55 protein-coding genes, 1 tRNA gene, 2 other RNA genes and 1 pseudogene (1 of these 59 only partly in view) are annotated in these 55,346 nt (G+C 40.0%); 41 read left to right on the plus strand and 18 right to left on the minus strand.

All coding sequences use genetic code 11. From position 1 onward, the window contains the following. Positions 1–391 carry the 3' portion of an MBL fold metallo-hydrolase gene (locus tag ACFQ38_RS02050; protein WP_336822652.1) on the plus strand. It extends 242 nt beyond the left edge of the window, so only the last 391 of its 633 coding nucleotides appear in the window; its start codon lies beyond the left edge, outside the window; its stop codon occupies positions 389–391. Positions 392–437: 46 nt separating this feature from the next. On the opposite strand, the gene ACFQ38_RS02055 is transcribed toward ACFQ38_RS02050, so the two are convergent. Continuing rightward, positions 438–680, minus strand: a complete 243-nt coding sequence (locus tag ACFQ38_RS02055) for a DUF2626 family protein (RefSeq protein WP_336822653.1) — start codon at positions 678–680, stop codon at positions 438–440. Positions 681–945: 265 nt separating this feature from the next. Here ACFQ38_RS02055 and dinG point away from each other — a divergent pair, with 265 nt between their 5' ends. The 7 genes from dinG (at position 946) to ACFQ38_RS02090 (ending at position 8,771) form a co-directional block, all read left to right on the plus strand. Beyond that, complete coding sequence (dinG, locus tag ACFQ38_RS02060) at positions 946–3,762, plus strand: ATP-dependent DNA helicase DinG (RefSeq protein WP_381479656.1); 2,817 nt, start codon at positions 946–948, stop codon at positions 3,760–3,762. Positions 3,763–3,795: 33 nt separating this feature from the next. Then, positions 3,796–4,275, plus strand: coding sequence for a cell wall elongation regulator TseB-like domain-containing protein (locus tag ACFQ38_RS02065; protein WP_381479657.1), 480 nt, complete (start codon positions 3,796–3,798; stop codon positions 4,273–4,275). Positions 4,276–4,528: 253 nt separating this feature from the next. Then, positions 4,529–5,722, plus strand: a complete 1,194-nt coding sequence (locus ACFQ38_RS02070) for a pyridoxal phosphate-dependent aminotransferase (protein ID WP_381479658.1) — start codon at positions 4,529–4,531, stop codon at positions 5,720–5,722. 37 nt (positions 5,723–5,759) lie between these two features. Then, positions 5,760–7,055: an asparagine--tRNA ligase gene (asnS, locus tag ACFQ38_RS02075; protein ID WP_381479659.1), complete on the plus strand. Its 1,296-nt coding sequence runs from the start codon at positions 5,760–5,762 to the stop codon at positions 7,053–7,055. 31 nt (positions 7,056–7,086) lie between these two features. Next, entirely contained in the window at positions 7,087–7,794 is a 708-nt protein-coding gene (locus ACFQ38_RS02080; RefSeq protein ID WP_381479660.1) for a DnaD domain-containing protein, read from the plus strand. A gap of 10 nt (positions 7,795–7,804) precedes the next feature. Further along, positions 7,805–8,455: an endonuclease III gene (gene nth / locus ACFQ38_RS02085; protein ID WP_381479661.1), complete on the plus strand. Its 651-nt coding sequence runs from the start codon at positions 7,805–7,807 to the stop codon at positions 8,453–8,455. Beyond that, positions 8,448–8,771 carry a YpoC family protein gene (locus ACFQ38_RS02090; protein ID WP_381479662.1) on the plus strand — a complete coding sequence of 108 codons (324 nt, stop codon included), beginning with the start codon at positions 8,448–8,450 and terminating at the stop codon, positions 8,769–8,771. Before nth ends, ACFQ38_RS02090 begins: the two co-directional genes overlap by 8 nt. A 68-nt stretch (positions 8,772–8,839) precedes the next feature. Here the strand turns inward: ACFQ38_RS02090 and ACFQ38_RS02095 are convergent, their stop codons facing one another. Continuing rightward, positions 8,840–11,512 carry a PBP1A family penicillin-binding protein gene (locus ACFQ38_RS02095; protein ID WP_381479663.1) on the minus strand — a complete coding sequence of 891 codons (2,673 nt, stop codon included), beginning with the start codon at positions 11,510–11,512 and terminating at the stop codon, positions 8,840–8,842. After that, the gene (gene recU / locus ACFQ38_RS02100; RefSeq protein ID WP_336822662.1) at positions 11,509–12,141 is read right to left on the minus strand and encodes a Holliday junction resolvase RecU; all 633 of its coding nucleotides are present in this window, start codon (positions 12,139–12,141) and stop codon (positions 11,509–11,511) included. The genes ACFQ38_RS02095 and recU overlap by 4 nt, the downstream gene beginning before the upstream one ends. A 157-nt stretch (positions 12,142–12,298) precedes the next feature. Between recU and ACFQ38_RS02105 the strand changes: the two genes are divergently transcribed. From ACFQ38_RS02105 to ACFQ38_RS02135, 7 genes are all read left to right on the plus strand, one after another. After that, positions 12,299–12,688 (plus strand): YppE family protein, encoded by a 390-nt coding sequence (locus ACFQ38_RS02105; protein WP_336822663.1) that lies wholly within the window; start codon positions 12,299–12,301, stop codon positions 12,686–12,688. Positions 12,689–12,719: 31 nt separating this feature from the next. Continuing rightward, positions 12,720–14,945: a DEAD/DEAH box helicase gene (locus ACFQ38_RS02110; RefSeq protein ID WP_381479685.1), complete on the plus strand. Its 2,226-nt coding sequence runs from the start codon at positions 12,720–12,722 to the stop codon at positions 14,943–14,945. Then, complete coding sequence (locus tag ACFQ38_RS02115; protein WP_381479664.1) at positions 14,935–16,191, plus strand: ribonuclease H-like domain-containing protein; 1,257 nt, start codon at positions 14,935–14,937, stop codon at positions 16,189–16,191. The genes ACFQ38_RS02110 and ACFQ38_RS02115 overlap by 11 nt, the downstream gene beginning before the upstream one ends. Positions 16,192–16,290: 99 nt before the next feature. Beyond that, positions 16,291–16,587: a cell division regulator GpsB gene (gene gpsB / locus ACFQ38_RS02120; protein WP_336822666.1), complete on the plus strand. Its 297-nt coding sequence runs from the start codon at positions 16,291–16,293 to the stop codon at positions 16,585–16,587. Positions 16,588–16,652: 65 nt separating this feature from the next. Next, an RNA gene (gene rnpB / locus ACFQ38_RS02125) (RNase P RNA component class B) lies at positions 16,653–17,029 on the plus strand. 148 nt (positions 17,030–17,177) lie between these two features. Further along, positions 17,178–18,305: a THUMP domain-containing class I SAM-dependent RNA methyltransferase gene (locus tag ACFQ38_RS02130; protein WP_336822667.1), complete on the plus strand. Its 1,128-nt coding sequence runs from the start codon at positions 17,178–17,180 to the stop codon at positions 18,303–18,305. A gap of 356 nt (positions 18,306–18,661) precedes the next feature. After that, on the plus strand, positions 18,662–20,566 hold the full coding sequence (locus ACFQ38_RS02135; RefSeq protein WP_381479665.1) for an ATP-dependent DNA helicase: 1,905 nt from the start codon (positions 18,662–18,664) through the stop codon (positions 20,564–20,566). 54 nt (positions 20,567–20,620) lie between these two features. On the opposite strand, the gene ACFQ38_RS02140 is transcribed toward ACFQ38_RS02135, so the two are convergent. Then, positions 20,621–21,079: a chemotaxis protein CheX gene (locus tag ACFQ38_RS02140; protein WP_336822669.1), complete on the minus strand. Its 459-nt coding sequence runs from the start codon at positions 21,077–21,079 to the stop codon at positions 20,621–20,623. Between the two features lie 192 nt (positions 21,080–21,271). Between ACFQ38_RS02140 and ACFQ38_RS02145 the strand changes: the two genes are divergently transcribed. The 3 genes from ACFQ38_RS02145 to ACFQ38_RS02155 are packed head-to-tail and all read left to right on the plus strand — an operon-like array spanning position 21,272 to position 26,318. Then, positions 21,272–24,877, plus strand: a complete 3,606-nt coding sequence (locus ACFQ38_RS02145) for a dynamin family protein (protein WP_381479666.1) — start codon at positions 21,272–21,274, stop codon at positions 24,875–24,877. After that, positions 24,878–25,705: a sulfurtransferase gene (locus tag ACFQ38_RS02150; protein WP_381479667.1), complete on the plus strand. Its 828-nt coding sequence runs from the start codon at positions 24,878–24,880 to the stop codon at positions 25,703–25,705. 16 nt (positions 25,706–25,721) lie between these two features. Then, positions 25,722–26,318 carry a metallophosphoesterase family protein gene (locus tag ACFQ38_RS02155; RefSeq protein WP_336822672.1) on the plus strand — a complete coding sequence of 199 codons (597 nt, stop codon included), beginning with the start codon at positions 25,722–25,724 and terminating at the stop codon, positions 26,316–26,318. Between the two features lie 76 nt (positions 26,319–26,394). Here ACFQ38_RS02155 and ACFQ38_RS02160 read toward each other — a convergent pair whose 3' ends face one another. Further along, the gene (locus ACFQ38_RS02160; RefSeq protein WP_336822673.1) at positions 26,395–26,790 is read right to left on the minus strand and encodes a ribonuclease HI family protein; all 396 of its coding nucleotides are present in this window, start codon (positions 26,788–26,790) and stop codon (positions 26,395–26,397) included. Between the two features lie 77 nt (positions 26,791–26,867). On the opposite strand from ACFQ38_RS02160, the gene ACFQ38_RS02165 reads away from it, so the two are divergent. Further along, positions 26,868–27,056 (plus strand): zinc-finger domain-containing protein, encoded by a 189-nt coding sequence (locus ACFQ38_RS02165; protein WP_336822674.1) that lies wholly within the window; start codon positions 26,868–26,870, stop codon positions 27,054–27,056. A gap of 210 nt (positions 27,057–27,266) precedes the next feature. Here the strand turns inward: ACFQ38_RS02165 and ACFQ38_RS02170 are convergent, their stop codons facing one another. Beyond that, a complete protein-coding gene (locus ACFQ38_RS02170) occupies positions 27,267–27,476 on the minus strand; it encodes a cold-shock protein (RefSeq protein WP_336822675.1) in 210 nt (69 codons plus the stop codon). Positions 27,477–27,605: 129 nt separating this feature from the next. Between ACFQ38_RS02170 and ACFQ38_RS02175 the strand changes: the two genes are divergently transcribed. Further along, positions 27,606–28,232, plus strand: coding sequence for an HD domain-containing protein (locus ACFQ38_RS02175; protein WP_381479668.1), 627 nt, complete (start codon positions 27,606–27,608; stop codon positions 28,230–28,232). Between the two features lie 36 nt (positions 28,233–28,268). Here the strand turns inward: ACFQ38_RS02175 and ACFQ38_RS02180 are convergent, their stop codons facing one another. After that, a complete protein-coding gene (locus ACFQ38_RS02180; protein WP_336822683.1) occupies positions 28,269–28,808 on the minus strand; it encodes a transcription repressor NadR in 540 nt (179 codons plus the stop codon). A gap of 113 nt (positions 28,809–28,921) precedes the next feature. On the opposite strand from ACFQ38_RS02180, the gene menC reads away from it, so the two are divergent. Together menC and ACFQ38_RS02190 are read left to right on the plus strand one after the other, a co-directional pair. Next, positions 28,922–30,046: an o-succinylbenzoate synthase gene (menC, locus tag ACFQ38_RS02185; RefSeq protein ID WP_381479669.1), complete on the plus strand. Its 1,125-nt coding sequence runs from the start codon at positions 28,922–28,924 to the stop codon at positions 30,044–30,046. Between the two features lie 102 nt (positions 30,047–30,148). After that, the gene (locus ACFQ38_RS02190) at positions 30,149–30,940 is read left to right on the plus strand and encodes a DUF6612 family protein (protein WP_381479670.1); all 792 of its coding nucleotides are present in this window, start codon (positions 30,149–30,151) and stop codon (positions 30,938–30,940) included. Positions 30,941–31,255: 315 nt separating this feature from the next. Here ACFQ38_RS02190 and ACFQ38_RS02195 read toward each other — a convergent pair whose 3' ends face one another. Beyond that, complete coding sequence (locus ACFQ38_RS02195; RefSeq protein ID WP_381479671.1) at positions 31,256–31,738, minus strand: DinB family protein; 483 nt, start codon at positions 31,736–31,738, stop codon at positions 31,256–31,258. 868 nt (positions 31,739–32,606) lie between these two features. On the opposite strand from ACFQ38_RS02195, the gene ACFQ38_RS02200 reads away from it, so the two are divergent. Then, positions 32,607–33,107: a hypothetical protein gene (locus ACFQ38_RS02200; protein WP_336824817.1), complete on the plus strand. Its 501-nt coding sequence runs from the start codon at positions 32,607–32,609 to the stop codon at positions 33,105–33,107. Between the two features lie 348 nt (positions 33,108–33,455). On the opposite strand, the gene ssrS is transcribed toward ACFQ38_RS02200, so the two are convergent. After that, positions 33,456–33,648: non-coding RNA, 6S RNA (gene ssrS, locus ACFQ38_RS02205), on the minus strand. A 241-nt stretch (positions 33,649–33,889) separates the two neighbouring features. On the opposite strand from ssrS, the pseudogene cax reads away from it, so the two are divergent. The 3 genes and pseudogenes from cax to ACFQ38_RS02220 all read left to right on the plus strand — a co-directional run bounded on the left by cax (position 33,890) and on the right by ACFQ38_RS02220 (position 35,987). Beyond that, positions 33,890–34,932 (plus strand): annotated as a pseudogene (gene cax, locus ACFQ38_RS02210) (calcium/proton exchanger). Positions 34,933–35,002: 70 nt separating this feature from the next. Further along, on the plus strand, positions 35,003–35,428 hold the full coding sequence (locus ACFQ38_RS02215) for a DUF948 domain-containing protein (RefSeq protein WP_381479672.1): 426 nt from the start codon (positions 35,003–35,005) through the stop codon (positions 35,426–35,428). A 4-nt stretch (positions 35,429–35,432) separates the two neighbouring features. Next, on the plus strand, positions 35,433–35,987 hold the full coding sequence (locus tag ACFQ38_RS02220) for a DUF948 domain-containing protein (protein ID WP_336824820.1): 555 nt from the start codon (positions 35,433–35,435) through the stop codon (positions 35,985–35,987). A 139-nt stretch (positions 35,988–36,126) separates the two neighbouring features. On the opposite strand, the gene ACFQ38_RS02225 is transcribed toward ACFQ38_RS02220, so the two are convergent. The 3 genes from ACFQ38_RS02225 to ACFQ38_RS02235 form a co-directional block, all read right to left on the minus strand. Further along, complete coding sequence (locus tag ACFQ38_RS02225; protein WP_336824821.1) at positions 36,127–36,564, minus strand: DUF948 domain-containing protein; 438 nt, start codon at positions 36,562–36,564, stop codon at positions 36,127–36,129. Between the two features lie 14 nt (positions 36,565–36,578). Further along, complete coding sequence (locus tag ACFQ38_RS02230) at positions 36,579–37,052, minus strand: DUF948 domain-containing protein (protein WP_336824822.1); 474 nt, start codon at positions 37,050–37,052, stop codon at positions 36,579–36,581. 136 nt (positions 37,053–37,188) lie between these two features. Further along, on the minus strand, positions 37,189–37,533 hold the full coding sequence (locus ACFQ38_RS02235) for a DUF3899 domain-containing protein (RefSeq protein ID WP_336824823.1): 345 nt from the start codon (positions 37,531–37,533) through the stop codon (positions 37,189–37,191). Positions 37,534–37,790: 257 nt separating this feature from the next. Here ACFQ38_RS02235 and ACFQ38_RS02240 point away from each other — a divergent pair, with 257 nt between their 5' ends. From ACFQ38_RS02240 to ACFQ38_RS02260, 5 genes are all read left to right on the plus strand, one after another. Then, a complete protein-coding gene (locus ACFQ38_RS02240) occupies positions 37,791–39,515 on the plus strand; it encodes a peptide ABC transporter substrate-binding protein (protein WP_336824824.1) in 1,725 nt (574 codons plus the stop codon). Positions 39,516–39,683: 168 nt separating this feature from the next. Continuing rightward, positions 39,684–40,616 (plus strand): oligopeptide ABC transporter permease, encoded by a 933-nt coding sequence (gene opp3b, locus ACFQ38_RS02245; protein ID WP_381479673.1) that lies wholly within the window; start codon positions 39,684–39,686, stop codon positions 40,614–40,616. After that, positions 40,616–41,638, plus strand: coding sequence for an oligopeptide ABC transporter permease (opp3C, locus tag ACFQ38_RS02250; protein WP_336824826.1), 1,023 nt, complete (start codon positions 40,616–40,618; stop codon positions 41,636–41,638). The genes opp3b and opp3C overlap by 1 nt, the downstream gene beginning before the upstream one ends. A 15-nt stretch (positions 41,639–41,653) precedes the next feature. Then, complete coding sequence (locus ACFQ38_RS02255; RefSeq protein WP_336824827.1) at positions 41,654–42,718, plus strand: ABC transporter ATP-binding protein; 1,065 nt, start codon at positions 41,654–41,656, stop codon at positions 42,716–42,718. Continuing rightward, complete coding sequence (locus tag ACFQ38_RS02260) at positions 42,718–43,650, plus strand: ABC transporter ATP-binding protein (RefSeq protein ID WP_336824828.1); 933 nt, start codon at positions 42,718–42,720, stop codon at positions 43,648–43,650. Before ACFQ38_RS02255 ends, ACFQ38_RS02260 begins: the two co-directional genes overlap by 1 nt. Before the next feature lie 89 nt (positions 43,651–43,739). Here the strand turns inward: ACFQ38_RS02260 and fdhD are convergent, their stop codons facing one another. Further along, positions 43,740–44,528, minus strand: a complete 789-nt coding sequence (gene fdhD, locus ACFQ38_RS02265; protein ID WP_336824829.1) for a formate dehydrogenase accessory sulfurtransferase FdhD — start codon at positions 44,526–44,528, stop codon at positions 43,740–43,742. A 244-nt stretch (positions 44,529–44,772) separates the two neighbouring features. Here fdhD and fdhF point away from each other — a divergent pair, with 244 nt between their 5' ends. The 4 genes from fdhF (at position 44,773) to ACFQ38_RS02285 (ending at position 49,751) form a co-directional block, all read left to right on the plus strand. Next, a complete protein-coding gene (gene fdhF / locus ACFQ38_RS02270) occupies positions 44,773–47,709 on the plus strand; it encodes a formate dehydrogenase subunit alpha (protein WP_381479674.1) in 2,937 nt (978 codons plus the stop codon). A gap of 4 nt (positions 47,710–47,713) precedes the next feature. Then, positions 47,714–48,196, plus strand: coding sequence for a DUF1641 domain-containing protein (locus ACFQ38_RS02275; RefSeq protein ID WP_336824831.1), 483 nt, complete (start codon positions 47,714–47,716; stop codon positions 48,194–48,196). Positions 48,197–48,363: 167 nt separating this feature from the next. Next, positions 48,364–49,002: a YIP1 family protein gene (locus tag ACFQ38_RS02280; RefSeq protein ID WP_381479675.1), complete on the plus strand. Its 639-nt coding sequence runs from the start codon at positions 48,364–48,366 to the stop codon at positions 49,000–49,002. 59 nt (positions 49,003–49,061) lie between these two features. Continuing rightward, a complete protein-coding gene (locus ACFQ38_RS02285) occupies positions 49,062–49,751 on the plus strand; it encodes an MOSC domain-containing protein (RefSeq protein ID WP_336824833.1) in 690 nt (229 codons plus the stop codon). A gap of 49 nt (positions 49,752–49,800) precedes the next feature. On the opposite strand, the gene ACFQ38_RS02290 is transcribed toward ACFQ38_RS02285, so the two are convergent. Both ACFQ38_RS02290 and ACFQ38_RS02295 read right to left on the minus strand, forming a co-directional pair. Then, on the minus strand, positions 49,801–49,971 hold the full coding sequence (locus ACFQ38_RS02290) for a hypothetical protein (RefSeq protein WP_336824834.1): 171 nt from the start codon (positions 49,969–49,971) through the stop codon (positions 49,801–49,803). A 21-nt stretch (positions 49,972–49,992) separates the two neighbouring features. Continuing rightward, positions 49,993–50,841 carry an MBL fold metallo-hydrolase gene (locus ACFQ38_RS02295; RefSeq protein ID WP_381479676.1) on the minus strand — a complete coding sequence of 283 codons (849 nt, stop codon included), beginning with the start codon at positions 50,839–50,841 and terminating at the stop codon, positions 49,993–49,995. Between the two features lie 160 nt (positions 50,842–51,001). Between ACFQ38_RS02295 and ACFQ38_RS02300 the strand changes: the two genes are divergently transcribed. Next, positions 51,002–51,074 (plus strand) — tRNA-Arg (locus ACFQ38_RS02300). Positions 51,075–51,221: 147 nt separating this feature from the next. On the opposite strand, the gene ACFQ38_RS02305 is transcribed toward ACFQ38_RS02300, so the two are convergent. From ACFQ38_RS02305 to ACFQ38_RS02315, 3 genes are read right to left on the minus strand one after another with little or no spacing between them, the layout of a single operon-like run. Continuing rightward, positions 51,222–52,334: a site-specific integrase gene (locus ACFQ38_RS02305; RefSeq protein ID WP_381479677.1), complete on the minus strand. Its 1,113-nt coding sequence runs from the start codon at positions 52,332–52,334 to the stop codon at positions 51,222–51,224. Between the two features lie 30 nt (positions 52,335–52,364). Beyond that, positions 52,365–52,829, minus strand: coding sequence for an ImmA/IrrE family metallo-endopeptidase (locus ACFQ38_RS02310; protein ID WP_381479678.1), 465 nt, complete (start codon positions 52,827–52,829; stop codon positions 52,365–52,367). 10 nt (positions 52,830–52,839) lie between these two features. Then, the gene (locus ACFQ38_RS02315; RefSeq protein WP_381479679.1) at positions 52,840–53,166 is read right to left on the minus strand and encodes a helix-turn-helix domain-containing protein; all 327 of its coding nucleotides are present in this window, start codon (positions 53,164–53,166) and stop codon (positions 52,840–52,842) included. 183 nt (positions 53,167–53,349) lie between these two features. Between ACFQ38_RS02315 and ACFQ38_RS02320 the strand changes: the two genes are divergently transcribed. Genes ACFQ38_RS02320 through ACFQ38_RS02340 form a run of 5 tightly spaced genes read left to right on the plus strand, consistent with a single transcriptional unit; the run spans position 53,350 to position 55,260 of the window. Beyond that, positions 53,350–53,592, plus strand: coding sequence for a helix-turn-helix domain-containing protein (locus ACFQ38_RS02320; protein ID WP_381479680.1), 243 nt, complete (start codon positions 53,350–53,352; stop codon positions 53,590–53,592). 29 nt (positions 53,593–53,621) lie between these two features. Then, positions 53,622–53,948, plus strand: a complete 327-nt coding sequence (locus ACFQ38_RS02325) for a DUF771 domain-containing protein (RefSeq protein ID WP_381479681.1) — start codon at positions 53,622–53,624, stop codon at positions 53,946–53,948. Between the two features lies 1 nt (position 53,949). Further along, positions 53,950–54,129 carry a hypothetical protein gene (locus ACFQ38_RS02330; protein ID WP_381479682.1) on the plus strand — a complete coding sequence of 60 codons (180 nt, stop codon included), beginning with the start codon at positions 53,950–53,952 and terminating at the stop codon, positions 54,127–54,129. Then, positions 54,122–54,310, plus strand: coding sequence for a hypothetical protein (locus tag ACFQ38_RS02335; RefSeq protein ID WP_381479683.1), 189 nt, complete (start codon positions 54,122–54,124; stop codon positions 54,308–54,310). The genes ACFQ38_RS02330 and ACFQ38_RS02335 overlap by 8 nt, the downstream gene beginning before the upstream one ends. Positions 54,311–54,324: 14 nt before the next feature. Continuing rightward, on the plus strand, positions 54,325–55,260 hold the full coding sequence (locus tag ACFQ38_RS02340; RefSeq protein WP_381479684.1) for a hypothetical protein: 936 nt from the start codon (positions 54,325–54,327) through the stop codon (positions 55,258–55,260). Positions 55,261–55,346: the final 86 nt, after the last annotated feature.

The following is a 55,346-nucleotide window of genomic DNA, read 5'->3' on the forward strand; positions in this document are numbered from 1 at the left end:
AGCGGATTGGCTTTCAAATCCGAATTTGAATGGATCGGGCAAATATGCGGATCTACCGAATGTATCGAACAGAGCAGCCGATCATTTCATTGAAGAAGGAACTGTATCAATCGGACCATTCACTTTTGATGTGAAACATACTCCTGGTCATTCACCAGGCAGCCTATCATTCGTTTTTGACAATGATCGTTTGGCAATTGTCGGGGACACATTATTTAAGGAAAGCATCGGCAGGACAGATTTAATCGGAGGAGATACGCAAACATTGCTTAACTCGATTCATAGCAAGCTGCTGTCATTGGATGACGATTATGCAATCTATCCAGGCCATGGACCGTTTACCTTCATTGAAGATGAGAAGGATCATAATCCGTTTCTTAATGGTTTCTAAAAAAACAAAAAACAGCCCGAATAGGCTGTTTTTTGTATGTACGTTTTTAATGGCCAGCGCCCGGCACATGGATGAATGTAGCATAGTAGCTGAATCCTACCATGAAAATCATCAGGTAAGCTCCGAACATGTACATATACATACGCTCCGTAAGATTTAAATATCCGAGCAACAGGAAGAATATAGTGCTTGCTACAAAAATGACAGTGGCTGGAAGCATGTCGCCGACAAAGAACATCACCGCGAAAATACCTGTCCAGAAACCGCAAAGCTTGAACATATTATCCATAAGTGCGTCCCTCCTTAAACAAAACAATAGAACAATCTCCTACTCATTATAATGGATTGCTGCCGCAAAAGTAAACTCCTATCCGATGCTTATTGTGACAATTGGATGATATAAGCAGATTTTAATGAACGGCTGAATAGAATGCCTTAAATGGAAATGTTATCAATAAAATTGTTATTCGAAGGCTAAACAAATAGACGGGCATTGGTAGGCACGAATATGATACAATCTGCTGTAGTATTCATTACAGGAAGTTGATGATTGAATGGATAATTGTACATATGCTGTCGTAGATTTGGAAACGACCGGCCATTCACCGGCAAAAGGGGATCGCATCATCCAAATTGCGATAGTATTCATTGAAAATGAAACGATTATAAAAAAATATGCGCGCTTTGTAAATCCTGAACGGGAAATTCCGGTCTTCATACAGCAACTGACAGCGATTACTGATGAAGAAGTGAAAAATGCGCCGCGTTTTGAAGAGATTGCGACGTCCATTTCAGAAATGCTTCAAGGCGCAGTTTTTGTTGCACATAACACAGATTTCGATTTGTCCTTTTTGCAAAGTGAATTTAAAAGATGTGGCGTGCCGCAGTTCATAGGAAAAAAAGTCGATACAGTTGAATTATCGAAGATCCTTTTTCCAACATCTCACAGTTATCGATTACAAGACCTTTCTGATGAGTTAGGCATCGCACTGCCCGCTGCTCATCGTGCAGATGACGATGCAGAAGCGACGGCTCATTTATTGCTTGCTGCCCTTAAAAAACTTCGCACATTGCCTGAAGAGACTTTAAATTTGCTTCATAGGCGATCATTCTCCTTGCGTTCTGACCTATCCGGGCTCATATATGATGCATTGAAGGAAGTGAGGAAAAAAAGTATTGGAGTCAATCGACTGCCATTGTTTCGAGGCATCCCCTATCGTCAACCGAACTGGGAGGAAACAGCAGAAGGAAGGGCAGTCTCTTATCCAATAGAAACCGAAGAAAAAATTGCCTTGCTTAAAAAAGCATTTTTAGCTTATGAGCATAGGGAAGCTCAGTTATCTTTTATGGACACTGTTTTCCAAAGCCTGACCAAAAGCAAAGAAGTCGTCGCTGAAGTTCCTACAGGAGTCGGCAAAACGATCGGTTATTTATTGCCCGCAGCTCTTCATGCATTGCAGACAGGCAAACCTGTCATCATTAGTACGTTTACAAATCATCTTGTCGATAGAATCATGAACGACGAGTTAGAGAAAGTGCGTAAAATGATTGGTTATCGCGTTAATGGAACGGTCTTAAAAGGGAGAGAGCAATATATATCTTTAGGTAAATTTGAAGAGCTATTACAAATAACAGATGAATCTTTTGATGAGACGTTTACAATCATGCAAATTTTAGTTTGGCTAACGGAAACAAAAACTGGTGATGTAAATGAATTGAATGTATCCGGTGGCGGGCAGCTATTTATCGATCGGATTCGAAAAGGGTCCAATTATTTAAAGGATGATGAGCGGATTGTAGATTATCATCTAAAAATGCAGGAAATAAGCATTCATTCACACATTATCATTACGAACCATTCGATGTTGTTATCGGATTTAAATCGTGAAAAAAGGGTTTTCCGCTCTTTTTCGGGTATCATTTTGGACGAAGCCCATCAGTTCATCCATACTGCAGCGCGTGCCAATGAAACGGTGTTTTCGTATACGACTTGGAAATATGTAATGGGCCAAATAAGCTCAGATACTGAAGGACAATTGCTGTACAAGATCCTTCAGTTGCATGAAAGGTTTTGTGGCAATAGCCGGTATATCGCTCATCGTTTATCCTCGTCGTTCGACCGTTTTTCCAAACAATTTGACCGCATTGCGACAGTGTTGACAACTCATAAGCATAGTAGTGCAAATGGGAAATCAGGAAATAGAATTGTTTTCAGCTTGAGTGAAGTTGAGGAAGAGAGACGAACATTTTCACTCTTGTCCGAAGCATTGTCAGAGCATATTACCAATGCCCACTCGATATCAGACGATTTGGCAATTCATTTGAATCAAATGTCAGAGAAAGAAAAGGCATTCGTTGCTGAATGGAATTACTGGATACGCGAATTAACAATTAAAGCGGGTGAGTGGGTAGAAATCTTTTTGGATAACGACAATGAAAACTTTACGGTCTATATCGAGCAGGATAAAAGAAGCTTGCCGGGAAGTTTGACAGTTGTCAAAAGCCCTGTAGACACTTCTATTTTATTGAAGGACTTCATGGAGCATATTAGAGAGGAATCTGTTGGAGTCATCTGGACTTCAGGTACAATGAAAATCGAACAAGATGAACGGTTTGTCGTAAGGCAATTAGGCATTGATGATGAAGTGCCATTGCTTACATTCGATGCGCCAAAACATTTTTATAGCCAATCCACTATTTTTATTGTGGAAGATATGCCGTCCATCCAACAAGTAAGCCAGAACGACTATATAGAAGCAGTTGCGGATGCGGTCGTTCAAACGGTCATTGCGACTGGAGGCCGTTTATTCGTTTTATTCACATCGCAAGATATGCTGAGAAAAACATATGAACTCATTATGGAAAGTGAACTTTTGGATGATTATGCGCTCATTGCCCAAGGGGTGAGCTCTGGTAGCCGTTTGAAATTATTGAAGTCGTTCCGGCAATTTGAGAAATCAGTCCTTTTTGGAACAAATAGTTTCTGGGAAGGAGTAGATGTGCCAGGAGAGACGTTATCAGCAGTCATTATCGTTCGTCTGCCTTTTTCATCTCCAGAAGATGTTGTATTCAAAGCCCAAGCGGATCGATTAACAAAGTTAGGGAAGAACTCATTTACGGATTTAGCGCTGCCAGAAGCGATTTTGCGTCTGCGCCAAGGTTTTGGCAGGTTGATTCGATCTTCTGAAGATCGGGGCTTTTTCATCATTTTGGATCGGCGCATTGAAACTAAATCTTATGGTAAACGTTTTATAGATGCACTCCCGAATGTGCCCGTGAAGAAACTATCTTTGCAACATATGGTGAATGAGCTCGAAGCTTGTTATAATGGAGAGGAACTTAGGGGGAAGTTGGATGGGAAAGAACAGTAATTTTGTCGTTTCCCATGTAGGAAGTGAATCATTATGCTGAATTGGATTAAATTTATAGCGTTTTTCCTTCTCTCACTTTTCATAGTCATTACTGCCATCGTGTTTTATAATGCCAACAAACCTTTCTATGATGCTCAAAAGACTGCTATTGAAGCTGTAAAGAAAACAGGGCAGCTCATTTCGATTGATAAGTCGGAAGTATTCAATGGCACAATATCGATGGTTACTGTCTACGGAAAGGACGAAGAGGGGACAGAAAAAGCATTATTCGTTGATGTTCAAACGAATGAAGTGCTTGGTGAAGTTGTTTTGTCGAAAGGTATCCAACCCGATGCTGCGATCGAAACAGTAAAAAAAGAGTTGAAGGTGCATAAGCTCCTTCATGTTTCACTCGGATTAGAGGAAGACCATCCAGTTTGGGAAGTGGCTTTTCAGAGTGAAAACGGTAAACTAAACTATGTGTATGTGTTTTTTGAAAATGGTGAGTGGTGGAAGCGAATATTAAACCTTTAACTTTGATTATAACTGTACTGAAAATGTCGATTTTTGCCCATCGTGTCATCAATGTTAGGTGAAAAGTATGCCATTATGCGGAAGGCCATCTCATTTGCGGCTGACCTTTCGCTTTCAGTACGATCGTAATCAAGGTACATGAAGCAGCTGTTTTAAATTTTGAAAGATAGTTCCTTCAAAAGATAGATGCAATGTTGAGAAGGGATAATGGATTCCATACATATTCATGTAAAGTCTAAAGGGAGCGATTCATTTGACGAAAAAACTATCAGCACGAGTGAGCACGTTAACACCCTCTACAACATTAGCGATTACTGCTAAAGCGAAAGAGATGAAAGAATCCGGCATAGACGTGATCGGTTTAGGAGCGGGGGAGCCGGATTATAATACTCCTGAAAATATTTTGACTGCCGCCTATAATTCGATGAAAGAAGGAAAAACAAAATATACTCCTTCGGGCGGTTTACCAACTTTGAAGGATGCCGTTATTAACAAATTAAAACGCGATCAGGATCTTACATATTCTCGCAAGGAAGTTATGATTGGAATTGGGGCAAAGCATATCCTCTATACTTTGTTTCAAGCTATCTTGGACCCGGGCGATGAAGTGATTGTTCCTTCTCCATATTGGGTCAGCTATCCCGAACAGATTAAACTTGCGGGTGGTGTTCCTGTCATCGTAGAAGCGACAGCAGAATCTCACTTCAAAGTAACAGCTGAACAAATTCGGAATGCAGTAACGCCGAAGACGAAAGCGGTCATCATTAATTCGCCTGGGAATCCGACAGGGATGATCTATAATAGGGAGGAGCTTTCCAAAATCGCAGATGTTTGTCAAGAGGCAGATCTGTGGATTGTGTCCGATGAAATTTATGAGAAACTGATTTATGGTGAAAAACGCCATGTCTCAATCGCACAGCTGTCCAAGGATGCGAAAAAACGGACTTTCATTATTAATGGTGTTTCAAAATCACATTCTATGACAGGTTGGCGCATTGGCTATATTGCTGGCGATGAAGAAGTTGTTGGAGCGATGACCAATTTGGCAAGCCATTCAACATCCAATCCAACGACGACATCCCAATACGCAGCTCTTGAAGCTTACAATGGGCCACAAGAAGCTGTTGAAGAGATGCGGAAAGACTTCGAATCAAGATTGGAGCGCATTTATCCGCAGCTATCTGCAATCCCTGGTTTCCATGTCATTAAGCCGCAGGGCGCCTTTTATTTGCTGCCGGAAGTATCGGAAGCTGTTAAAAATACAGGCTATGACAATGTAGATGATTTCGCAGAAGCTTTGTTGACAGAAGCTAAGGTCGCAGTCATTCCGGGGTCGGGATTCGGGTCTCCCGATACGATCCGCCTTTCATATGCAACATCCATCGACCTGATCGAAGAAGCAATTAAGAGAATCCGTAAATTTGTAGAAGACAATTGGAAAGAATAAAAGACAGAACATATAATTCATTTTTTCGGAGGTACGTATGAAAACGATTATGATTCATGAAATGCCCGACCATGTTGGGGAAACAGTAAAAATAGGTGCATGGCTTGCCAATAAACGGTCGAGCGGTAAAATCGCATTTTTACAATTACGTGACGGCTCGGGCTTCGTCCAAGGTGTTGTCGTAAAAGAAGTTGTCGGCGAGAAGATTTTTGCTAAAGCAAAAGCGCTCCATCAAGAAAGTTCTTTATATATTACAGCTGAAGTAACGGAAGATGAACGTTCATCATTTGGCGTTGAGCTGCAAGTGAAAGATATTGAATTAATCCATGAGGCTGTCGATTATCCAATTACACCGAAAGAGCATGGAACGGAATTTTTGATGGATAATCGCCATTTATGGCTTCGTTCACGCAAGCAGCACGCGATTATGAAAATCCGTGATGAAATTATTCGGGCAACATATGAGTTTTTCCATATGAATGGCTTTGTCAAAATTGATCCGCCCATTTTAACAGGCTCTTCACCTGAAGGGACATCTGAGTTATTCCATACGAAATATTTCGATGAAGATGCTTATTTGTCGCAATCCGGTCAGCTTTATATGGAAGCCGCTGCAATGGCGTTAGGAAAGGTCTTTTCATTCGGGCCGACTTTCCGTGCAGAGAAATCTAAGACACGCCGTCATTTAATCGAGTTTTGGATGATCGAGCCTGAAATGGCTTTCGTACAGCATGAGGAGAGCTTGGAAGTTCAAGAACAATATGTCGCGCATATCGTTCAATCTGTCCTTCAAAACTGCCCATTAGAATTGGAACGTCTTGGCCGTGATATTTCCAAGCTTGAAAAAATTCAAGCGCCATTCCCGCGGATCACATACGATGATGCGATCGAATTCCTTCATGAAAAAGGGTTTGATGATATTCAGTGGGGAGATGATTTCGGTGCTCCGCATGAAACAGCAATCGCAGAAAGCTATGATATGCCTGTATTCATTACACATTACCCAATCGGCATAAAGCCTTTCTATATGCAGCCGCATCCGGATCGTGACGACGTCGTACTATGTGCTGACTTGATCGCACCGGAAGGATACGGAGAGATTATCGGAGGTTCCGAACGTATCCATGATTACGAATTAATGAAGCAAAGAATTAAAGAGCATAATTTGGATGAAGATGCGTATGAGTGGTATTTGGAACTAAGCAAGTACGGCGCTGTACCGCACTCTGGCTTCGGCTTAGGGCTTGAACGGACTGTTGCATGGATTTCTGGTGTTGAACATGTTCGTGAAACAATTCCATTCCCTCGTCTATTGAACCGTTTGTACCCTTGATTTGCGTGATGATTAGTAGGAGGTGTTCTAAGTGTCAGATGAAGAACGGCTCCGTATTTGGATTGAGCAGGGAAATGTAAACATTTCCCAGCTCTTTTTTCAACATTATAAAAAAATTGGAATCCAAGATATAGATGCTATGCTCATTTTGCAAATGGTCGCTTTTCAGGCGAAAGGATCACAATTCCCGACACCAGGCGACTTTGCTAGGCAAATGCATTTGACGGAGAACGAAGTGTCTGAAATCCTTCAACGGTTAATGCAAAGAGGTTTATTGGAAATCAACCAAGATGAGGACCAAAATGGTGTCATCTATGAGCAATTTTCGATGCAACCGCTTTGGAACAGGTTGTCGGATGTAGCCCTTTCAATGGTGAGCGACAAAGAAGAACAAAGTGTAAAAGAAGAAGAGGGAGAAATCTATACATTATTCGAACAGGAATTTGGAAGGCTGCTATCTCCAATGGAATGTGAGACAATTGCAATGTGGCTTGATGATGATGGACATTCCGTACAAATTATCCGTGCTGCATTAAAAGAGGCTGTTTTAGCTCAAAAAATGAGTTTACGATATATTGACCGTATTTTATTTGAATGGAAGAAAAAGAATGTGAAAACATTATCCGACGTAGAAATGCAAACAAAATCCTTTAGGTCATCCACGTACAAAACAGAGCAAAAACAAGATGTTTTCGTGAAAAAAGTACCGTTTTATAACTGGTTGGAAGAACGAGAATAGGTGATAGATTGTGTTGACAAAAAAAGAATGGGCATTTTGTTTAGATGAAATTGAAAAAATGTTTCCGAATGCTCATTGTGAACTAATACATGACAATCCATTTGAGCTGACAGTTGCTACCTTGCTTTCTGCACAATGCACAGATGTATTGGTAAATCGTGTAACTGCTGATCTGTTCAAGAAATACAAAAAGCCAGAAGATTATCTATCAGTTGATATAGAAGAATTGCAGCAGGATATTCGTTCCATCGGATTGTATCGCAATAAAGCTAAAAATATCCAAGCGCTTAGCCGAATATTGATTGAGCAATTCGACGGGGAAGTGCCAGCTGATCGCGACATCCTCATGACGTTGCCTGGAGTTGGAAGGAAGACAGCGAACGTTGTCGTTTCGAATGCTTTTGGAATTCCAGCATTAGCAGTTGATACACATGTCGAACGGGTGGCGAAAAGACTTGGCATGAATCGTTGGAAAGACACGCCACTAGCGGTGGAAGAGAAGTTAATGCGTTGGACGCCGAGAGAGAGATGGACGGACACGCATCATCAATTGATCTTTTTCGGAAGATACCATTGCAAAGCACAAAATCCTGCTTGCAGTGAATGTCCTCTACTGTCTGTATGCAGGGAAGGGAAGAAAAGGTTGAAAGCTCTTGCCTGACCGAAAAACATTGTATTTGTATATAGACCGGTGGGAAGCAATGAAAGAGAAGCTGCATACAATAAAGGATGCGAAGGCAGACTTTACACTCGTTATGAGAGAGGCGATTAAGAATTATCAAGAACTGCTCATAGCCTTCGGTTATTCCGACCAACATGCTACTGCGACTCCTATATTGCGCATTGAGCCTTTAAATGGCAAAGAGCGGCTACAATTTGTAGAGAAGACGTTGAATAAGCGCTATGCGATCATTCAGTTAGATGCATTATATACGGAAGCGAAAAAGAAGGCCGCTCAAATAATTGCAATTGGCTAAAGAACAATAAAAAGAGACCAGGATTTTCAAACCTGGTCTCTTTTTTAGTTGCATATGACGATAACAAATTACTCCGTATCATCACTGCTTTCTTCACCGCTATTGTCTGATCCATCGTCCTTATCGTTTGATGATCCTGGGTTATTGCCATTGTTGTTCCAATTTCCATTGTTATTGCCGTTATTCCCGCTGTCGTCGCCATTGTTCTGATTGTTTCCGTTATTGCCATTGTTGTTCCAATTGCCATTACCATTACCATTTCCGTTGTTGTTGTCTCCGTTATTATCCCCGCCATTATTCCAATGATCATTGTCACTATAATCGTCTTCATTTTCCTCTTCATCCACAGGATCTTCATCTGTGTTGCCTTCTACCATAAGTGATGTCGAGGCTGGGCTGCTTTCTATGTCGTTTGCAATAGCTGTGACGGAGAATACATAGGTTCTTCCTATTTCAACACCTTGGAAGGTGACAGAATGTTCGGCTGTTGTTGTAATATTTTGTGGTTCACTGCCATCGACGCTTACTAAAACATTGAATTGTACTTCACCATCAATTAATTCTTCATTCGGGTCTTCATGATTCCAGCTTAAAGTAATGGAATTTGAATCTGCATCATATTGGGCAGTTAAATCGCTTGGTGCCGCCAATTCTGTTAGTTCTTCTTCAGCCATTTCTTCAGGTACTGTACCTCGAACAAACAATTCAGTACTTGTTAAAGCTGCCGGTGTTGATGGGCTTGCTAAAACGATGGGATTCGATCCTTTTAAAATTTTTGCTTCTTCAACGGAGCTCGGCTGTTTGAAGCGTGCTGTCTCCTTGTTCGAAGAAATTTCTCTCATAACGTTGTGGAAAAGGATTTTAGGAACATCCCGACCTTTATCGTATGTTTTAATCGGTTCATTTTTACTATAGCCTCCCCACACTGAAATTGTATAGTTGGTCGTATAGCCTGTAAACCAGCTGTCAGGGACGTAAGTGTTCTTGTATCCACGTTCTTTAATTGTTTTAGCCGAATAGTTTGTTGTACCCGTTTTTCCTGCGATATCTAATCCAGATACATTTGCCTTTTTGCCTGTTCCTTTTGTCATAACATCACGCAGCATGTCAGTTACCATATATGCTGTTGAATCTTTCATTGCTGTTACAGGATCGGGCACCATATTTTTCTCAGTCTTCCCGTCCCGTAAAATGATTTTTTTCACTGTATGCGGTTTTGTATAAATACCGCCGTTGCCCAAAGCGGAATAAGCCCCAGCAATTTCGATTGTAGAGAATTCATTAGATCCTCCGCCAATTGCTTCGGACGATACCATATCTTTGTAGTTCAAGCCTAATTTGCCTGCAAAATCACGTGCTTTCTGCGTCCCGACTTCCTCAAAAACTTTGATGGCTGGTATGTTTCGGGAATTGTAAAGCGCTTCTCGAATCGTAATAGGGCCCGCATATCCGCCGTCCACGTTTCGGATTGAAATGTCTGTGCCTTTATATTTATAAGGCTCATCGACAATAATTTGTCCTGTTGACCAAGCTTTATTTTCAATAATCGGTCCGTACGATAAAATCGGTTTAATTACAGAACCAGGCTGGCGAGGATTATCCCTCGTTGCGAAGTTTGTATTTCTGCCAGTAAAGTTCCGTCCACCGCCGACTGCAACGATCTCACCTGTTTTTGTATCGAGCACCGTCATTGCAGCTTGCATTTCGTCTGATTCATAAATAGGAGAGTTGATTTCTCTTTCAACTGCTTCCTGTGCCTTTGGATCAAGGTTTGTCTGAATGGTAACACCTTCTGCAACGAGATCCATCATTCCGGCAGCTTCCAATTCATCTAATACGACATCAACATAAGCTGGATATTTGTTGTTTTCCATCTCTTTTCTTTCATCTTCAGGAAGAATGGTTGAGGCAATAGGTGTCGCTTTCGCTGCTTCCATTTCCGCTTTCGAAATTTTACCGTGTTTCTCCATTAACGTAAGAACAATATTTCTTCTTTTTTCAGCTCTTTCAGGGTTTCTGAAAGGGTAGTATGCATTAGGTGATTGCGGCATGCCCGCTAATAACGCATATTGTTCTAAGCTTAATTCATCTAAGTCCTTGCCAAAAAATTCTTGAGAAGCTGTTCCAAATCCATAAATATTCCGTCCCATAAGAACTTTATTGAAATACATCTCAAAAATCTCTTCTTTTGAATATTCTCTTTCTAATTTGAAGGCCAGCCATGCTTCCTGTGCTTTCCGCTTTAACGTTTTTTCATCGGTAAGGAAAGAGTTTTTAATGACTTGCTGTGTCAATGTTGAAGCTCCTTCAGAACCAAATCCGCCTCTTAGGTTCGCTAATATGGCACCACCGAGGCGCCAGAAATCCATTCCGTGGTGTTTGTAAAAACGTACGTCTTCAGTCGCTAAAATCGCTTGCTCCATCATATCCGGTATTTCATCATACGGAACGTATTCGCGCTTTTCCGCTCCTAATTTTACAAAGACATCGCCGTTTTTATCTAATAGTTGAGATGTTAAAGGATCTTTTAAAAGATTTTCATCCAAATCTGGTGCTGTGCTGGCGTAAAAAGCGAATAGCCCAACACCGCCGACAAATAACGCCAGACCGGCTATTACTATAGCCATAATCACTTTTTTCAAAATGCTCCCGAACCGTTTCGGAGAACTGCCTTTTTTCCGTTTGCGTTCCGCCTCCAATTTTTGACGACGGGCAGCTCGAGAATTTGTTTGTTCACTCATAGTTTTTCCTGCCTTTCAATCGTTTCAACCGTTATTTGGTTTTCTTTTAATGCGTGTAAATAATCAAGTCTTGGCCGATAGCCTGGTTTAATTTCTATTGAAATCTCTTCCATTTCGGAAAGTGTAATTGATTTTCGTCCACCGTCTATCATTCTCTGCCACTTTTTTGCAAAGTTTTCATAAAGTACGATGAAATATCGGTCCAACGTGCTGAATTTCACAATTAAAAACGCAATGCCTTGTTGTTTACAAACGTTTTTCATATGCTCGACTTGATGCTCGTGTATATTTTGCAAAGGAAATGACGTTTTATTTTTCGTTTCCTTTGCTTCAAAATCTATATGTTTTCCTTCCCATACACCATTATAATCGGTAGTAGAAGGGGATCTGAAGTATGCTTCTGTTATGACTGCAGCACTTCTTGCCGGATATTTCACATTAACGATTTGTATTGGAACCGGCTTTTTATGGATGACAGCGATGCCATTACTAACATAATACTCATTTGTCTCATTCAACTCGTCTTCTAATGTTTTTCCCCTATTGCTGAATGAAATATCGGTCTTATTACGGCTTGCCGCCTGAGCCTTCGGAACGTATTTTTTGCCGTTCGGATACCGAATCGTCATGACCACCACCTCGCAATTCTTATCATACCATAATGATTGGACGGATTATCGATTTAAAAGTTGCCGTCTTTTTGAAAGAATGCACGTTCGTTCATGTTTGGTATATAGATAATTGTTTGATAAACTATAAGAAAGATCGTAGAGGAGAAGAGATACGTTGTCTACTTTAATAGAGAAAACAGAACGACTTTTGAAAGCATGCGAGGATTGCATAACAAGACATGCCCACATGAGGGAATTTGACATAGAGCCTGATTTTTTCAAAGATGTAAAGCCTTATGCAGATGAATACCATCAGTTGTTGGATGAATGGTCCGCTGAGGTGCTTTCCTATATCCGTAAGAAAAATCCGAAATATGTTCATCCGCATCAAGTTGAACAAATGAATGAGGCAATGAAACAATTCATTGTCCAGTCATTTTACGCAAAAACTGGCAAGAAACGTTTTATACTGTCGATCAATTCAGCTATGTATACATTAAAAACTGTTAAAGAAGCTTTAATGGAGGAAGGAGGCAGCAGGGTTGAAGGAAACGAACGTACATGATGTTGTCAATCTTTTACGAGCTGATCCTGAAATTGGACCGAATATCCTTCATTACCGAACGATAGAAGGCAAATCCGCTTCGTATGCCTCTTTTCCAGATTCATTGCATCCATCCATTAGAAAGGCGTTGAATCATAAAGGAATCCAACAATTATATAGCCATCAGCGCCAAGCGTATGATCTGTCTGAAAAAGGGGCTTCATTTACAGCTGTCACTCCGACCGCTTCGGGAAAGTCTCTTTGCTATCATTTACCGGTGCTGCAAAGTGTTTTGAATGATGATGCTGCAAGAGCGCTTTACCTATTTCCGACAAAAGCATTGTCGCAAGACCAATTGGCAGATTTGCATGAGTTAATTGAAGCGAGCGGCGAGTCGATTTTAAGCTATACATATGATGGGGATACAGCGCCGGGCTTAAGAACGAAGGTACGGAAATCTGGCCATATTGTTTTGACGAACCCAGATATGCTGCACTCAGGCATTTTGCCGCATCATACGAAATGGGTTTCTTTATTTGAAAACTTGAAGTATATCGTCCTTGATGAATTGCATACGTATAAAGGGGTGTTCGGTTCGCACGTTGCTCATGTCTTGCGCAGGTTGAAACGGATTTGCAACTATTATGGCAGTGATCCCGTCTTTATTTGCACGTCGGCGACGATTGCGAACCCGAAGGAATTGGCCGAATCATTAACAAATACGCCAATGGAGCTCATTTCAAACAACGGAGCGCCATCCGGAGTAAAGCACTTTCTTTTCTATAATCCGCCGGTCATCCATCCGACATTTGGCATTCGGAGAAGCGCAGTATTAGAAGTTCGTGATATCGCATCCTTCCTCTATCGAGAAGGAATACAGACGATTATTTTTGCAAAAAGCCGAGTGCGTGTCGAAATGCTCGTTACGTATATGAAAGAACTGACGAAAAAGAAACTGTTCGATACAACAATTATGGGTTACCGGGGAGGGTATTTACCGTCTGAAAGAAGGACGATTGAACGGAAATTGCGGGAAGGGAAAATCCGTACAGTCGTCAGCACGAATGCATTGGAATTAGGAATTGATATTGGACAGTTGCAAGCTTGTATTATGACGGGCTATCCAGGAAACATTGCAAGTGCCTTTCAACAAGCAGGAAGGGCAGGAAGGCGGCAGGATGATGCTTTAATCATTTACGTTGCCCAATCTATGGCGTTGGATCAATATGTCGTTCAAAATCCTGACTATTTGTTAGGGCAGACGCCAGAAGAAGCAAGGATCCATCCGGATAATATACTCATCTTAATGGATCATTTGAAATGCGCTTCTTTTGAATTGCCATTTACAAGGACGGAGAGCTATGGAGAGTTCGAAGTGCAAGAGCTGCTGTCGTTTTTAGCAAATGAAGGCATTCTATTGGAAACTTCTGAGAAATGGCACTGGATGACAGACCGATTCCCGGCAAGTGAAATAAGCTTGCGGTCCGCTTCACAGGAAAACGTCGTAATTATTGACAAAACGATGCCGAAAGAAACGACCGTCATCGGTGAAATGGACCGGTATAGCGCAATGACTTTATTGCATGAGGAAGCCATTTATTTGCACCAAGGAAAGCAATATCAAGTGGAAGAGCTGGATTGGGAAGAAAAGAAAGCATACGTAACGAATGTAGATGTCGACTATTATACAGATGCCAATTTGGCTGTTGAGCTGAAAGTGATGAGCGAGGATGATAGTAAATCAATCGGGGAAGCGGAGGCAGCGTACGGAGATATTGCAGTTTTGGCGATTCCGACGATTTTTAAAAAAATCCGTTTTGACACTCACGACAATATCGGCTCTGGACCGATCTCCCTACCAGCTGAAGAACTTCATACTTCTTCAACTTGGTATGCATTTGATGTACCAGCTGGCTGGAAAGAATCCGAATTGACGGATGCATTGACGGGAGCCGCCTATGCAATTCAATCTTTCATCCCGCTCTTCATTCGTTGTGACCGAACAGATATCCATGTTGTACCGCAAGTAAAGGCAATCCATACGCAGAAGCCGACGATTTTTATCTATGATAGCTATCCAGGTGGCATCGGCTTAAGCGAGAAGCTTTTCGACCGGTGGGAAGCATTGTTGAAAAAAGCAGCAGAACATGTTGTTAGATGCCCTTGTGAGAACGGTTGCCCGGTTTGCATCGGGGCCCAAGAGGCTGGTGTGAAAATGAAAGGTGAAGTGATTGCTCTTCTTCAGCAATTGAATGGGGGAGCTGCTGATGTCGTATGAAGCGAAATTAATGCAAATGAAGAAATTGCTGAAAAAAGATCAGCCTCAAAAAATACCGGAAGTACCATCGCAAAGAAAAATTCAGTCTCCTCAGTATGAAGAGCAATGGCTCCGTGCCGGTTTACTAAAAGAAGAAAATGATCTTGGCATTGTTTATAAAAGAGTCGTTACGTATCCTTCAAATTATAGACATGGCCACTTCACTTTGTCAGGATTACAGCAAACTCTTGAGCGGTGGAAAGAAGAAAAGCTTTCACATCCGCTATCTCCGGATTTGAACAAACCGCTTCTGTTTTTTGATACGGAAACGACTGGATTAAAAGGTGCCGGTACACTTATCTTTTTAATTGGTTTCATAGAGTATACGGGAAGTGCTTTTACACTGACTCAATATGTTTTACCAGGCCCTGAGCACGAGGCCGCATTTCTCTATGCAACTAAGTTTTGGGAGGAACAGAAATCAATCGTCATGTATAACGGCAAAAGCTTTGATATGCCGATGGTAGAAACGAGATGGACGATGAATCGTAATGAATTGCCCCCTTTGCTTCGCCATACGGAAATTGATTTGCTACATGGGTCAAAACGTATTTGGAAAAACGAAATGGATACGTTTAAGTTAACTACAGTAGAAGAGGAGCAATTAGGCTTTTTTCGTGACGGCGATATTCCAGGACATATGGCGCCTATCATCTATCAAGACGCAGTGAAAAATGGTAGAGCAGAGCTATTGATGAAAGTGCTTCATCACAATGAATGGGATATATTATCCCTCGTAACATTGTATATTCGTTCGACCGATCTTCTGTTAAACAAAAAAACCTACTCGACAGAAACAATCGGTACGAATATTGGAAAGTGGTTTGCCGATCTGAAATCATTCGATCGAAGCAAAGCGGTACTTGAACAAGTCATTTCACAATCCGAAACCCGCCATCCAATGGCGTATTATCATTTAGGGTTTTTATTCAAAAAAGAAGAAGAGTTTGAGAAAGCTGCCATGTCATTTTCAATTGCTGCGGAAGGGTTAAATGGGCGAGAACGGATCATAGCATACGAGGAATTGGCAAAACTATTTGAACATAAATTGAAAGAGTTGCAAAAGGCCTTGTCGATTACCAGAGAAGCAATTCATTTATTAAAAAGGGAAAAACTTACCGAACGTTTCAAGTTACGCATGGAAATATCGCTTGCAAATCGGGAAATGAGGCTTAACAAGAAACTATTTCCCGGGGAAGCGCAATAACCGACAAATTGCGGCTTCAAACGGATAAATAGTAGGACAAGGATGTACAAAATATGATATAATAACGTAAGGTAATCACAGATGGAAGGACGTCATTTCATGGAAATAAAACTCGACTCGAAAACAATTCTTGAAAAAGAGTTTAAGACGGGCTTGCGAGGGTATAATCAGGAAGATGTTGATTTATTTCTCGATCAAATCATCCAAGATTACGAAACATTTAAAAAAATGATCTCTGAATTGCGCACGGAGAATGAAAAACTGAAAGAGGAACTTGCAACCCAACAAAAACGGCCGATGCCGAGCAATACGAATACGACAAATTTCGATATTCTAAAGAGGATCTCCAATTTGGAAAAGCACGTTTTTGGCAGTAAACTATATGACACAGAATAACAATCATTTGTAACATTTCATTGAAAATAGAACGATGATGCTGTATACTGTTAAAGCCATCATGTGAATTCAGGTAATCGCTGCAACATTTGTTGTAGAGGAAAGTCCATGCTCGCACGGTTCTGAGATGACCGTAGTGTTCGTGCTCGGCGAAAAAATAAGCCGAGGCTCGCATTGCGATGACGGCGGGAATAAGTCCTAAGTCCTTTTGGATATGGATGAGGTTCCCTGAAAAGTGCCACAGTGACGTAGCCGGTCCGGAAACGGTCCGGGTGGAACGCGGTAAACCCCACGAGCGAGAAACCCAAATTATGGTAGGGGCGCTCTTCCGAAGGAATTGAACGGAGGAAGGGACAGAACAATTCTGTAGATAGATGATTACCACCCTAAGTACGAGGCGATAGCTGTTTGAGTACACGGGAACAAAACATGGCTTATCGAATTTACATTGGTTTTGACATAGCAATCGATGCTCTCCTTCTCGTTTGGAGAGCATTTCTTCGTTATATGGATTGTATGAATTGTATGGGCGATCATCAAACTACATAGAGGCAAAAGGTATTGAATGTCCGTTATAGGAGTGAATAGATATGGCGAAATATAAACTAGTCGCTACATCTGCCATGGGTTTAGAATCCATTGTAGCTGATGAAGTGAAAGAATTAGGATTCGAAACACAGACTGAGAATGGAAAAATATTTTTTGAAGGCGACGAAACAGCAATTGCCAAAACAAATATGTGGCTGCGTGTGGCGGACCGTGTACGTGTCGTTGCGGGAGAATTCACTGCAACGACATTTGATGAACTGTTTGAAAAGACAAAGTCGATACCATGGGAACAATATTTGCCTGTTGATGCTGCATTTCCGGTAGCAGGTAAATCCGTGAAATCTACATTATATAGCGTTCCTGATTGCCAAGCGATCGTCAAAAAAGCGATTGTAGAACGGTTGAAAATGGCTTATAAACGGATTGGCTTTTTAGATGAATCGGGTCCTTTATTTAAATTGGAAGTTTCGATTTTGAAAGATAAAGTCACACTGACGATCGATTCAAGCGGCACAGGGCTCCATAAGAGAGGCTACCGTGTCGGGCAAGGTGATGCACCGTTAAAAGAAACATTGGCTGCGGCACTTGTAAAGCTAACCCGTTGGAATCCAGATCGTCCGTTTGTCGATCCGTTTTGCGGGTCTGGAACGATTGCGATTGAGGCGGCAATGATCGGTCAAAATATCGCCCCTGGCTATAATCGAGAGTTCAGCAGTGAACATTGGCCATGGATGAAAAAAGCGATATACGATCGCGTTAGAGAAGAAGCGGAAGACATTGCCAAATATGATCAGCCTTTAAATATTACAGGGTTTGATGTCAATCAAAAAATGGTGCATATCGCAGAGCAAAATGCGATTGAAGCGGGATTCGCGGATTTGATTACTTGGCAGCAGCGCAATGTCAAAGATTTATCACTTGAAGGTTTGAATGGCGTCCTTGTCGGAAACCCTCCATATGGAGAACGTCTTGGAGAAATCGAAGAAGCTGAGGAACTTGCCCGGGTATTGGGACATATAATGGAAAAGTATCCAAGCTGGTCTGTATATATGCTTTCTTCATTGGAAAACTTCGAAGAGATGTATGGAAAAAAAGCAACAAAGAAACGCAAACTATTCAACGGCTTCATTCGCACAGATTACTACCAATTCTGGGGAAAACGAGCATGATACCAAAAGATGAGGGCGGCGTTTAGCTTCTACAGGCGTTGGCCGACTAAGAACGCCGCGTCCTGCGGCAACGTCGGCACTAATACGTCCTGTATGTCGGAGAGCTTGAACATAAGGCGCTTATGCTTTATGAAAAAGGAAGGCAGTCTAAAACCGTCGCGTCCTGCGACAACGACTGCATGACCTGCATCGTGCAGGCCTAAGCGACCCGAGGAGCTGCCGCCCGGGGTCTGGATGATAACAAAAGCGGAGAACGCCGTTTCGTTTGATGATTTAATTGTATTAAGAAAAAGGTTATGAAATTTGACGGAAGAGGCTGCCCCTCTTCCGTTTGTATGTGGAAAGGAGTTATTCCGGTGAAAAGTAAAATGCCGTTCGCCTTATCGAAAGAAAAATCCTTCTATGAATCATTGAATGACTGGATTGGCGACACATTGTATGACGAGCTGACGGAAAAAGGATTTGAATGTCGAGATGAACAGATTTTCATGGCGTTTCAAATTGAGCAAGCGTTGAAAGAAAAGAAAGTGTTGCTTGCCGAAGCAGGGGTAGGAACGGGGAAGACAATCGCATATTTATTGCCAGCGATCGCTTATGCGCGTTATACCGGAAAACCAGCGCTTATTTCGTGTGCCGATGAAACGTTGATCGACCAATTGGTAAAAGAAGAAGGGGATATTAAAAAACTGAGCGATGCTTTACAAATGAACATTGATGTCCGTTTAGCGAAAGCTCGCGACCAATATCTTTGCTTGAAGCGATTAGAAGAGGCGGATGATGAATTTGCGGAAGAAGTGGAATCGTCATTGCCTGATTTTGTCCGCGGGAATGCTTCTTTGCAGTCGATTCAGCCATATGGTGACCGATCCGATTATCCCGACTTAAATGATGAACAATGGAAAATGATAAATTTCCATCCCATCCAGCAATGTGCCGCTTGTGATCTTCGCAATCGGTGCGGTCAGACAATTCATCGGAATCATTATCGGGAAGCTGCAGATTTGATCATTTGTTCACATGATTTCTATATGGAACATATTTGGACGAAAGATTCCCGAAAACGCCAAGGCCAGCTACCTTTGCTGCCTGAAGTTTCTATGGTTGTATTTGATGAAGGTCATCTCCTTGAATATTCGGCTCAACGGGCACTTACTTACGAAGTGCAAAGCAACACTCTTCTTCAATTATTAGAGCGGATTATGGTCGATGGCATTCGAGAAGAGACATTGCAGCTTATGGAAAGATTAATTGATGTGCACGAAGAATTTTTCCGCCTGTTGCATCAGTGCACAATCGGTGAAACGGAAGAAAGAAAAAGTATCGGAAAAAGTGCAGCTCTTTTATCTACAGGTAAAGAAGCGATTTCCATTTCGACAGCGTTATTAGAGGAATTTGTTTTTGAAGGTGAATTGTTTGTCATTCCTGAATACGACTTGAAAATGGTCGAAGAATATTTAGAACAATATATTTTCTCAATGGAACTCTTTACTTCAGAAAATGATGCGGTGGATTGGCTGGAAGAGCGGCATGGCGAAACGACATTGATCATTATGCCTCGGCTCGTTACTGATATTTTAAAAGAGAAGCTATTTACCGCAAATTTACCGATCATTTTTTCATCGGCAACGCTTTCTGTCGGTAAAGATTTCACATACTTATTGGATAGTCTTGGAATTGATGATTTTCTATCATTTTCAGTTGAATCTCCATTTGATTATGAAGAAGTGATGAAAGTGTTCATTGCTGAAATGAAAAAGGAAGAGAAAGCAGAATATGTACTGAATATGTTGCGTGAAGAAGAACAGACACTAATCTTGTTTAAATCTGAGCAATCGATGAAAGACTTTCAAGCTTCATTGCCAATTGAGTGGGTTGGAAAAATTGGTTTTGAAGGAGAAAGGGAACTATCGTCGATCATCCGTGATTTTCAAGGAAAAGAAATGATGAATCTATGTTCGTATCATTTATGGGAAGGGTTAGACATTCCACAAGATGCGTTAACTCGTGTTATTATTTATGATTTGCCTTTCCCTCCAGCTGACCCGCTCTTTAACGCAAAGCGCAATCAAGCTGAGGATCCGTTTAAAGATGTTGACCTACCTTTCATGCTGTTAAGGCTTCGCCAAGGCTCTGGCCGTCTCATTAGAACTTCGGAAGACTTTGGAACGATCCATGTCCTGTTAGATCATAAAGAAGGGAATTTGCGAAAAGAAATAGAAGCAGCGTTTCCTGTGAAAGCGCACGTAGCATCCTTAAAGTAAAACAATAAAAAGCTGGCACGCAACTGTTCTTTTGCATGTCAGCTTTCCTTTTTATTATGATGCTTCATCGATTGTTAATAAGATATTAAGCATAGATCCGCTTTCGAAGCGAATCGGTAGCTTGAATGCCTGCTTGAAACCATAAAATTTCGTTGATCCTGTCATAATGGTAGGTGTGGAAATATCGAGAGAAAAACGATCTTTTTCAAGAATTGTACATAGGTTACCGGCAACCATGTTTCCTAACTCTCCAGTAAATGATTCTACCATTTCACCTTCAATATTCATGCCAAACATCGACTGGCCAATTACATCAATAACATCGTAGGTCGTCTCGAGGATCAATCGACCTTTAACTTCACCGACAAGGCTAATAAGGACGCCAATTTCCTTCTGCTCATAAGGTTGTGCAGTTAGGACAGGCGATAAAACGTCAAATTTGACTGGTACAACATTATTCAAGGATGTGATTGTGCTATTTAAGATTTTTTGTATGTTTATAGCCGTACTCATAACGACACTCCCCTCATTCTATAATTGATATGTAGCAAATGCAGCCAATTAATAATTAGTATACTGAATACAGTACTATAATACCATGAGTAAAGTAACAAAGTATAGGCTCTCTTAGCAAATTAAATTAAATTCCGATACAATCTTGAAAAATGGTATGATAGGGAAGACAACGTAGGGGAAGGATCGAAAATGATGTCTCAACATAATTATTTGGAAAAGACGGCCACATATGGCCAAATATTTAAAGAAAGCCATGATCATGAAAGACTGCAAAAGGCTGAGTTATTAGCAAAAAAGATTATAAATAAGGAATATGTAATCGCATTTGCTGGACATTTTTCTGCGGGAAAATCTTCGATGATCAATGCGCTAACAGGGGAGGATCTTTTACCTTCTAGTCCGATTCCAACGAGCGCCAATATCGTTAAAATCAAAAAAACCAATGAAGATTTTGCGATAATTCACCGTACAGACGGGTCTGTCTTGAAATATGAAGGGCATGGTTTTCCTGAAGCGATCAAATCTTTCAGTAAGGACGGCGCCGAGATTTATCAAATTGAAATCGGACATACTGCATCACATTTGCCAGAGGGCATTACGGTGATGGATACACCAGGGGTTGATTCAACTGATGATGCTCATAGGCTTTCCACTGAATCCGCACTCCATTTGGCTGATCTCGTTTTTTACACGATGGACTACAACCATGTTCAATCTGAGTTGAATTTCACATTTACTAAAGAATTGATGAAATATAATGAGAATATGTATTTAATTATAAATATGATCGATAAGCATCGAGATAGTGAATTGTCATTTGAGGACTTCAAAAAGTCGGTGAAAGACGCATTTGAACTTTGGGGCGTTTATCCAAAAGGCATTTTTTATACATCATTGCGCGATAAAAATCACCCGTATAATGATTTTGAAAAGGTAAAAGAAATTGTTGAAGGATCAATTGAAAACTATGAGGAACGATTTTATTACAATGCAGACCAATCGTTAGCGAAGCTGAAAGATGAGCATACGATCTACCTTCAAACAGAAATAGACGATCGAAAATCTTTATACGAGCAACTTGTTGTGGAACATGAGTGGTCAGAGGTCAATGAATTGAAAAAAGAATTGGCTGCTCAAAAAAATCAGTTGACCCTCTTATCGGGAGACGAATTTTATGCTACCTTTGAAAGCAATCGAAGTGAACTGTTGCGGAATGCCTCAATAACGCCTTTTGAAACACGAGAATTGTTGAAAGACCATTTAGAAGCGAAATCCCCGAAATTTAAAGTGGGTTTGCTGTTTGGAGCAAAAAAGACAGCTGAAGAGAAAGCAAGACGTAAGCAAGCTTTGTCAGATAATTTATCGAAGCTGTTGCATTCACAAATTGAAACGCATTTGAAGTCGCTAATGAAAACATCTTTAAAAAATGCGGGATTGTTAACTGATGAACGATCAATTGAAATAGACAGCATGGATATGAGGATTCCTTTCGAGGAAATTGATCAACATTTAATAGGCGCCGATGTTATGACGGGCGATACGATTTTAAATATGGCCGAGCAAATGAAAACGGCTGTTGCATCGCTTTATAAGAAGCTGACGGATCCGTGGAAAAAGGAAATGTCTTCTATTGCATCTGCTTCAGGCAATGAAAAAACTGAACCGTTAATGCAATCAATTCGTATTTTAGAGGAGAAAGTTGCTGCAATTGAGCAAGTGAATGAACTTAAAACGCAATTGGATCATATAGATGCATGGATTGCTTCACCGCCTACAGAGCTATTGCGTAAACGCAATGAACTGCTAAGCGAGTGGAAAAAAGAAACGAAAATCGAAAAAATTGAATTGACGCCTCAGCTTGAGGAGGCATCTTCCCTTGAAATCTCCGAAAAGGTAGCAGAAAACAAAAGGGAAGATAACGACGAAGTAGCTCAATTTGATACAAATTCTACAATCGAATCCGCGTTGCATGTCGCAAATGCGGTAAGCTCGATTAAAGGCTTCATGGAAAGCGCCCAGTACTTGAAAAACAAAGCGAAAAGACTGGAAAATCAGGAATTCACAGTTGCGTTGTTCGGCGCATTCAGCGCAGGTAAATCATCTTTTTCCAACGCTTTGATCGGCGATCGAGTGTTGCCTGTTTCTCCTAACCCGACGACAGCGGCCATTAATCGTATTCGCCCTGTTGCTGAAGGAAAAGAAGATCGAACGGCGGATGTCCATTTGAAAAACGAGCAGCAAATGACGGAGGACGTTGCATTATCATTTGAAGCTTTAGGCGAACAGATTTCTTCATTGGATGAAGCTTATCGCTTGGCGGAAGAGGTCGTCCAGAAGGAATTGGTCGATGAAAGCTTGCACATTCATAAATCATTTATCCGTGCATTCCATAAAGGGTATAGCACTTACAGTGAATCACTTGGTCAAACAATGAACGTCAATCAGGATGAATTTTCGCGTTTTGTGGCGGAAGAGGAACGGAGCTGTTTTGTCGATTCGATCGATCTGTTCATTGACTGTCCTTTAACGAGGCAAGGCATTACGCTTGTTGATACGCCGGGAGCTGATTCGATTAATGCAAGGCATACAGATGTCGCTTTCGAGTATATACGGAATGCCGATGCAATCCTATTTGTCACGTATTACAACCATGCATTTGCAAGAGCAGACCGTGAATTTCTCATCCAATTGGGCCGTGTAAAAGATGCGTTTGAATTAGATAAAATGTTTTTCATTGTCAATGCAATTGATTTAGCTACCGACAATGAAGAGGCTAATGCGGTCAAATCGTTTGTTGAACAGCAAATGCTTACGTTTGGAATACGTAATCCGCGTGTTCACGGTATTTCCAGTTTACAAGCCTTGCAATCGAAGTTGGATGGAACAGCAAATCGTGACATGGAGAGATTTGAATCTGATTTTGCGCATTTCCTGAAAAATGATTTGAAAGGTTTGTCTGTCCAAGCGTTGACAGAAGAGACGGTTAAAACTGTTGAGCGAGTTAGAACGTTAATCGAACGAACAGAGCAAAATATGACTCGCAAAGCTGAGCGATTGACAGAGTTAGACCAAATAGAACAGGCCATTCGCATCCATTACGGACAAAGCTTTACAGAAGTGATCCGTAAAGCGGCAGACAATGAATTGAATGAATTGCTCTATTATGTGTTGCAACGGGTGTTTTTACGTTTCGGCGATTTCTTCAAAGAAGGGTATAGCCCTTCAACTTTTGCGACTTATCAAACCGATAAAGCTTTAAGCATCGCATTGGCAGAAACTGTCCAAATGGTTGGGTTTGATTTAACGCAAGAATTGAAAGTAACAAACCTTAGGATGCTGAATTTCATGACGAAGCTATTAAAAGAACGCCAACATATTGAAATGCGATTTTTGAATGAAAAGGACAGCTCACTGTCACCTTCGCCATATGAGCCTGAAGATGCTCAGATGCTGTCATTCAGTGCGCCATTTACAGATGTCAATGTGTATAAGGATGTAAACCGTCTTTTTAAAAACCAAAAAGCATTTTTTGAAAAAGGCGAGCGTCTCGTCTTAAAAGAGAAATTAGAAGAACGGCTAAAAGTGGATGCATCTCACTATTTAGGAAAAGAAAAAGAGCATATCGAACAATGGGCGAACCAATGGATCGATAGTGAAGCTGAAGGGCTTCGCCAACATTTATTATTGCAAAGCATCCAGCAAATCGAATCGGAAAGGACATTGCTTCAACGTACGGAACAATTGGAAGAATGGCGTAAAATTTACGACTCAATACGTACAAAGGAGATGGTGTGAATGGACGTATTCAAATCAATTGAAGAAATTGATTACGGAAAGGTGAAGTGGGTCGATACCCGCTTCTCCCTCAATGACCGTGAAGAGGGCAAGCGCAAGTTCGCAAAAGGACATGTAGCAGGAGCTGTCTATTGGGATTTGGAAGAGGACTTATCTGATATGACAAAAAAAGCTGGTCGCCATCCGCTCCCTGATAAGGAAAAATTGACAGCACTTTTTAGAAAGAGCGGTTTATCGTTGAACGATGACATTATTGTTTATGATGACGGAGGCAGTCCGTTTGCTGCAAGGGCTTGGTGGCTGCTACGCTACGCAGGATTTCAAAACGCTTTTATTGCAATCGAAGGATTTGAGCAGTTGAAAGCATCGGGTGTGCCAATTTCTACAGAAAACGAAATTATCCCTCCTACTGAAGTTGTTCCTGTATGGAACGAAACTATTCATGCTCCACGCTCTTTTATTGAGGAAACTGTTGCAGGTAAAAAGGGTGCCATTTTGTTGGATGCACGGTCGGCTGAACGTTATCGTGGTGTAGTTGAACCGATCGACCGAGTAGCGGGACATATACCAGGCGCTTTGAATTTCGATTGGGAACAATTAAAGCTAAATGGTTCTTTTAACCTCGGTTCAGAGGTGAAGGATCAATTAGAGAAGACCGTCTCAAAGAGTGAAGATATTGCTGTCTATTGCGGCAGCGGAGTAACGGCTGCTCCTTTATATGCATTGCTGAAACATAATGGTTATGAGCATGTTAAACTATATGTCGGGAGTTTTAGCGATTGGATTTCAAAAGCTGATGCTCCAGTTGAGAAGACAAACGAATTATAACGGGGTGCTGTAACGTATGCAATTTGCAATAATTGGAGATATCCATTCATCGATCGAAGACTTACAACGAGTATTATCTCATATTCAAAAAACCGCTCCACAAGCAACGATTATAGGAACTGGCGACTTATTTGAATGTACGATTAGTAAACGGTTTATTAATGATCGTACATACAGCCAACTGTCAGAAGTAATGATTCTTCCTGAAGGATTTGAAGAGCTGCTGACATTTCCTTCAGTAATAGGGAATCAAGAAGAGCGGATTTTGTATATAACAGATTCTGATGAGGAACTTCGGTCTTTTTTGCAAGCATTGCCGGAACGGCTTAATGCAGGTCGAGCGGAAGTTGTCCATGGGCATCAATGGAAATGGGGCGGCGAACCGTGGTCTCTTTTGGAGGCTGAGCCGTCAAAATCATTGACTTTTTATGGTCATAGCCATCAATCAGGTTTGATGCGAGATGGACAAACGGAAGCAAAAATTGAATTTGGAAAACCCTATCTTATTGATAGCCGAACGACGTTAGTCAATGTCGGCGCAGTGGTTGACGATCAGGAATGGGTTTTGTTTGATGATGACGTAGCTACAGTTACGTTTATGAAAGCGAATTAGTATGTACTTTTGAATTTAGGATACAATAAGCATTCAAGCATTTGCCAACAGCCAATAAGGCTGATGGCAGATGCTTTTATTGTTTGGATTGAATGCGAATTGCCTCACGCGCAAGTGCATCAGCAGCCTTATTTTCTGTATCTGGAATCCACTTGATGAAAAAGTAATCAAATGATTTCGCGATGGAAAGTATTTTATTCAAATAGGTTCGATGAAGTTCATTTTTCACATATTCATTTTCCACCGCAGATACGACTGCTTTCGAATCGGAACGGGCTGAAACAATGCCATTAGTCAGTTTGGCGGCTTCTTCCATACCTCGGCATAGTGCGATAAATTCTGCCGTATGGTTATTTGTCGGCTCAATCGGTTCGGAGATTTTCGCTTGATGTCCTTCGCCTTTTATAAAAATGCCGATTCCGCTTTTGCCGGGATTACCGGCGCTTGCGCCGTCTACGTATAATTCAAGCAAATTTTCTCATCCTCTCAATAGTTGCATATTGTTACCCTTCATAATAAAATAAAGAAACGGTTCGTTAGGAGGTTCATATGGATAAATTAACCGTCATGAATGAAATTAATGATGTTTTGGATACGTATTGTGAAGGTTGCTTTATTAAAAAGCAACATATTAAAGAATTTGGCAAAACAGGCGCCCACCAATTTTGTATTGCAACATGTACAATTGGGGAGCAACTACGTTTTTTAGGTAATGAAATGAATAAAATGACAAAATAATATCCCGCCATTTGAAGCACTGGCGGGATTTTGAATTGGATTCAGTGAATGAATCTATGCTAAACCATCTGTAGCAGTAAATTAGATCGACGGATCAAAGGAAATCTGAATTCCGCCGATTGAATGTAAAGCCTCTATAGTAGAGAACTTTTCGGAAACGATCGAAAAATTCCGACGCAATTGCGTTGAGGCACGATTGATAGTTGAACGTCAATTTTCTGATATGGTTAAGACATTCGCCGCTTGAGGGCCCCGATTACCTTCGATGATTTCAAAGGTGACAGATTGTCCTTCGTCTAGCGTTTTGAAGCCATCTGCAACAATGCCGGTATAGTGGACAAATACATCTTCTCCATTATCTGTTTCGATAAAACCATACCCTTTTTCATTACTGAACCATTTTACTTTACCTTGGTACATGATTTTATCCTCCCTCGGCGTTTCGATGTCTTCCCCATTATTAACATGGATGCATATACTATACATGAATCGACAGAAAACGTCAATGACATGCCTAAATTTTCTGTCGACTGAAAGGATGTACATATAATGAAAGAGACGATTCAACAATGCGAGCATATCGTCAAAACGATTTACAACAACTTTGATGCCAGCCATGACTTTGATCATATTGACAGAGTGATGAAAAATGCTGAAAAAATAATGAAAACGGTTGAGGAAGTCGATGAAGATATTGTTCGTTTATCTGTATTGCTCCATGACATTGACGATCCGAAATATCAATCGGAAAGCAATATGTCTGCAATGGAAATTTTAAAAAAGATCGATTTGGACGATCACCTGGCAGCAGATGTGATGAAAACGATTGAAAGTGTGTCATTTAGCGGGGGCAATGAAAAGGAGATCGTTTCAATCGAAGGGGCAATTGTTCGAGATGCCGATCGGTTGGATGCGATTGGGGCGATTGGCATTGCAAGAACTTTTGCATATGGAGGAGCGAAAGGGAGAAAATTATATGATGCGGAGGAAGTTGCCCGATCTTCCATGAGCGAGGCAGAATATCGGTCGAAGAAGACCGCGTCAGTTACACATTTTCATGAGAAGCTTTTACTTTTAAAAGATCTAATGGTGACAGACGAAGGGAAACGATTAGCTAAAGAACGCCATAACTTCATGGTCAGTTTTTTGCAACAGTTGGAAAATGAGATAATGTAAGTGACCAACATGACGGCAAATTAAATGCAGGTATCCTCATTCAAGTAGGATACCTGCATTTTTTAACGCTTGCTCTGCATCAGCAATTTGTTTTTCATTATCTGATAAAACTGTATGCATATGAATGCCACCTTCTGCAAGCTTGGATAAATAGACGGCATTTGCTATATCAATCCGTCGAATGAAATCTTTCACTTCCTGACGATTGGAAACCATAATGGACGCGCTTAAATCACCGTACACGGGGTGCTCGATTCTTACGTCTTTTACAGTCAATCCATGGTCAACCATAATATTTAGCTCATCCTCTGTTTTCTCGGATGCATGCTTGCAGACGAATGTTTTTTCAATCTTGTTAGGCCCATTTTGTTCGCTCAAGTATAAATAGCCTTGACTCGTAGCGATAATCGGTTCTTCTTTCGCTTTTAATAGTGTTATATCGCCGACGATAACTTGTCGACTTACATTCGTCAATTCGCCAAGTTCTTTGCCCGTCATTGGTACCCCTAAAGATTTTAACTTATCAAGTATCCATTTCCGGCGTTCTTCTGCCGGAAGTCTGTCATTTCCACTCAATTTCATCCCTCCGTTCCTCTTATTTTACCATATTTGCCTTTGCAGTTGAGTATGTTCCATCATTGATATAAGTGTATAATAAATATGGATTGAATTGCAGGGGGAGAGCATATATGCAGATTGAAAAAATAATTGTGCGCAGAATGAAAATGCGAATGAAAACTCCTTTTACGACAAGCTTTGGCACAATGATCGATAAACATTTTTTATTATTAGAAGCAATCGATGAATTAGGAAATAGAGGATGGGGTGAATCCGTCGCATTTGACGCACCGTGGTATACAGAAGAAACCGTTGACACGAACTTTCATATAATAAAAGATTTTTTGGTACCTATACTATTTAATTGCCATATTGAGCATCCGGATGATGTGAGCGAGCGGTTTTCGCCAATTCGAAGAAATAATATGGCGAAAGCTGCAGTTGAAGGTGCGATTTGGGACGCCTATGCAAAGCGCAATCGCATGACTTTGGCAGAAGCTTTGGGCGGCAAGCGAAAACGTATCGAAGTTGGTATAAGCATAGGCATTCAAGGGAGCTTGTCCGATTTAATCAGCATCGTCCAAAAATATATAGATGAAGGATACAAACGGATAAAAGTGAAAATTAAACCGGATGCAGATATTGAAGTGTTGAAGCAATTGCGCAAAGCATTTCCAGATGTTCCCCTTATGGCAGATGCTAACTCCTCTTATTCGCTTGCTGATGCGGAGAAGCTGAAACAGCTGGATTCTCTCGACCTATTAATGATTGAACAACCATTGGCACATGACGATATTATCGATCATGCAAAATTGCAAAAAATGATTCAAACGCCAATCTGCTTAGATGAAAGCATCACATCATTGGAAGATGCAAGAAAAGCGATTGAAATAGGAAGTGCAGGCGTCATCAATATTAAAATAGGCAGAGTAGGTGGACTGACGGAAGCGAAAAAGATCCATGATATTTGCTTTGAACATGGCATTCCAGTCTGGTGCGGCGGCATGCTTGAAGCAGGAGTCGGGCGTGCGCATAATATTGCGTTGACGACGCTTCCGAATTTCATTCTTCCTGGAGATACTGCTGGATCTTCCCGTTATTGGGATCAAGATATTATTCAACCGGAAGTAGTAGTGGAAGATGGTTATATATCAGTGCCAACTGCATTTGGCATTGGCTACGAACCGAATATTGAAATGGTCGAGAAATTTACGACAGGCATTTGGCAGTTTAACCGAAATGATTTTATAAGCTGAGGCATCATTTGGAACTTTTCCGTAGACATTTCCGTCCAATGGATTGAAGAAGAACGATTTTTACCGTAAAATGAAGGTATGTTTTAAGAGAGGGAGTTTTTTGTGAAAAAAATATTCGGTGCCGTAATGGCGGGTTCGCTTGCGCTTTTACTATCTGCTTGTAATTCGAGTGAGGCACAGGACAAGCTAACGGCTGAAAAATTAATGGCAAAATCCAATGAAGCGACAGAGACCTCGCTAAAATCGGTTCATGCCCATATCAATTTTGATGATTATGCAGTAACCGTTTATAACGGTGATATTGAAAATCCCGAAAAAGCAGGCGTCGTTTACGACTTGCAAGTTGACGCATACTTGGATCCTGAAAAAGTGAAACATACTGCTACGGTTGCTCCACGAGGCATAAAAAAGTATGAAGAAAACCTTTATAATATAAGCGGCAAGAATATCGTTAAAAAAGCGGACGATGCGGAGTGGCAACAAGTCGGTACGATTGAAGAACAATACGGGAGCTTTGTTAACGCTGTCTATCCTACGCTTGATTTATCCAAATTTGAACCATTTAAAGATGATTTCATATTGGAACCGATCGAATATGGTTATGCACTGAAACTGACTTTAGACCGAAATGGATTCAAAGAGTTTAAAAAAGTCTTTCCAGATGCAGGGCCAGTAAACGATGGTTTTAGGATTGTCGATAAAATGGAGCTTGTCATTACATTTAATAAAAGCACTTCATACGTAACGAGCTTCAAAATGTCATCAGATGTCCGCCATTTCGCTGACGGGAATTCATACCGCTCCCGACAAAAAATGAATGCGACATACAGTTATTTTAATGACATTAAGGATTTTGCAATTCCGAAAGAAGTGCAGGAAATTGCTTCGAAATGAATCAATCAAAAAAAACAGCATCTTTCCTTATGGAGGTGCTGTTTTTCAACTTTATAAGTTATCACTACCTTGCGTAATCAAAAAAGGGATTCAATATGAGGCGATAATTAGGAATGAAAATCCAAGAAGGAAAATCGATTCATTCCTACATATGATCTACAAGCCACAAGACCCCAATCAAACGGGTTCTGTAGGCGGGTGAAAATCACAAGTAACTATGGAACTAATAAATAATTTAGCACATAACTGAACAATAGTTCCCTTCATTTTGTCTTTCCCAATTCATTTACCTTTTGTAACTCATCCCAAAAACGATTAAATGTTGTTTATTCTACGGGTTTCAAGGATTTGCTCGATATGATGTAAAACATGTTGAGTATCATGCCGAAGAGCATCTCGTACGGTAGCCTTTCCGTGCTCATGTACAAGTACCCTGTCCAGTGAATCATTTAAAATGATACATAAATATGCGATATATTCCCTCATCATCGTGAAAAGCTTTAATTCTGATTCAATGGAACGGTTTTTATAGTCCATCTTGAAGTTCCAACTATCTCCATTAAACTCATTAAAAAAATAGGTTTTACCTGTATCCGCTAAGGCGTATCGGTTAATCTGAACATAATTCATATCACAGTCTACGATGTGATGTACAATTTCCCTTATTGACCATGTACCTGGTGCTCTTGTCTGATTCAAGTCAGACTCATTTAAGCCTGCAATTGCTTGCATAAGTTCGCTCGGTGCACTTTTGTATGATTCAATTAGCTTTTGGTCTTCTGGTGTTTTTAAATACATTTGATCTCCCTCCTGAAATTGGTACAATATCAAGCTCTATTCTGTATGGCTACTACAAAAATCCCTCTATTAATATGAAGTTGGTTTTGTCACTTCAATTGGAGCTCAATTAATTTCTGAACCAACATTATAGACTGTTTTTTCATGTTAGAATAAAAGATGTTTTTTAATTTGAGGGAAAATTCAACAATATATGAATTACATCATACCAAAATCTATATTTGGCAATCAAGCCATTGAAATAATGGAATTACATAATATAGGTAAATATTCGTCGCTTATTAGGGATTCGCATGGAGATTCTGCGAGCGTAGGTAGGGTTATAGTATTTAAAAATCAAAATTTTTTGGACGAATAATTTTGCATTGGGATATGCCCTTTGGATATCGATTTTTTCATTATTTGAAGTGGTTTTTTCCTTACATATTAGACAGGAAGCTGCATAATCGAAGGAAGACATTGGGACCTCAATTCACCCAACCTACACAAGGCATACATGTCATCCATATATTGTTTCGCTTTCTCGGCATCTCCTAAAATAACTGTAAAAAAGCTTTTTCCGCCCACTGTGTAAAGGTGTGAAAGTCAATCCCACGGGTAACCATATCCGACAACACATTTTTCGATGCATTAAAAAGCTTATAAGCCCTATAGCTGCTAATAGCCCGGTAGCGAAATTTTGACAATAGAAAGCCCGTCTCCAAGAGAATTATTGAACTATTCCTGTTGACGGGCTACGCCTTCTGCACCTTTGCCAGCATTGTCCATGGATCTACGCAAGCGCTTTAAGTCAATTGGACAACTACATTTTTGTAATAACTCCATCACAATTGCAAACCATACTTATAAATAGAGGAGGGAGAATAAAATGAAGCGAGCAGTACTTATTTTAAGCACATTTCTTTTCGTTTATTTGGAGAATTCTTATGCTCAGGAAAGTTTAGAAGACCTTTATTTGAAAGGTGGAGAGTTTACAGAAGTAAATAAAGCTATAAAAGAAGCTGAAAAACACTTTGGAAGAGATATAAATTTGCCTGTACGGCTTCCTGCGACAGCTTATACTCATTCTTTTGGTTCTTTCAGAAAGGATGGAATATCTCAACTAACGCTCAAATACCTTAATGAAAATACAGGGCATACTCATTATTCTATCAGAGTTACAGAAAAATATGATAGACCTAACGTTAAGTCTCCACAAGAAACTGTATCATTGAAGAATGGAGAGAAAGCACTTTATCTTGATAGAGATAATGCAGATGCATTAATGTTCGAGTTAGATTCGTTTGAATATATTTTAATACTTGATAAAAATAGTTTTGGTTCAAATTCAAAAGAAACCCTTGTTCAAATCGCAAATTCGATAAGATGATTAACTTACATTGAACAAAATTGGTTTTGCATATAAAGTTATATTTATCGAAAAGACACTTTGGATGTACTTGAATATCTGAAAAATCGCCTGTCCATTGTGGATGAGGACGCTTGCTACATACTCAAGAAAAGCTGTAAGTTATAGGGTGAGGAGAATTCAAGTGCTCGGATAACTTCCTTAGCTCTCTTATATTTCTGGATTCATCACTAATTGTATAAAGAGTGATTCATAAAGATTTTCCAAGAAATTTTACAACAGCTTTACAACGACAGTATTTTTGCACAAAAAAAATCACCCTCCCAAAAAGGAAGGTGATCATATATAAACGTTGGTATTATAAGCTTTAGAAAAGCCGCCTTTGCCGTATTGTAATCATAGAAAGTTTTAAACCACCACTCCTCAAAGTGGGTGTTCGCAGAAACGTTCCTGTCCGTCCCGATTGATGTGAATCGGGCATACCATTCCAGTTCCTATATAAAACTCCCTTTTACAGCTTAAAGGTTAAAACTTAATGTGAATACGTACAATGCAGCTTATGTCATTATAATACATGACTCCGGTTGTCATTTCAATGAAAATGATTTCCAAATGAAGTTGATTTCATATGACCTTTTAAGTAATTAAAAAATAAGCATTGGATTTCCACAGATCACTAAATATTTTGAACCGATAAAGCAATAGAGAGCAAACTTTCATACGAAAACATTTTCCGCAAGCTGTTTTCAATTTCACAATAAGGGAAAGGATCATAGTAAGCGAAGTTGGAAAGCGGTGAAACGATGAATCGGATTTTTCTATTGATGTTGGTGATTGGTCTGCCCTTAATTTTAATCGGTCAGACATTCCAATGTTTTTATTATGTGCTGTGGCAATTATTGCACTTTCCAGTTTTATCGGAAGGGCGACTGAAAGTATTGCAATCGTCAGCGGACCAAGAGTTGGCGGATTATTAAATGCTACGTTTGGGAATGCAGTTGAGCTGATCATTTCCTTTTTCACATTGAAAGCGGGCTTGATTGGCATAGTTTTGGCATCCTTAACAGGTTCTGTTTTAGGGAACTTACTATTAGTTTTAGGTTTTTCATTTTTCTTGGGCGGCATTAAATATAAAAGACAAAACTTTAGCATTCATGATGCAAGGTATAATTCAGGCTTACTCATCTTTGCGGTTATTGTTGCATTCGTCATCCCGGAAATATTTTCAATGTCCATGGATGAAAAGCAGACGATTACACTTAGTATCGGGGTTTCCATTTTATTAATAGCGCTCTATTTAGCTGGGTTGTTTTTTAAGTTGGTGACGCACCGAGGTGTTTTTTCATCAAATGATCAGGAAAAAGAATCGGAAGAAAAGGAACAAGCTGAATGGTCGAGAGGGAAAGCGATTGTCATTTTGCTACTATCGACTGTTGCAGTAGCGTTTGTTTCAGAACGATTGGTTCACACATTCGAAACGTTGGGTGATCAATTTGGTTGGTCGGAGCTGTTTATCGGGGTGATCGTTGTTGCGATCGTCGGCAATGCTGCGGAGCATTTTTCAGCAATTACGATGGCGATGAAAAATCGGATGGATGTCGCTGTTGAGATTTCGGTAGGATCGACATTGCAAGTCGCGATGTTTGTCGCGCCCATTTTAGTCTTGGCTTCATTGTTTATGCCGCAATCGATGCCGCTTGTTTTTACGATACCTGAGTTGGTTGCGATGGTGACAGCTACATTCTTAGTCATCAATTTATGCAACGATGGTGAATCGAATTGGTTTGAAGGGCTTACGTTATTAGCCGCTTATTTAATTATTGGAATAGGGTTCTTCCTTTTATAGATTTCAATTGTCAAGATTGGTTGAAAATGGTCAATGCGTGGTATAGTGGATAGGAAGGAGTGTTGCGCATATGTTTGTACATATTGGTGTTTTCTTAATGGCCATTGCATTTGCCATTTTTGCGATCTATTTATCAAAGTTACTAAAAAATATGGCGCAAAATATTGAATTGATTGGCAAAACGACTGGCCGGATGGAGAGTAAATTTGACCACACATTATATGAGTTAGAGCAAATGCTTATTGAATCTAATGGAACGGCAAAAGATGTTGAGCTAAAGTTAGATGCATTAAATAGTGTTTTCCAAACAACTGAAGAACTTGGCCAAGCTGCACAAAAAGCATCCGGTGCTATTGTGAAAATGACTTCCGACTATAATGAAGATAGTCGATTGGCTGGAACGAGGCCTTTTATTCGAATTATTCAAGCTTCAGAATTTGCGATAAGTCTCTATCAATCATGGAAGCGCGGAAGAACTGTAGGAAAAGAGGGATGAGGCTATGAGTTTAACTGGAATCGGCGTATTGCTAATCGGAATCGCATTTATTATTTTATCCATTTATATTGCAAAAGTGTTAAACAATACTGCTGGCATTTTAAAAGGGGTCAGCGAAACAATTGAAAAATTGCCTGATCAGATTGATGATGTGTTACTTGAGACAGAGAATTTAATAAAGAATTCGAACGAAACACTCTCTGATGTGAATGAAAAAATTAGTACACTAACACCTTTCTTTCATATTGCGGGGGATGTAGGAGAGTCAACTCGAAAGATTGCCTCTTCCATCAATGATTTATCATCTACTTTAAAAAATAAAACAGTAGCCGTAGATCCCGAAACAAAATCGAAACGATTGGGCGGCATTTATGGAACGGTCGCTTTAGGATATTATGCAGCTAATAAAAGGAAAGAGCTTAAGGAAAGCGGGAAAATTGTACGTCCTGCAAAATTATATGCAACCGGGAAGCAGCGTGCTTTTGATATTGAACGAATGAAGGCCGAAGCAAAACAGTCTGCAAGAGAAGGCAAGTATTTGATAAAAGATAAGGAATGATAAAATGCCTGCAAAATGTAATTATTCATTTTGCAGGCATTTTTTGGTCGATCAATGGTTTTAAGTGCATCTATACAATTTACTTTGTTTTTAAAAAAAGACGATCAACGACTCTATAATAATCGCAGATCGTCTTGTTTTATTTCTTCGTTTTGGCCTTCAAATCATTCCTTCGTTCATTGATGAAGTATAGGAAAGAAAGGATACCGAACAGTCCTTCATATTTTTCACGTTTTGTAAAATCGGATGCTTCTGTTGAAGCCGTTTGCAATAAATTAGCTTTTTCAAGTGCGGACTTTGTTATCTTCCGGGTTGCTTCGCCTGTATCGCCGATGACATGGAAGAAGGGAGTTAACTCATGAACTTGCTCATTTACATTTTTTAATGTTGAATTACTCGTTTGCATAATTTCTGTCGTTTGTTTTGTTATTTCCGTTAGTGTATTTGGTAATTCATCGGTCGTTTTTTTTATGCCTTCCAATACACCAGCAAGTTTATTGATCGGTTTTATTAATACTCCTACTAAAATGGCAAATGCGATGCCAATAATTATGACTCCAATCCCAAGCCAATCCATATTCGTTCACCTCTTTACTTTTTGATTTTTGAAGGTGGTGGGAGCTGAGCTTGTGTTTCAGCAACAATATCATGCTTCTGTTTTTCTCTCTTAAATTTGAAATAAATGCTTGTTGCGGTTTCGGTTAGTGCATTCAACTTCTCCATTAAATCCTTTGTTTTTGGATCAGGTTTTGCAATGTTGTTGGCAATTCCTTCAAACGATTTATGTAAATGGTGAGCGGATGCATGAATATTATTTGCCGATTGTGAAATACCTTCCAATGAATTGATTTTGTTTTCTACATTGTCCGCAATCCGATTTGTCTTGTCCATCAACTGCTCCGATTGATCAGTGATGTTTGATAGTTTGGATTCCATCCGTTTAACCGTAGTTGAGATTTCGTTCATCGCTACTTTCGCGCTCTTCATCGTCATAACAAAATAAATGGCAATAAGCGCAATGGAAATTGCTGCGATAGCGGCACTCACATATAGAAGGATTTCCATTTCGTCCACTCCAATCTGCTTGCATTTTCATTTATCTATTTTGTACCACTATTAGCCGTCCTATAAACCGGCAATCAGTCTCCATTTTATATCCTTCCATATTGCCTTACTTTAGTCAAAACATAAATACTCTGCATTAAATGGAATAAAAAAGAAGAGCTACAATCATAAAGAACATAATTGGTAAACCTGATATGAAGAAAAAATTAGGCTTCACAGAAACTGCTTCAGAAGGAGGTCGCATATTAACGATCTCTTTTTTGACATTGTCTGCTGAAAGAACCTTTTTCATACTGTTCGTGAAAAAATCGAAAAATCCAGAACGCACTATTAAAATGGCCCCGCCAATGAATAAATAGAATACTCCGAAGTAAAATGAGTAATTAATATATTCTAATAGAGTGAGATTTTTTGTGATAAGAAAAATAAGTGCAACAATTAATAATTGATTTATAATAATGTTATAGATCAGTTTTTTCATAATTTTCCCCTCCTTGCCTTTTAGTTTTTAACAGATGAATTATGTAATGACAATAATAGTTGAATTTATTAGTTAGCGCAATCATCTATTGATTAATCAATGTTCTTATGTGAAACTGACTGTTTTTACGATACCTTGAAAACTTTTATTATTATGTGATTAACGAAAAAAACTAAAAAAATAGTTTGACTTCATATGTTTTGAATGTATAATAAAAAGTGATAATTCTTCAGACAATTCAAAAGGAGGTCTATGATTTGAAGAAAAGAAATTTGCTGTTGCTTTTGGCAATGTCATTAGTGCTCAGCGTATTCCTTGCCGCTTGTGGAAACAAAGAGAAAGAAGAAGGCACGGAAAAACCTGCTGATAAAGGTGACGACCAAGCAACTGAACAAAGTAAAGAAGAAGAATCCGGCGAACCGGATGCAGAACAAGTACTTAACTTGATCGAAAGTGCAGCGATTCCTTCAGTTGACTCCGCAATCGTGGAAGATGCAGTTGGTTTCAACGTACTTAACAACGTAAATGAAGGTTTGTACCGCCTAAATCTTGACAACGTTGCTGAACCGGCAATGGCGGCAGAAGAAGCGGAAGTAAGTGAAGATGGTTTAACTTACACTTTCAAACTACGTGACGCAAAATGGTCTGATGGATCAGAAGTTACAGCACATGATTTCGTATTTGCATGGCAACGTGCAATTGATCCAGCTACTGGTTCACCATATGGTCCGTTCATGATGTCTGGAGTTATCAAAAATGCAACTGCGATCAGTGAAGAGAAAATGGACAAGTCGGAATTAGGCGTTGTTGCTGAAGACGACAAAACATTAGTCGTAACACTGGAACGTCCTGTTCCATACTTCTTATCGCTTATGTCTTTCGGAACATTCTATCCACAAAAGGAAGAATTCGTAACTGAAAAAGGCGATGCGTACGCTACAAACTCGGATAACCTGTTATATAACGGGCCATTCATCCTAACTGAGTGGGACGGCACAGGCGATAGCTGGGTTTACAAGAAAAACGAACATTATTGGGATGCAGAAAACGTTAAACTTGACACAATCAACGTAGACGTTGTTAAAGACTCTGCAACAGCTGTAAAACTTTACAATGACGGCAAGAAAGACCGTGCCGGAGTATCAGGCGACTTGGCTCTTCAATATGCTTCACATGAAGAAGCAGTACATCAGCCTGAAACATCTGTTTTCTATTTCAAGTTTAACCAAGAAAGAAATGGAGAAAAAACTCCACTTGCAAACGTTAACATCCGTAAGGCAATTGCAAAGGCTTTCGAAAAAAATGACTTAGCTGAAGTAGTTCTTGCAAACGGTTCCGAGCCTGCGAACTTCCTTGTACCAAAAGATTTCGCATACGATGAAAACGGAACTGACTTCCGTGAAATTAGCGGGGAGCACTTAGTATACGACGCTGAAGAAGCGAAAGAATACTGGCAAAAAGGTTTAGAAGAGTTAGGTGTAACTGAATTGGAGCTTGAAATCCTTGGCGGGGACACTGAATTATCTAAAAAAATGGACGAATATTTCAAATCACAACTTGAAGGAAATCTTGAAGGTTTGACAATCAAGTTGAAAGAAGTTCCATTCGCTGTACGTTTAGAGCTTGATGGAAATCAAGACTACGACATCCAAGTTTCCGGTTGGGGCCCTGACTTCCAAGACCCTATTTCATTCATGGATCTTTTCGTGACTGACGGAACGAACAACTTAATGTCATATTCAAACCCTGAATATGATGCCTTGATCGAATCAACTAAAAATGAGCTTGCTTTAGATCCTGCAGCTCGTTACGAAGCATTCGCAAAAGCTGAAAAAATCCTATTGGAAGAAGATGCTGCAATCGCACCTATCTACCAACGCGGGTTGATCCAGCTTCACAAGCCTTATTTCAAAGGTCTTGCTGTTCACCCATTCGGAGCTGACTACAGCTATAAATGGGCATACATCTCAGGTAAAGAGTAAGTTACCTATTAGTTAAATAGATAGAGAGTATATGGATATACAAAGCCCATATACTCTCTTTTTAGTAAAAGGGAATTAAGCGAAAGTTTGTAAGTGTTTACATTTTGAAAAGAAATTGATAATTATCAATTTGACATAAATCAAACGATCGTATTTTGGAGGTGCAATGTGGTTAAGTATATTGGAAAACGGCTCGCCTATATGTTCCTAACGATGTTCTTAATTGCGACTGCAACGTTTTTCTTAATGCAGACGCTGCCAGGTTCACCGATCGCTTCTTATAACAAACTGAACGAAACTCAACGAGCGATCGTCGAAAAGAAATATGGCATTGACAAACCGAAACCGGTTCAATACGCCATTTATATGAAAAACTTAGCAAAAGGGGATTTGGGAACTTCCTTTGTTTTCAAAGGGAAGAGCGTGAATGACCTATTAGCATCAAGGGTGAAACCTTCTTTCATATTAGGTGCACAGGCGATGGTGTTTGGAACGATTGTAGGAATTCTGTTAGGTATGCTCGCCGCCTTAAGGCAAAATACAATATGGGATTATGGAAGTACATTTATAGCAATATTAGGTGTTTCGATACCGTCCTTTGTGTTTGCGTCATTATTGCAATATTGGGTCGCTTCTCAATGGCACTTATTGCCTGTAGGTCTTTGGGATGATGGATGGAAATCAAGTATACTTCCTTCGTTAGCCTTAGCAATGGGACCACTTGCTTTATCTGCCCGTTTTATCCGTACAGAAATGATTGAAGTATTAAGTTCTGATTATATAACGCTGGCAAAGGCAAAAGGTGCAAGCGGTTTTGAAATAGCATTCAAACATGCTTTTCGTAATGCGCTAATTCCTCTTATTACAGTATTAGGGCCGCAAGCAGCCGGTATTGTTACTGGTTCCCTTGTTGTAGAACAGATCTTTGCAATTCCGGGAATTGGAGAGCAGTTCGTATCCTCTATTATGACGAATGACTTTGCTACGATTATGGGTACGACACTATTCTTTTCTGCATTGTTGATTCTGATCATCTTCATTGTAGACCTATTATACGGAATTATTGATCCGCGAATTCGTTTGTCTGGAGGTAAAGGCTAATGCGAAAAGAAGAACTTCAACAATTGCCGCCGGAAAAATTCGAGCGCATTACAGTCGATAGTAGCAATGCCGAACGCATTTCCAAGCCGAGTTTAAGCTTTTGGCAAGATGCTTGGCTCAGACTTCGAAAAAACAAAGCGGCTATAATCAGTATGGTTGTATTGGTCCTTATGATTATTATGGCTTTGGTAGGTCCACATTTAAATGGTCATGACGGTGATGAGCAAATTTTGCGTCACGCGAACTTGCCTCCAAAAATCCCTGGGCTTGAAAAGTTAGGGATATTTGATGGAACAGGTAAATTAGGTGGAGAAACAGTCAACTTATATGAAGTGAAAAAAGTAGATGAATATTACTGGTTCGGTACTGACGGACTTGGTCGCGACCTGTTTACCCGCCTTTGGGAAGGAACGCAAATTTCCTTATTAATTGCATTTGTAGCTGCGGCGATTGACGTGGTTATCGGAGTCCTATATGGAGGCATATCAGGATATTTTGGTGGACGTGTAGACGATGTTATGCAACGTATTGTCGAAATTTTAATTGGAATTCCAACACTGATTATTGTCATCTTGATGCTTTTAATTATGGAACCGGGGTTAACCGCCATCATCATCGCGATTTCCTTGACCGGTTGGATCGGCATGTCACGTATCGTGCGTGCTCAAATACTGAAATATAGAGGTCAGGAATTCGTATTAGCTTCGCGTACGTTAGGTGCAAGTGACAAGAGGATTATCGGTAAGCATTTATTGCCGAATATTATGGGAATTATCATCATTAATACGATGTTCACGATTCCGAGCGCGATATTCTTTGAAGCATTCTTAAGCTTCATCGGATTAGGTCTTCAACCACCTGCTGCTTCATTAGGTACGTTGATTAATGATGGTTATAAAGTTATGGAACACCAACCGTATTTCTTAATGTTCCCAGCTTTAGTAATTAGTATTTTGATGATTGCATTCAACTTAATCGGTGACGGACTGCGCGACGCGTTTGATCCAAAGATGAAAGATTGATAGGGGGAAAGCGACATGGAAAAAATATTGCAAGTGAATGACTTAGAGCTTTCCTTCCATACATTTGCCGGTGAAGTGAAAGCAATCCGAGGTGTGAATTTTGATTTAATTAGAGGGGAGACGCTCGCTATCGTTGGTGAATCCGGATCCGGAAAATCGGTTACGACAAAAGCGATTATGCGCCTCCTTCCTGAATCAAGCTCAGAATTTAAGAACGGACAGATTTTATTTAATGGAAAAGATTTAACAAAATTAACGGATCGTGAAATGCAAAAAATTCGTGGGAAAGACATTTCGATGATTTTCCAAGATCCGATGACTTCGTTGAATCCAACGATGACAATTGGTAAGCAAATTATTGAGCCGATTTTAAAACACCAAAAAGTAAGTAAAGCGAAGGCAAAGGAAGTTGCTATTGATTTATTGCGAATGGTTGGCATACCGAACCCGGAAAAACGATTTAAAATGTATCCTCACCAATTTTCTGGCGGTCAGCGTCAACGTATCGTTATTGCAATTGCACTTGCATGTAATCCAAAAATCCTAATTGCCGATGAGCCGACAACCGCTTTGGACGTTACAATTCAAGCTCAAATTCTTGAATTGATGAAGGATATTCAAAATAAAGTAGATACGTCCATTATTTTTATCACGCATGATTTGGGAGTAGTGGCGAATGTTGCCGATCGTGTTGCAGTTATGTATGGCGGTAAAATTGTAGAGGTAGGAACAGTAGATGAAATTTTCTACAATCCTCAGCATCCATATACTTGGGGACTATTAAGCTCAATGCCTTCTATGGATTTGGAAGAAGAGAAGCTATATGCAATCCCTGGTACTCCTCCAGATCTATTGAATCCTCCAAAAGGGGATGCATTCGCATTGCGTAGTGAGTATGCACTTCAAATTGATTTAGAAGAATCACCACCAATGTTCAAAGTGAGCGATACACATTATGCAGCCACTTGGCTTCTTCATCCGAACGCACCGCAAGTAGAGCCGCCATTAGCGATCATTGAACGGATGAAAACATTTCCAGGAAGCAAATATTATGAAAAAGCGACAGGGGGTGAGGCGTGATGGCTGAAAAATTATTAGAAGTTAAAAATTTGAAGCAATACTTCAATGAAGGAAAGCCTTCAGAAGTTCGAGCGATCGATGATATTAGTTTTGACATTTATCGAGGGGAAACATTTGGTTTAGTTGGTGAATCCGGTTGTGGTAAATCGACTACAGGACGTACGATCATCCGCCTGTATGATGCGACAGACGGCGAAGTTTTATATGATGGCGTTAGTGTCCACGGTAAAAAGTCTTCTCAAGAAATGAAATCTCTGAATCAGCGGATGCAAATGATTTTCCAAGATCCATATGCATCATTGAACCCTCGTATGAAAGTGTTAGATATTATTGCGGAAGGGTTAGATATACACGGTCTTGCCAAAACACAGCAAGAGCGCAAGGAAAAAGTTGTTGATCTCCTTGAAACAGTTGGTTTAAACCCAGAGCATGCAGATCGGTATCCGCATGAATTCTCTGGTGGTCAGCGCCAACGTATTGGTATTGCACGAGCGTTAGCGGTCAATCCTGAATTTATCATTGCAGATGAGCCGATTTCAGCGTTGGATGTATCCATTCAAGCGCAAGTTGTCAACTTATTGAAAGAACTGCAAAAAGAAAAAGGGCTAACATATTTATTCATCGCACATGACTTGTCGATGGTAAAATATATTTCTGATCGGATCGGCGTTATGTATTTTGGGAAGCTTGTTGAATTGGCGCCCGCGGAGGATTTATATAAGAACCCGCTACACCCGTATACAAAATCTCTTTTATCGGCAATCCCTCTTCCGGACCCGAGATATGAAAGATCTCGTGTACGGAAACCGTATAATCCAGCAGACCATAATTACGCAGCTGACGAAAAATTATCATTCCGGGAAGTGACACCAGGTCATTTTGTCCTCTGTTCCGATAAAGAATTTGCAGAAATGAAAAATTCAATACAATAATGAAAACCGCCTTTTGACATCTATTTAGATGTGTAAGGCGGTTTTATTATGCCCTGTATTACGGATGTTTCTTCGTTCGAATTTTAGTGTTAAGTAGTAAGACGATGGGGATGTGTATATACATTAAATGAATTCCCTCGTATAAATCCTACAGTCGTAATGCCTAACTGTTCCGCTAATTTTAGCGCTAATTCAGTAGGGGCTGATTTGGACAGTACGATTTCGCAGCCAATTTTTGAAACCTTTAACAAGATTTCCGATGAAATTCTTCCGCTAAACACAATGATTTTATCGGAAACAGCAATTGAATGCTTTAAGCAATGTCCGTAAATTTTATCGAGCGCATTATGTCTTCCGATATCCGTTCGAGACAAAATAATTTGTTCAGGGGTACAGAGAGCTGCATTATGGACTCCACCAGTTTCTTGAAACATTTTTGCGGACTCATCCAATTGCTTCATAAGCGAAAAGCATTGGTCTGGATTTAGTTTGACATTGATCTCTGTCATCGTTTTTGCAGTTAACGCATCATGAGCAAAAACGAATCCTTGCCTGCTCATGCCGCAGCATGAAGCAATATATCTTTTGTTCAACATTTTTTCATAGTACGGGAAATATTGATCTGTTGAAATATGAATAACTCCTAAGTCCTCTTGCAGTGAAATTTCTTTGATCGACTCATATTTAGGGATGACACCTTCCGAAGCTAAAAAGCCGATGACCATTTCTTCAATGTGCTCCGGAGTGCATACAATCGTCATAAATTCCTTGCCGTTAATACGGATTGTAATGGGGTGCTCATCTGCTACGACATCTATTTGTTCAACCATTTTCCCATGCTTATATTTATAAATCGTTCGGTTATGAATAGGGTACATTCATCGATTCGCCCTCTTTCATCATTTTCAATATTTCATAAAAACATTGAGTAATCAGTATGTATCTACTATACTACGAATAAGGATGTAATAGATGAACAGATTTTTATCAATCCTATCAAATTGTAAATAATACAATGATGGCAATGTAGAAAAACATGTAGCCGGACGACTTCAAAATGCAATTCTACTTGCCGAATGGCAGTTTTTTATTGTGTTTTTTGAATAGAAGGGGAGGGATTGCATGACCATCCGTATTAATGGCGCAACTTATCCTTTCATTGAAGGGATGACGATTTTGCAAGTGATGAATGATCAACAGGTTGAACATCCTCAAATTTGTTATTTGCCGGAAGTCGATCCGATTGAGACGTGTGACACATGCATTGTAGAAGTGAATGGGAAACTGATGCGTGCCTGCTCGACGAAAGCGGAAAATGGCATGCAAGTTCATACGGCATCTTTCCGTGCTAAGGAAGCGCAAACGGAAGCGATGGATCGGATTTTGGAAAATCATCTGCTCTATTGTACAGTGTGTGATAATAATAACGGGAACTGTAAAATACATAACACAGTTGACATGATGGGGATTGAAGAGCAGAAATATCCTTATGAGCCGAAGTGTTCAAAAGATGCTGTTGATTTGACGAATCCATTTTACCGCTATGACCCAAATCAATGCATCGCTTGCGGCCAATGTGTTGAGGTTTGTCAAAACTTGCAAGTAAATGAAACGTTAAGCATTGATTGGGAAAGGGATCGGCCAATTGTTTTATGGGATGGTGGTGCGAAAATCAATGACTCGTCTTGTGTAAGTTGCGGTCATTGTGTAACCGTATGTCCTTGTAATGCGCTTATGGAAAAATCGATGTTAGGCGAAGCGGGTTTCATGACGAATATGAAAGATGAAATTTTGTCACCCATGATCGATTTGGTTAAGGAAGTAGAACCAGGCTATAGCGGCATAATGGCAATTTCGGATGCAGAGGCGGCAATGCGAGATACAAGAACGAAGAAAACGAAAACCGTCTGCACATTTTGCGGTGTAGGATGTTCTTTTGAAGTATGGACAAAAGATCGGAAAATTCTTAAAATCCAGCCTGTATCAGAGGCTCCTGTCAATGCAATATCGACTTGTGTAAAAGGGAAATTCGGCTGGGATTTTGTAAATAGCGATCAACGATTGACAACGCCACTCATTCGGAAAGGGGATGCTTTTGAAGAGGCGACATGGGAAGAAGCGTTGGACCTTGTAGCAAATAATTTAGGCAAGCTGCATAAGAAGCATGGTAAAGATAGTGTTGGTTTTATTTCTTCATCAAAGATTACAAATGAAGAAAATTATTTAATGCAGAAATTGTCTAGGCAAGTGTTTGAAACGAACAATGTCGATAATTGTTCCCGCTACTGCCAATCGCCAGCGACGGATGGATTGTTTAGGACGGTCGGCATGGGCGGAGATGCGGGAACGATTAAAGATATTGCACAAGCTGGCCTCGTAATAATTGTCGGCGCGAATCCTGCAGAAGGTCACCCTGTTCTTGCGACTCGAGTAAAGCGAGCTCATAAGCTACATGGTCAAAAATTAGTCGTTGCAGATTTGAGAAAGCATGAGATGGCAGAGCGAGCAGATATTTTTATTAGTCCGAAGCAAGGTACCGACCAAGTTTGGTTAATGGCGGTTACAAAATATTTAATTGATTCCGGTTGGCATGATGAATCGTTTATTCGCGAAAACGTTCTTCATTTTGAAGAATTCAAAGAAGTATTGAAAACGTATACACTTAGTTTTGCAGAACATATAACAGGCATCCCGAAAGAACAGCTTATTAATGTTGCTGAAATGATTCGAGACGCTGATGGAACATGCATTCTTTGGGGGATGGGCGTCACTCAAAATACGGGTGGATCGGACACTTCAGCCGCTATTTCCAACTTATTATTAGCAACAGGAAATTATCGGAGACCAGGTGCAGGAGCATATCCTCTACGCGGCCATAATAATGTCCAAGGGGCATGCGATATGGGTACGCTGCCTGGTTGGCTGCCGGGCTATCAGCATGTGACGGATGATGCAGCAAGGGGAAAATTTGAGCGGGCATACGGTGTGACAATTGACGGTAAGCCTGGTATGGATAATATTCAAATGTTGCAAGCGGTTGATGAAGGAACGATGAAAGGAATGTATATCGTCGGGGAAGATATGGCGTTAGTCGATTCTAATTCGAATCACGTTCACGATCTGTTAAGCAAGTTAGATTTTTTGGTCGTTCAAGACATCTTTTTTTCAAGGACAGCTCGCTATGCGGACGTCATTTTGCCTGCTGTTCCTTCATTGGAGAAAGAGGGAACGTTTACGAATACAGAGCGGAGAGTGCAAAGGCTCTTTCAGGCACTTCCCGAATTAGGTGAAGCAAAAGCAGATTGGTGGATTATTCAGGAAATCGCTCGACGATTGGGAGCTGATTGGAATTATGCACACCCAAGTGAAATTTTTGCGGAAATGGCAAGCCTTTCTCCATTGTTTAGCAAAGCTGATTATAAGCAATTGGAAGGCTACGGTAGCTTCTTCTGGGGAAGTTTGACAGGTAAAAGTACACCATTGCTCTATGAAAATGGATTCAACTTCCCGGATGGCAAAGCGAGATTTGCTTTATCTGACTGGGTTGAGCCAGTAGCGTATCCCAAGGAATACGATTTGCATATTAACAATGGCCGATTGTTAGAGCATTTTCATGAAGGAAACCTAACAAATAAATCAGACGGCATACAAAAGAAAGTTCCCGAAATTTTTGTCGAAGTATCACCAGAGCTTGCGAAAGAACGCGGAGTAATTAGCGGGTCGATTGTGCGTCTCGTCTCTCCTCATGGCGCATTGCGACTTCCAGTATTAGTGACCGATCGAGTAAAAGGCAATGAATTATTTTTACCGATGAATTCAGTAAAGAAGGAATCAGCTATTAATTTTCTTACTGGAACAGCGGTTGATCAGCGTACAAATACACCTGCTTTCAAGCAAACAAAAGTGCGCATGGAAGTACTTCGGAAGGATGGGGAAAACCCATTGCCAGCTTCCAACCCACGCAACAAAAAGCGCTATCCGCAAAATGGCGTTGAAGTAGAACGGAAATGGGCAAGGGAAGACTATGTAAGCCTGACTGATACAGTGGAGAAAGGGTGATCTGATGGCTTCGCCAATTACGTCTATTCATCGAAAAAAATTATCGGAAACTGAACTACAGCAAAAGAAAATTGAAGAATTACAATCATTAATTGCCGAACAGCAAGATTCATTGCAAAAAATGATCGAGATTGCTTCCGAGCTAAATGATGCAGGCGTTTTAGATGCAGTGACGGCAATGATAAAAGCGAGAGAAAAGCTTGCGAAAATTGCTGTCACACAAGCATCTCGAGAGCCAGTGACAAATTTGATGAACCATTTGTTGAATGCGGTGGCAACTTTATCATCGATCGATCCAGCTGCGACAGAAAAATTAACTAAAGCAATGAAAAATGGGATTGAGGAAGCAGAATTGTATCGTGGCAATGATGACCGTGTTAGCATTCTCCAAGTAATGACTGCACTTAATGATCCAGAAGTAAATCAAGCGGTGAAATACGGAATGGATTTTTTGAAAGGAATGGGAAAAGAGCTAAATAGGAATTAAAGACTATGGAACTTTATCCCTAATCACTTTGATAGCAATGGTATTTTATGGAATATCCTTCATCCGTTTGAGTTAAAAATAGAACTATGGGAAACTATCTGCCTCGCATCCCGTATGTTACATAGGAAATAAATTTCCTATGTACATAATGAGAGGATGAAAGTGAAATGCAGGAAATAATGGAACAAGTTGAGCGGGAGCCTGAAAAAATGAATATATGGCTGTCGATTTGGTATCAACCAAGAAAAACGGTTCGCTACGCAATCGAGCATAAAAACTTGGGGTTGGCGATGATATTAGTTTCGATTGCAGGAATCATTCAGTTGTTGGATCAATCATCAGCCAAAAGCTTAGGTGAAAGTTTACCTGTAGTTGCCATAATTGTTATGTCCATCATCGGTGGGCCAATTATCGGATTAATTGGTTGGCTCATTGGATCCGGGCTGAATTATTTAGTCGGACGAATGTTTGGCGGGAAAGGAACCTACGCAGAACTCCGAATGGCCTTTGGAATTTCAAGCATTATTTTAGTGTGGGGTGGGCTTGTATGGATTCCTGATTTGATTATTTTAGGGAAAGATGTATTTACAGATCAATTTTATTTTTCTTCTTTGCAGTATGCATGGTTATTTCTTTCCTTACTATTAAATGTAGCGATTGGAGTTTGGGCGTTTATCGCAAATGTTTTTGCTGTCGCGGAGGCTCATCGTTTTTCAGCGTGGAAGGGATTGTTAACAGTTCTTATTCCCGTGATCATTATAATGACAATAACTTTAATTGTTGTATTTAGTGTAATGCTTATTTAAAATGTACAATCCGGATTGTGAATAGTGCAATCCGGATTTTGAAATGGATGGGGACTATATTGGAATTTTTTATTCAAAAGATATTTATCGGTAAACCGAAAACAATTGTAGAGATTGATGAAGTAAACCAGAAGCGGAAAGAATGGAAGAGCGGTATTTTCAAAGAAGAGTGGGATCGTCCAATTTTTGTCGGAAAAAATAATTTGGATGGCGACGGTCAAGCGGACTTGAAAAATCATGGAGGTCCAGAAAAAGCGATATTTTGTTATCCCCATGAACATTATCAATTCTTTCAAATGAAAGAGATGGGCCCAGGTGGTATGGGCGAGAATTTTTCAACTGTTAATATGACAGAAGATTGTGTGGCAATAGGGGATACGTTTAAAATTGGAGAAGCCATTATACAAGTCTCTCAGCCTAGACAACCTTGTTGGAAACCAGCTCGCCGCTTTCAAAAGAAAGATCTATCGTTAATGATTCAGGACTCGGGGAGGACGGGGTGGTATTTCCGAGTGTTACAAGAAGGGACTATAGAGAAAGGACAACAATTAATTGTTTTGGATCGGCCTGCGGCACATTGGACGATTGCGGAATGCAATGAACTGATGCATAAACGCAAGGATGATCTTCAACAAGCAGCTGCACTTGCGGAATGTGAATACTTATCCGTAAATTGGAAAAATACATTAAGGAAGCGACTGTCAGGAATACAGTCAGATAGTCGAAAGAGGTTATACGGAACTGAATAAAACAAAAAGGGATGTTCAGGCTATGGTTAAACCTGAATATCCCTTTTTATTACTGTTTCTCTTCATTTTGCTGATGGATTTCCTGCGATTTTTGATACGCTAATATCATCGCTTTTTTATAATGAGAAAGCTCGTAAAACTCATGTGCTGTTTCTTCGTACCTTTTATTCACTTTCCGGATTTCATTGCGCTTCGTAATCCTTTTTTCCACTTCATCCATTGAAGAGCCCTCCTGTTCCTATCATTGATCGTCCTTAACGAACTTACCGTAATCTGGAACTGCGATCGACTTGAAATTATTTTTTAGTTCCGTTAAATTTTCTTTTAACCATTCTCCGGATACAGGAACGCCATGTCCGGTTATCGCGACAGCTGGATCCATCGCTTCTAATATGTTGACAGAGGACTCAGAAGCTTCCCAGTCAGGGGTTAAATAACGAGGTGGGCCGCTAATTTCCTTTTCTTGCGTAAATACTTTGTATAGGCTTTCTTGCTTTACGGTCACAAAAGCATCCCCTGCGATGAGTGCGTGGTCCTCGTTGCGGAATAGGGAAACATGGCCTTCAGAATGTCCAGGTGTATGAATCCATTTCCAATTCGGCATGAATGGTACGGTGTGATCGATAGGCAGCGGCTGAATGTATTCAGAAATGTCAATACTCTCATGTGGAAACGCGAATGACATTTTGGAAACCATACCACCTTCTACAGTCGTATCTGGCTCTGGATAATTCTTCTTTCCTGTTAAGTATGGCAATTCCAATTCATGAGCATAGACAGGTACATCCCATACTTCTAAAAGTTCAATAATGCCGCCTATATGATCAAAATGTCCATGGGTCAATATGATGGCTTTCGGTGGATTGTTTTTACCGAATCTTTTTTCTGCTTCTTCCTTGATTTTTCCTCCAGATGTAGGCATTCCAGCATCAATCAAAACCCAGTCATTGCCTTCACCTGCTATACCATAAAAAATAACATTCACGATTTGAATCGTGTAACAATAAAGATCAGGAGTCACTTCGATCCCGATACCGCTCCCAACCGATGTGACAGGCTGGAATCTTTCAGTTGAAGAACTGTTTTCCATTAATATCTCCTCCAAAACCGTATTTCTTTCCCTATACCCATTATTTAAAATGTGTTCACTTTACTATGTGTTCGATATGGAAGATTATACTTGTTCAATGAAACAAAGGTATTGCTCTTCAAGCGGAGGTTCATTATAATGGAAAAGTACTTTATTTATTGTCTCAGTAGCTCAGGGGATAGAGCAACAGCCTCCTAAGCTGTGGGTCGCAGGTTCGATTCCTGCCTGGGACGTTATGAGGGTAATATTAAGGATTTTATAAAAACTATAAAAGCCTTGCAAACGTTGTAGCCATGTGTTTGTGAGGCTTTTTCGATTTCTTGAAGAGGGCGATAGAAAACGTATAAAAAAGATTGGTTACTACACAAACGCTACACATTTTACAAAGCAATTGATTGAATATCCCTCATAATTTGTACTGATTTTTCTTCTTCCTCTTTCCTCATTTCTTTTAGTACATGCGAATAATGTTTAAGGGTAGTTTCTATATCAGTGTGACCTGCCCGTTCAGAGACGAATTGCACCGAAACACCTTTATACAATAAAACTGAAATATGAGTATGACGTAATCCATGAATTGATATTGGTTCGATATTTAAACTTTCCAATGTTTTTTTAAGTAACTTGTTGGTAGCTTCATTAGTCAATGTCTTGTTTTGAGACTTCGGGTTGTAAAAGACAGTACCGTATATATTTGTTGGTAGGGTTTTAAAAAGTTCTTTAAATAAGCCCATTGTTACTTCATCAATTTTAACATCCCTTGCAGATTTAGTGGTTTTAAGCGGTGCAAACCCTGTTCCTTCTTTATAGTCCCAAGCCTGTCTTACTTTAATAATACTGTTCCTAAAATCAAAATCTGAGCGTTTTAAACCACATAATTCGCCAAAACGAAGACCACTTACTGCAGCGAGTAATAATAAATAATATCCCAAACTTCTATTCAATCTTCTTTTTAACTCTGCAATTAATTCAATACTTTCTTCATAATTCAGATGGCGTTCTTCAGATGTTTTTGAAATAACTTTGCTGTTGAATTCTACTCCCCGAGTGAAATCTGATCTAATTCTCTCTTCATCAATTGCATCTTTAACGCACGCTCTAACATGGGAATTTAGTTTCCTAATAGTTGCGTATGCATGAGTTTCGCCATATTCATTTAAAAAAAGTTGATATTGTCTTTTTTTAATGTCTTGCATCTTTTCTTGTTTAAAGAATTCGCGTACAGTATTAACGCTGTCCATATAACGTTTATAAGTAGGCTTTGCTCTTGGTGTTTTTGTGTCTTTTACCCATTGCTCAAAGTAGTCAGCGAATACATCTTTTGATATAACAGGAGACACACCTCGTGCTAATTCACCCTCAATGATATCTGCTGCTTTTTTAGCTTCTCCTTTTGTTCGGAATCCCCCTTTACGAATAGGATCATATTTCCCGTTTGTGTAACGGCTAATAGTGTATTGCCATGTCTTACCTCTTTGTTGGAAAGATGCCATTAAAACTGCTCCTTTCAGAACTTACGTTCCCTATTTTGAGTAAAATTTTTTAGCTCTTCGAATATACAATGGATCAAAAAAAACCTCATATCCTTTGTGAATAATAGAAATGCCATAACGAGAAGAATAATGTTCTATCGATGTTTTTAAATACTTAGGCGTAACTTCTAAATACGTGCATACTTCATCAATTGTTCTGTGGCCCAATTCATGGCACTCTATTAATTTATCTATGGACACTACTTTTTCATACCCCCATCTTCTTGCAACTAATTCTAATTTCCAATTCCTTATATCATTGATATTTGTAATGTCTCCATATGTGGTTTCATAATGTCCAATTTCTTCGGCCAATATCCCATGCTTTTCGTATCTGCATCTACGTTTGTCTAAATGAATTTCATTTCCAAAATTTACACCTGCTAATCCTTTAGGTAATGTTACTTCTTTGATCGTTAATTGTGGGTATTGTAACATCAGTGCTTCGTATCTCATATGATCCACCTCATTTACGTTGTGACTTGATGAATTCGATGTATCGTTTAATATCCTCCATTTCTTCTTCGGTTAAATCATCATCGATATGAGCTGCAACTGTCTCGATTTCATTGTTGGGTTTAATGTTTAATAACCAGTCCAACGAAACATTAAAGTAATCTGCGTAAATTGATACATCGTCTATATCTGGTTTGGATTGTCCATTCTCCCATCGACTAATCGAGCTTTTACTAATTTTTGAATCATAGCGTTTTGCAAATTCAACGGCAAGTTGTTCCATTGACAACTTTTTATCGTTTCTAAGTTTTTTTATCTTGTCCGCAAAAGTAGCCATTTTTATTCCCCCTGAAAATTAGTTTCATTTAATATCTTAATTTTAGTTTAACTTATCTGTTCCAAAAATACAACAATAATTAAGTTCTTGTCCCGAAAGTGAAACTATTTGTTGACTTTTAATTTTGGTAGTGTAATATAAGACTTACCAACGTTCCAAAAACGGGACAAGGAGGTGAGCATTATGTCTAAAGGAAAAAAACCATTTTATAAATTGAAGGGTTACCTTGCTGAAAACGGTATTAAACAAAAGGAACTTGCAGAACGCATTGGTATGAGTGAGGTAAGCTTCTCACAAAAAATCAATCGATCGGGCAGCGTGTTTACAATAGATGAAGTTAAATTGATTTGTGAGACGTTGGGAATATCTGCTGATGATTTTTTTTTAACAATGTCGTTCCAAAAACGGGACACAACAGCGATTTAAAAAAATAATATGCACGGGAGAGGAATTATATGCAACAACTCAATGTCAATCTCTCTATTCCGATTCCAGCGGATCATGTAGTGGTCTCTAAAGTAGAACTGGAAGACTTACGCAAGCAAAAATTGTCCGGCGTTTATTGGACCATGAAAGATGTGGAGGAGAGAACTGGCAAAAAGTTTGAATGGATCAAGGAAAACATACTTTATCCTCCACATTTCAAAAAAATATTAGATGTCGAGCAAGGTGGGTTTGTGTATTATCCGAAAAAGTCGGGTGAGAAATGGAGTTTCTTAGCAATTGAAATGGCACGATTCCTTGATGAAAACTTTCACTTAATATTTGGAGGGAGGAAATAGCATGACCGAATGGGGCCTAATCGCAGTCTTTGGCATCCCAACAGCAATGTTACTCACTTGTGGACTTACAGTGTACTGGATGTCAATTAAACGGGAGTCGGATGTACAGAGGCCGCAAATGCATCAGCATACAATTCATTTCATTGCCGAACGTGAAAGGAGGATGAAAAGAAATGCTTAAACGGAGAATTACAACTCGCTACAGTCACCTTGGAGTTTACTTCTGGATCGAAGCAGAAGTTTACGAAGTCCCTTTGTTAGTCAGACCGGCAATCAATTGGACAGGCAAGTTGAGTCGGGCTATCAATCGTTTGTTGCCAATCGGCAATAGATGGCGCGGTGATGTTGGAGTGTACAACTAAAAGGAGGAATTGGAATGAAAACACTCAAGGTCTTGAGCGAAGAAATGAAAGGCAAGTTGTTGCAAATGTCAGTTGTGGAAGCTTATCAAGCGGGATTTGAAGCGGGGAAGTCCTCCACATCAGCAAGTGTGGAAGTCGCACAAGAAACAGTTGAGCATGAAGGCTTGGTGCTTTGTAAGGTTAATCGCAAAGTGTCACCGGACGTTTATGTAAGATTCCACAACACAAAATGTAATTCAAGACTCAAAGACGGCGTGATTTACGGGCCAGTTAAACGCACGATGACAATTGGTAATAATAATTACAACGTATTTAACAAACATCACAATCGAACACCTGACAACGTTGAAGTATTTGAAGTGGTCGGCTACGTGGACATGCTTCCAGAACCAGAGATTCCACTAACAGCAAACCAACAACGCGCCGAATTGATAAAGCGGGCGAGGGAGTTTGTGGAAAAGGAGTTTGAAAAGCATCAACGGACAATTTTTTTAGCAGGAAAAAATGAAGTTTTGTATGGTAATAAATTTGCAAAAGTGGATTTTGTAGTGAATGAAGAGAAAAGAACGATTGTAGCATTGGTGAAAGAATTTAATACGAAAAATATTCTTTCTAAAGGTATCGCCAAATGCATGCCGGGTGAAGTATTCAACGCTGACATCGGAAAAGCTATCGCCCTAGCAAGAGCATTAGAGATTGATATTCCGCAAGAGTTTTTGCAGGCAGCGCAGCCGACAGAGCCAGTATCGGGCATGAAGGTTTACGGAAATGAAGAAGATCCCGATGAGTATTACAACGTTAACAAGGTCTTCACTTTAACGACAAAACTCCTCAATGATTCATTTCATTATGAAGGTTGTTTTGATGACGGTGCTGGCGATTGGATTAGATTAGATCAGATTGGCGATATCATCGATGACACAAACGCCCAATACGAGGAGGCATCCTAATGATAAGCCTTAACGAAATAGCAGCATTGCTAAATAAGATAGATGCAATCCTTGATGAAGCAGACGGTGACATCCTAATGGTCGAT

Origin of the sequence: Sporosarcina contaminans (assembly GCF_042679045.1) — a bacterium.
Lineage (GTDB): Bacteria > Bacillota > Bacilli > Bacillales_A > Planococcaceae > Sporosarcina > Sporosarcina contaminans.

Bases quoted from the DNA above. Each gene is read 5' to 3' on its own strand.
- ACFQ38_RS02195 (WP_381479671.1), bottom strand. From the start codon at position 31,738: ATGTATTTAAAAACACCAGAAGACCAAAAGCTAATTGAATCATACAAA.
- menC (WP_381479669.1), top strand. From the start codon at position 28,922: ATGCAGATTGAAAAAATAATTGTGCGCAGAATGAAAATGCGAATGAAA.
- dinG (WP_381479656.1), top strand. From the start codon at position 946: ATGGATAATTGTACATATGCTGTCGTAGATTTGGAAACGACCGGCCAT.
- ACFQ38_RS02095 (WP_381479663.1), bottom strand. From the start codon at position 11,512: ATGAGTGAACAAACAAATTCTCGAGCTGCCCGTCGTCAAAAATTGGAG.
- ACFQ38_RS02055 (WP_336822653.1), bottom strand. From the start codon at position 680: ATGGATAATATGTTCAAGCTTTGCGGTTTCTGGACAGGTATTTTCGCG.
- ACFQ38_RS02220 (WP_336824820.1), top strand. From the start codon at position 35,433: ATGAGTTTAACTGGAATCGGCGTATTGCTAATCGGAATCGCATTTATT.
- fdhF (WP_381479674.1), top strand. From the start codon at position 44,773: ATGACCATCCGTATTAATGGCGCAACTTATCCTTTCATTGAAGGGATG.
- ACFQ38_RS02260 (WP_336824828.1), top strand. From the start codon at position 42,718: ATGGCTGAAAAATTATTAGAAGTTAAAAATTTGAAGCAATACTTCAAT.
- ACFQ38_RS02255 (WP_336824827.1), top strand. From the start codon at position 41,654: ATGGAAAAAATATTGCAAGTGAATGACTTAGAGCTTTCCTTCCATACA.
- ACFQ38_RS02225 (WP_336824821.1), bottom strand. From the start codon at position 36,564: ATGGATTGGCTTGGGATTGGAGTCATAATTATTGGCATCGCATTTGCC.
- gpsB (WP_336822666.1), top strand. From the start codon at position 16,291: ATGGAAATAAAACTCGACTCGAAAACAATTCTTGAAAAAGAGTTTAAG.
- ACFQ38_RS02280 (WP_381479675.1), top strand. From the start codon at position 48,364: ATGCAGGAAATAATGGAACAAGTTGAGCGGGAGCCTGAAAAAATGAAT.
- ACFQ38_RS02175 (WP_381479668.1), top strand. From the start codon at position 27,606: ATGAAAGAGACGATTCAACAATGCGAGCATATCGTCAAAACGATTTAC.
- opp3C (WP_336824826.1), top strand. From the start codon at position 40,616: ATGCGAAAAGAAGAACTTCAACAATTGCCGCCGGAAAAATTCGAGCGC.
- recU (WP_336822662.1), bottom strand. From the start codon at position 12,141: ATGACGATTCGGTATCCGAACGGCAAAAAATACGTTCCGAAGGCTCAG.
- ACFQ38_RS02310 (WP_381479678.1), bottom strand. From the start codon at position 52,829: ATGAGATACGAAGCACTGATGTTACAATACCCACAATTAACGATCAAA.
- ACFQ38_RS02140 (WP_336822669.1), bottom strand. From the start codon at position 21,079: ATGAGTACGGCTATAAACATACAAAAAATCTTAAATAGCACAATCACA.
- ACFQ38_RS02200 (WP_336824817.1), top strand. From the start codon at position 32,607: ATGAAGCGAGCAGTACTTATTTTAAGCACATTTCTTTTCGTTTATTTG.
- ACFQ38_RS02295 (WP_381479676.1), bottom strand. From the start codon at position 50,841: ATGGAAAACAGTTCTTCAACTGAAAGATTCCAGCCTGTCACATCGGTT.
- ACFQ38_RS02130 (WP_336822667.1), top strand. From the start codon at position 17,178: ATGGCGAAATATAAACTAGTCGCTACATCTGCCATGGGTTTAGAATCC.
- ACFQ38_RS02155 (WP_336822672.1), top strand. From the start codon at position 25,722: ATGCAATTTGCAATAATTGGAGATATCCATTCATCGATCGAAGACTTA.
- ACFQ38_RS02275 (WP_336824831.1), top strand. From the start codon at position 47,714: ATGGCTTCGCCAATTACGTCTATTCATCGAAAAAAATTATCGGAAACT.
- ACFQ38_RS02115 (WP_381479664.1), top strand. From the start codon at position 14,935: ATGTCGTATGAAGCGAAATTAATGCAAATGAAGAAATTGCTGAAAAAA.
- ACFQ38_RS02165 (WP_336822674.1), top strand. From the start codon at position 26,868: ATGGATAAATTAACCGTCATGAATGAAATTAATGATGTTTTGGATACG.
- ACFQ38_RS02170 (WP_336822675.1), bottom strand. From the start codon at position 27,476: ATGTACCAAGGTAAAGTAAAATGGTTCAGTAATGAAAAAGGGTATGGT.
- ACFQ38_RS02150 (WP_381479667.1), top strand. From the start codon at position 24,878: ATGGACGTATTCAAATCAATTGAAGAAATTGATTACGGAAAGGTGAAG.
- ACFQ38_RS02065 (WP_381479657.1), top strand. From the start codon at position 3,796: ATGCTGAATTGGATTAAATTTATAGCGTTTTTCCTTCTCTCACTTTTC.
- ACFQ38_RS02340 (WP_381479684.1), top strand. From the start codon at position 54,325: ATGAAAACACTCAAGGTCTTGAGCGAAGAAATGAAAGGCAAGTTGTTG.
- ACFQ38_RS02330 (WP_381479682.1), top strand. From the start codon at position 53,950: ATGACCGAATGGGGCCTAATCGCAGTCTTTGGCATCCCAACAGCAATG.
- fdhD (WP_336824829.1), bottom strand. From the start codon at position 44,528: ATGTACCCTATTCATAACCGAACGATTTATAAATATAAGCATGGGAAA.
- ACFQ38_RS02315 (WP_381479679.1), bottom strand. From the start codon at position 53,166: ATGGCTACTTTTGCGGACAAGATAAAAAAACTTAGAAACGATAAAAAG.
- ACFQ38_RS02320 (WP_381479680.1), top strand. From the start codon at position 53,350: ATGTCTAAAGGAAAAAAACCATTTTATAAATTGAAGGGTTACCTTGCT.
- ACFQ38_RS02145 (WP_381479666.1), top strand. From the start codon at position 21,272: ATGATGTCTCAACATAATTATTTGGAAAAGACGGCCACATATGGCCAA.
- ACFQ38_RS02325 (WP_381479681.1), top strand. From the start codon at position 53,622: ATGCAACAACTCAATGTCAATCTCTCTATTCCGATTCCAGCGGATCAT.
- ACFQ38_RS02230 (WP_336824822.1), bottom strand. From the start codon at position 37,052: ATGGAAATCCTTCTATATGTGAGTGCCGCTATCGCAGCAATTTCCATT.
- ACFQ38_RS02290 (WP_336824834.1), bottom strand. From the start codon at position 49,971: ATGGATGAAGTGGAAAAAAGGATTACGAAGCGCAATGAAATCCGGAAA.
- asnS (WP_381479659.1), top strand. From the start codon at position 5,760: ATGAAAACGATTATGATTCATGAAATGCCCGACCATGTTGGGGAAACA.
- ACFQ38_RS02335 (WP_381479683.1), top strand. From the start codon at position 54,122: ATGCTTAAACGGAGAATTACAACTCGCTACAGTCACCTTGGAGTTTAC.
- ACFQ38_RS02305 (WP_381479677.1), bottom strand. From the start codon at position 52,334: ATGGCATCTTTCCAACAAAGAGGTAAGACATGGCAATACACTATTAGC.
- ACFQ38_RS02215 (WP_381479672.1), top strand. From the start codon at position 35,003: ATGTTTGTACATATTGGTGTTTTCTTAATGGCCATTGCATTTGCCATT.
- ACFQ38_RS02235 (WP_336824823.1), bottom strand. From the start codon at position 37,533: ATGAAAAAACTGATCTATAACATTATTATAAATCAATTATTAATTGTT.